Below are 53469 nucleotides of genomic sequence, written 5' to 3' on the forward strand. Positions count from 1 at the left end.
AGAAGATCGCGCTGTCGCTGGCGCTGGAAAAAGGCGTGATCGACAAAGGAGCCAAAAGTGCGCCTTACAATGGTTTTGGTGAATCCGACAGCCTGAGTATGCTGGCCAATACCCATGGCGCCTTCTGTCAGCATCAGGAGCGTTCCACTTACTGTTACACCTATGCCCTGATTGATCAGGATGGCAAACAAGCCATGCATGGTGGCATGTCATCCGGACGTCGCTTTGCCGAGCTCGATCCGAACTACTGCATCAATCACGGTGTCGACACGGCGCTGGCACTGCTGGACGGCGGCCCTATAGCGACCGGCAAGTATGCGGTGATCTTCAATCTGAGTGAACTGAGCAGCCTGTTTGGCGCCTTTGGCATGTGCCTGTCCGGCCAGTCGGCCATGAAAGGCATTAACCCGTGGCGCGACGCCCTGCATAAGCAGGTCGCCAGCTCACTGCTGACGGTCAGTGACATGGCCTATGTAAAGGGCGGCTCTGCCATCAAAGCCTTCGACAGCGAGGGATTTGCCACCCAGGACACGATTCTGATCGGTGAAGGTCAGCTACAAAGCCTGCTGCATAACAGTCACACCGCCAGCTATTTCGACATTGCCAACACAGCCAATGCTGCCCGCTCGGCCAAAGGGGGCCTGGGAGTCGCTTCGCGTCATCTGGTGATAGCCGAAGGCCAGAGCAATGACGCCGAAGTCACTGCGGGTGAATACCTGGAACTGGTTGAGCTGCAAGGCGTACACTCAGGCGCCGATGCCATCAGCGGCGACTTTTCTTTCGGCGCCAGTGGCTTTCTGTGCCGCGACGGCAAGCGCCTCCAACCGGTACGCGGCATCACAGTTGCCGGTAACTTTTACCAGATGATCAAAGCCATCGACGCCGTCGGTAATCAGCTTGAAAATGACTACGAGCGCGATTTCTTCGCACCCAAAATTCGTTTCAGCGGATTGAGTATTGCGGGTAAATAATCAGACTGGTTAAACCGTAGGCTTATTAAAATGACCTCATCAAATTGATGAGGTCATTTTTTATGCTCAACCAGCTTTCCTGCTTTTCTCAAAGCCAGTGCTTACCTGGCCCAGTTTTACCTGACATATAGCGGGGCTGCGCTTCAGACCATACGCGCCGCCATACTGACAGCTGCCAAAAACATAATGACCCCTGCCCCTTTAAACAGCCAGACCTGTGCCTGAGAGCTGGCGAGAAAACGCCGAATTTTCAGCGCACCAACGATAAATACCGCGCCGACAAAGACAAGAACCAGTATGGTCAGCGGCACTAAAAGCAAACCCCAGGTTTGGAACGACACAGTATCCAGCGTGATAACCAGCGGCAGAATGGCCAGATAGAAAGCGATAGTTTTCGGGTTACCCAGAGTAATCGTTAAGCCGGATAGCCAGGCTGCCGTCAATTCCCGTTTATTCGTCTGTTTATCTATGTTGATGGCTTCCGGGTTGTGATTCCAGAATTGCCAGGATAACCACGCCAGATAGAGGGATGCACACCAACTGACTGCTGTGAACAAGCCGCCGTAACTATGGGCAACAACAGCAAGGCCAAACACGGCAAAGGACAGGTAAATTAAATCCCCCAGAATTAACCCGCTGAGCATGGTAAACCCGGTGACCGCACCGCCACGTACACTGTGCGCAACCAAGGCTGTCATGCCGGGGCCTGGAATCGCTGCCGCCAGCATAAGCGCTGACATGTATGCCAGGATTTGTGTTGTCTCTAACATGAAAATATCCTTTTTAATCAATTATCTTTGTGTTTATACAGCTTCTGAGATCTGCTGAACTCTGCTTAATAATCCTGCGTGACTCGCGACGCAATAAGCCACCTCTCTGTCCGGTCATTCACACAGAGTGAAATAGTATGCATTTTATAATAAGAAATGTGTTACCTATATCGCTTAACATTCGGGCTTAAAAAGGTAGAGTCTTGCTTAATACACACCTTGAGAGAAAGAAATTGGCAGACGCAATGCTGAATCAGACAGATATTAAAATCCTGACACTTTTGCAAGACGATGCGCGCATCACCAACCAGGCGCTGGCAGATAAAATCGGGCTGTCGTCTTCTCCCTGCTGGCGCAAAGTCCGTAAGCTGGAAGACGATGACATTATTCAGGGATACAGGGCCGTTCTGGACCGGAGGAAGATTGGCCTGGGCGTGATGGTATTCGTTCGGGTGGCCATTGACAGTCACAGCGAAGCGGAAGCCAGAAAGTTTGAGGAAGAGGTAACCGCACTGGACGATGTCGTTGCCTGTTACAGCATAGGCGGTGATGCCGACTTTCTGATTCAGGTTGTTTCCCCCGATCTCGATTCCTACGCCGACTTCGCGATGTCAACCATACGGCGTTTACCTGGCATTAAAGAAATGCAAAGTATGTTTGTACTGAAAGAGATTAAGCCGTTCAGCGCATTTCCAATTAAAAATGTTCAAAACGCAAAAGGTTAGACGCTGTTACTAGTCGGTTTCCGCTTCTGTCCGCTGTTTTTCGTTTAATAGACGGGAACAACAGAGGATTTTTTGAAGTAAGCCGCAAAAATGCCGGAACAAAATAGAAACCAAGTTTCATATGATTCATTGTTCTCAGGGATTGACGTTAATTGTTCTTTCTTTTTAAGAAAGTTGCCAATAACGCTCTGATTATTTGAAACATAACCAAAATAATCCACTACATTGAGGTGTTTTATGGAAAGCTTGGTCTCTCTGTTCTTTTCGGCTTATCTGGTACTTGGAGTGGTTGCAACACTGTATGCCATCGTTTTCTTTTTGCTGTCAGGTTTGACCCTCTTCGATCAGGGCAAAAAACGACCGATGCCGTTACGCTATCAGTGCAGCTATGTCTTTATCATGTTCCTGATGATGCCGGTGTTTTATCTGATCTTTATTGAAGAGATTCTGGCGCTGCCGCGACACTTTCAGGCACAGAAGCAAAAAACAGCTAAATCGTAAATGTCATCAGGCTGGTGTTGTCATTCTGCCTGACTGCTCTGAGCGCATTGCGGTGGTCAGTTTACGACGCGAAGCACACTTTTTCGTACCACCAGCGTCGGTTCCAGCCGCACCACTTGCGGCTCAGTGATTTCTTTATTGATTCGCTTGAGTAAGGTCTCGACAGCCGCCTGCCCTAAGCGGTATTTCGGTTGATGAATAGTGGTCAGCGATGGCGTCATAAATTTTGCGATATGGATGTCATCGTACCCGATGAGGGAGAGATCCTCCGGGATACGAATCCCTTTTTCATGGGCGGCGTTGATGACCCCCATCGCCATCATATCGTTACACGCAAAAATAGCGCTGGGCAGTGAACCGCTGGCAAAAATCTTGTTGAAAGCAGAGTAACCGCCTTCACATTCAAAATCAGACTCCACAATCCAATCGTGCTGAACCGCCAGTTTGGCTTCACTCAGCGCATGCTTAAAACCTTCATAGCGGAACTGTGCCTGATGTTTCATCAATGGTCCGGTAATACAGCCGATCTCCTGGTGTCCGCAATCAATCAGATAGCGGGCGGCCAGGTAGCCGCCCTGGTAAGAGTTGTCCTGAATTTTATCACTGGTAAAGGACATTGGCCCCCAGTCCATCACCACCACAGGAATATCCGGATAGCGTTCAAAAACGTCTATCTGCTCACCTTCCAGTGTCGAACACATTAACAGGAGTCCATCGACCCGCTTTTGCAGCAGCGTATCAATGGACGCTTTCATGCGCTCGCTGTCCCCTTCGGTGTTACACAGAATCAGGTTATAGCCTTTCTGATAACAGCTGCGTTCCACCCCTTTGACCACTTCTCCGAAGAATGGGTTGGTGGAAGTCGTCACCAGCATGCCGATAGTTTGGGTGCGGTTGACTTTGAGACTGCGAGCCAGCGCAGAAGGTGCATAATTAAGTTCTTTCGCAGCCCGGTTCACGCGTTCTGCGATTTCGTCGCTGACAAAGCGGGATTTGTTGATCACATGGCTCACAGTTGAAGTCGACACGCCTGCCAGTCTTGCAATATCTTTCATCGTGGCCATGTATTGTTCCTGTGTGATTAATCAATGACAGCGAAGCGCTCCGCCAGAAACGCATCCACCTCTGCACGCGTCGGAATTGACGTCTGGGCACCAAAGCGGGTAACTGAGATGGCGGCAGCAGCGTGTGCAAAACGAATGGCTGATTCTAAAGACATATTTTCCAATAAACCAGTCACCAGGGCAGCGTTGAAGGTATCACCGGCCGCTGTTGTATCCACAGCATCGACCCTGTACCCCGGAATGAGCTGACCACGGCCATTCTGGCTCAACCAGACACCCTTAGCACCCAGGGTTATCAGCACAATTTCGATACCCTTAAGATGCAGCTCGTCCGCCGCCAGCTGAGCGGTCTGATTATCCGTGACTGTGATACCAGTCAATACTTCTGCTTCTGTCTCATTCGGGGTGATCACATCGATACAGGACAGCAAACTGTCCGGCAATGCCCGTGCAGGTGCCGGATTGAGGATCACATTCGTCTGGTGCGTTTTCGCTTCCTGAGCTGCGCTGACTATGCCGTCTAAAGGGGTTTCCAGCTGCATCAGCAGGAAATGCGCCTGACGAATCTGTTCCAAATCAGGTTCGATGCACTCTGCTGTCAACTGCGCATTGGCTTCCGGTGACAGACAAATTGTATTCTCGCCACTGTCAGCCACCTGAATCATCGCAATGCCTGTCGGGCAATCCGGCTGCATTTTTACGCCTGAGATATTGATGCCGTCATGCTGAAAGCTTTCCCGGATCTGAATGCCGAATGCATCATCACCGACGCAGGCAATAAAACCGATATCCGCATTCAGCCGCGCCGCCGCAACCGCCTGATTAGCACCTTTTCCACCGGGAATGACCTGATAATCACGGCCATGTAACGTCTCACCCGGACGCGGAAAAGCGGGCACCCGCAATACATGGTCAGCATTTACACTGCCTAAAACCACTAGTTTATTCATCACGTTATCCTGGCCAACATAAATCCACTAAAACTGTTGCTTTGTTCCTCCACTTTTTCAGAGGAACAGCAAAACTGCTTTATAGTCCCTCCCCCTTTTCAAGGGGGAGGGTATATTCACTGCTGCAACACGATCATGACCATCCCTCACCCTTTTCAAAGAGAAGGCTAGGAGGGGTTACTCGGGCACAAAATTCAAACCTGTGCACATTTCACGAACCCCACCCTAACCCTCCCCTTGCCAAGGGGAGGGAATATTCACTGCTGCAACACGCTCATGACCATCCCTCCGCCCTTCATAAAGGGAGCGAATCACGTTACTGCTTGACGACCACTTTCAGCGGTACAGGAATATATTTTTCAACCTGCTCACCTTTCAGTACTTTAACTGCGGTTTCTACACCCAGTGCGCCAATCTGATCCGGTTGCTGGGCGATGGTCGCCGCCAGTTTGCCACGATTGACAGCGGCAATACCGTCATCCGTCCCATCAAAACCGACAATCATTACTTGCTTGCCGGACGCCTGAACCGCACGCAACGCGCCCAGCGCCATTTCATCATTCTGAGCAAACACCGCCTGCACATCAGGATTCGCCGCCAGCAGGTTTTCCATCACGTTCAGGCCTTTGGTGCGATCGAAATCTGCAGGCTGGCTGGCCAGCAGCTCCATCTGACTGCCCTTTACGGCTTTCATGAAACCTTCGCCCCGCTCGCGGGCAGCTGAGGTTCCGGCAATGCCTTCCAGCTGAATGACTTTGGCCTGCTCACCCACTTTTTCCATGATGTATTTGCCTGCCATTTCACCACCGGCAACATTATCTGAAGCAATATGACTCACCACCTCACCCCGGCTGGCGCCACGGTCCAGGGTCAGGACAGGGATCGTTGAGCGGTTCGCCATGCGAATCGCATTCGACACAGCATCAGAGTCGGTCGGGTTGATCAGAATGGCTTTTACACCGCGAATCGTCAGATCTTCGACATTCGACAGCTCTTTGCTCGGATCGTTTTGCGAATCCAGCACAATCAGGTTGTAACCCAGTGACTTTGCTTTGGCTTCCGCGCCGTCTTTCATGGTCACAAAAAACGGGTTGTTCAGCGTTGACACCACAATCGCCAGTGTGTCCTGCGCCTGTGCAGACACAGATACTGTGGATGTCAGAAGTGCAGCAGAGATTAACGTTGCCAGTTTTTTCATCATGATTATCCTTCGTGTAGGGGGAGCCGGTACACGTCACCCGGCTCTCTTGTTGTCCGTAAATCCTCTGGATTTACTTGTTTTTATTGTCCACCAGCACAGCCAGCAAAATCACAACGGCTTTGGCAATCATCTGGTAGTAAGAAGACACATCGAGCAGGTTCAGGGCGTTGTTCAAAAAGCCGATAATCAGTGCACCAATCAGGGTTCCCATGATGCGGCCCTTACCGCCCATCAGGCTGGTACCGCCCAGTACCACAGCGGCAATGGCGTCCAGTTCGTAGCCCATGCCTGCAGTCGGCTGTGCTGACGACAACCGGGATGTCACGATAATGCCCGCCAGCGCGGCCAGCAGACCACAGATGGCGTACACGCCGATTTTCACCCGATCCACATTGATACCGGACAGGCGGGTTGCTGATTCATTACCCCCCAGTGCGTAAACATAACGGCCGAAACGGGTGTGATTGAGCAGGTACCAGACTGCAGCAAAGACCACCACCATCAGCCACACCGGCACAGGGATCCCCAGCACATAGCCGGTACCAAACCAGGCAAAAGCATCCGCGGTGTCCGTAAAGCCGGTCGAAACTGGCCGGCCATCGGTATACACCATGGTCACACCGCGCAGCAGAGTCATGGTCACCAGCGTGGCAATAAACGCCTGCACTTTGCCTTTGGCAATAATGATGCCGCTGATAGCCCCGAGCGCCGCACCGGCCAGTAAAGCAGTAGGCACCGCAATCAATACCGGCACTTCAATAGCGATCAGGCTGGCCGCAAAGGCACCGCAAAGCGCGAGGACTGAACCGACACTCAGATCGATGCCCGCCGTCAGAATCACCAGGGTCATGCCGACGGCGATAATGGCGTTAACCGACGTCTGACGCAGAATATTGAGAATGTTGTCTGCTGTGAAAAAATTCGGGTTGAGAAAAGACACCACAACAATCAGAAAAATGAGTGCAATCAGTGATTTTTGTTCGATCAGCCAGGCTGTACTGAACCACTTTTTCTCACCGGGCTCAGTGGATGTGGGTAAGGTCTTGGTATTCATGCCGCTTCCTCATTGATGGTTTTGCCGACAGCACAGGCCAGCAGTTTTTCCTGATCCGCATCTTTCGCATCAAACTCGCCGCGGATACGGCCTTCATGCATCACCAGAATGCGATCGCTCATGCCCAGCACTTCCGGCATGTCAGAAGAGACCAGAATGATGCTCATACCATCGGCCTTGAACTGATTGATCAATTGATAAATTTCTTTCTTCGCGCCAACGTCGACCCCACGAGTCGGCTCGTCCAGAATCAGGACTTTGGGTTTGGTCATCAGCCCTTTGGCTATCGCCACTTTTTGCTGATTGCCACCAGACAAGTTGCCGATGATCTGATCCCGGCCCGGCGTTTTAATGTTGAACAGCCGGATAAAGTCATCCACTGCCATCACTTCATCGTTGTGGCGGATTTGCACACCCTGACTCAACTGGTCCAAGGCGCACAGCGACATGTTCTCTTTTACCGACAGCCCGAGCACCAGACCATCGCCTTTACGGTCTTCCGAGATATAGGCAATGCCGTTGAGCAGTCCATCCTGCGGACTGACCGGATTGATCGTTTTGCCGTTCAGGTTGATCACCCCGCGTTCGCTGGGCAAGGCACCGTAAATCACTTTCATCAGTTCGGTTCGGCCTGCGCCCATCAGCCCGGAAACGCCCAGAATCTCACCACGCTTCAGTGAAAAACTCACATCATGAACACCCGATCCAGTCAGACCAATCACTTCCAGACAGATCTCGCCGTGCGTGACCGCGATGCGGGGATACTGTTCTTCCAGCTTGCGTCCGACCATCATTTCTATCAGCCTGTCTTCGGTGGTCTCCGCCACCGGACATTCGCCGATAAACTTACCGTCGCGCAAGACAGTGATGTCATCACAGATCTCGAAAATTTCTTTAAGGCGGTGCGAGATATACACGATGCCGCAACCTTGAGCCCGCAGCTCCCGGATCACCTGAAACAGCGAGGCAGTTTCAGTATCCGTCAGCGCATCCGTCGGTTCATCCATGATAATGACGCTGGATTCAAACGAGAGCGCTTTGGCAATTTCCACCATTTGCTGCTCACCCAGGCTCAGGTCACACAGCAGGGTTTTCGCGCTGTGTTTCACATTCAGGCGCGCCAGCAATTGATCCGCTTCATCGTACATCCGGCGCCATTGAATGCGGCCCAAAGGTCCGGTCGGTTCTCGCCCCAGAAAAATATTTTCGGCAATCGTCAGCTCGGGGATCAGGTTCAGTTCCTGATGGATAATACTGATCCCTGCCTGCTGGGAATCCCGTGGTCCCTGAAAAACCGCTGGCTGTCCCCGATAACTCATGCTGCCTGCATCTTTTAGATAAATACCGGTCAGCACTTTCATCAGAGTAGATTTCCCGGCACCGTTTTCCCCCATCAGCGCCATGACCCGTCCCGGATACACATTCAGGCTGGCTTTATCCAATGCCTTGACGCCCGGAAAGGCTTTTTCAATCTCACTCAACTGTAAAATGGCCTGCGTCATACCCTACCCTCCTCAGAACACTACGCCAGCCTGAAAAATCACATTCGCATAGGGAGTACATTCCCCGGTCCGGATAACCGCCCGGCTTTGATGCGTTCGTGCCTTAAAAGCTTCGTGAGACAGGTAAGAAACGGTAATTTCACGGCCACTGCGTATTTGCTCTTCATGCAGCGTCTCAATCATCGCCTGATGCAGTGCAGGGCTCACCAGCCGGAATTCTTCTGCCATCACCACACCTTCAATTTGCGACTCAGACAAGAAGGTACGAACGGTTTCAATGAAACCGGGCACACCGTGAGTGAGCGCCAGATCGATCCGCTGAACCGGTTCCGGAACAGGTAGTCCTGCGTCACAAATCGTCACTTCATCGGTATGTCCCAACGTCGCCACCAGATAGGACAGTTCCGCGTGCAGTAGAGTACTTTTTTTCATTCTTCATCACCTTGGCTTGGCAATCACTGGCTTCAAGTCATGAAATAGCCAGAAAAATCGTCTAACGTCGTCAAAATAGCAATTTATCCATCTCAACAAAGGCAGAATCACATTTCCGCTATCCCGTTTTTATATGATTGGGAAAACCCATCGAAACGTTTCGATGAATTCTAATCAAGTTTGATTTCTTTGCAGCAAGCGAAAAGATGAACTGTGATTGTGATCGTCAGAACTATCAGTAAGACACACTCAAAAAGTGATCTACGTCGCGGTCAGATGGGGAATTAAAGGTGAGTGAAACAGCCAAAAGCATAGACATCTGCTGTCTCTGCTTTTCAGGACAATTTATCTCATACGGTCTCAGCGAGGCACTGAGATGGCGGTGCGGGTACTCTCTCGCAGAACAATTTTATATTGCTGCGGCTGAAGCGCTTTTCAACCGATCGCTGTCGCGGGATCGAGCAGGTAATACACAGTGGCGGATGCGGAGCCCAGCTCAGGCTCAAGATAGTTCTGCACACTTTCAATCGAATCCGCCTCCCAGATACAGCGACAGCAATGATCGTCTTTATCCAATAGTGCAGTTTGTAAACGCATGCCCGCTGGGGGCTGCCCCAGTGCCGGGCCGGCCTTTTGCGAGAACGTGTCCAGATCCGTGATCTTGTGCTCTGTGGCAATAAACATGAAAGACTCCTTATTCGTGCTACTTCTGATTATAGAAGCTGAATAAGGCGTCTTTCGTTTCATTCGAAGTCGTTGGTCAGATCAGGCGCTTGCCGGTAATTCCTTGCGCGCTTCGATGGCTTCAATGGTGTCGCGGAGCTTAGGAGAGATTTTGGCTTTGCTGTTGTTTTTGAAATCAAACATCACAACCTGAGCTGTACCACGGGTCGTAATCGCGCCCATTTTCTTACTGAAAATTTCGTACTCCATGGTAAAACGATCTTCTTCAATTTTGGTGACGCGGGAGCCGACCAGCAAAGTATCAGGATATGTGACAGGCAGGCGATAGCGGGCGCTGGTGTCACTCAGTACCGGGCCGACACCGGTGTCTTTGATATCGTCCATCAGCGCGGCTTCTTTGAAGTAATCCAGACGGGCGGTTTCAAAGTAACGAAAATAAACCACATTGTTGACGTGATTCAGGGCGTCCATCTCCCCCCAGGCGACCGGAATTTCAGTGACCACAGGGTACTGTTGAAGAATTGCGTCCATGTTGGCTCCTCAGAGGCAAAATACGTTATGTTAGAGCATTTAATCTAACCGTTTTGCAACATTACCACAACATCGAACCACAGAAATGAGAAGTAGACAATAGTGCTTCACTGGCCTCATCAGTTGCCGCGACTGCCATATTCCCTCCCCTTGGCAAGGGGAGGGTTAGGGTGGGGTTCGTGAAGTGTGCGCAGGTTTGGATTTTGTGCCCAGTAATCCCCGCCTAGCCTCCCCTATACAAAGGAAAGCAAGAAAGTTATGCGGGGCTGTTCAGAACGCCGTGTTCATTAAACCACTACAGACCTCAGAGAAAATCCATGCCGTAGAGAATGTCACCACAATGCCGGCACCTGAACTTATACACCGCCGGGTTACCGCCTTTTTCATAGGTATCCAGGATGTCCTGCCATAAATTCGCTTTGAGCATGTGGCGGCTCAAAAAAGCCTGCAGTGCCTGTCCGCTTAACGCTTTGAGTTCATCATGCTCGGCAAAGCCATGGAATTCGCAGGCATCGCCACAATGATCGAGCCAAACTTCCTGACGCCAGGACTGATAACCAGGGGTGCGCTGACAAACCTCAGCAATCACTTCCCGCTTCAGGCCTGCGCCGTCCAGCGGAAAATCATCAGAATACGAGGCTTTGAATTCTCTGGCTGCCGAGCCATCAGCGATGCACCAGGGGCACAGCCATTCGACATCGCGCTGGGAATAAATACTGCCGCTGTACAGATAACCACGCGCCTCGCCACAGCAATCGCACACTTTCATGCTTTTCACTACAGCACCAGTCGCCAGCGGATCGGGGTGATAGGTGAATTTCGGAAGAGTCACTATTTGTATTCCTTTGTCTTAACCGATGGCTTTGTAGCCATTCTTGTCATACACACCAAAGTGAAGAGCCACTCTGGCATCAATCTTATGCGGCAAGATCAGGTTAAGATTTAGCGACAAATTGAGCTTCAGGCCCTGCGAAGCGCCATTTCCGAAGCACGATCACTTTTTAAACCACGCAGCTTTTAAACCACGCAGCAATGAAGCCCTGAGCACTGAGATGAACAAGCTTTCACCAGTTATGACAACGCTGTGCAAATTTCCGGCTCAAGACACGCGCAACGCCCTTTTTCATGCCGCGAGCCCCGGATTTTCCGGTATCCTACCCCGCTAATTAATCACTCTATTTTTGGGCTGCAAGCCCTGCCGGCATTAAAACACTATTATGGTTTCAGACAACGCTCTACCCGGGACAGGCACTGTTCGCTTTCCGAAAGGCCGGTTCGCCATGTGGACGGTATACAGCTTTACCAGTGCTTCCATTCTGGCTTCCATCATTTTTTCACTGCTGCTGTTTTTGTCTATCGACGACAATCCGGTGATGCAGATCCTCTTTGGCGGCCTGGCGGTTATTTTCGAACTGGGTAAATTCTTCGCCTGGTATGAATTTGGTGAACGCCGCGCCAGACGCAGCTACTCAGGGGCCGCCTGCGCGTTGGCTTTTTATTCTGTGCTGGCGGCGATTTCCATCGGCGGTTCGGTCGGCGGCATTCAAAGTGCCACCAATCAGGCTCAGAGCCATGTCACTGTGCAGCAGAGCAAAATCAACGCTTATAACATGCAGATTGACGCCATTGAAAAGCAGATCGATCTGAACAATGAGGCGGCGCAGAAGTACATCAGAATGGAGCGTATCGCCACGGGTGTCACTCGTATTCAGCGTGAGAACAGCAAGCTGCGCGAGCAGCAGCAAGCGCTGGCAATGGAACGGGACAACCTGCCTGTGGTCAGCCAGGGCTCAGTGCTGGGTTTGATTGATGGCCTGGCCAAAACCCTCAAAGTCAGCAACGAAGCAGCGCAACTTGGGCTGGTGATCTTTCTGTCTGTCCTGCTGGATTTCTTTGCCGCTTTCTTTGTCGGATTGATCGGTGAAGAACTGCGTTTTCGTCAGCAATTTAACCAGCGCCACGCCATTTATGTCTCAGACACGACTGTCAGGCAATCTGCCGCAGGTTCCAACCCGCCAAGACCTGAACACAACTAAGAACGCGACAATGCAGGCACAGCCAGTATGGCAACCCTGGCCATTGAAGCGGCCCGTGAATCCCAGTCTGCAAGCGCTGAAGAGAAGGCAGCTCAGTCACCTTATGATCGCGTGGTAGATGCCCTGGCCTCTGATTCCGTCAGCTGCTCAAAGCGGGCCATTATTCGGGCGCTGAAACTCTCAGCGGATGACGTCGATGAGGTGTTCCACCGCATGATGGGTGAAGGCCTGGTCAGTAAGAAACCGAACCACCATTTCCAGTGGCACGGGCTACAGGCTCAGACGGACACTGACGGTCAGCAGGCCTAGTGTCTCAATTGGCAGTCGGACCAACCGCTAGCCAGAGATTCTGTCACCCAAAGTATCAGATAACATAGCGGGCGCCCAGGCGCCCGCTTTCTGTTTCGCCAGCACAGATCAGCCACTCTGCACACATCAGATACTCAGACTTCCAGCTGCGCTCAGCTAAGGCTGCTTAAACAGGGTTTCCAGCAGGAAAGGTTCATCAAAATGACGCTTGCCGATAAACGCGGTCGCATGGTGGCCTAGCTGACGCTGGGTGCCCGGCGATTTAACCCCGAGTGGCCAGAGATAAAACCGCTCTGTGCGCACACTGGCCGGTAACATGGCCTGCGGATTGAACAGGCTTTTATTCTGGCTTGGGGCGGCAGGCAGGCTACGCAACTGATCGTAAGGCAGTAGGGTCAATGAACGTGTGCGGACATCATGCCGTAACCATTGCACGTCTTTCACCATATGCTCGCCAGAGGACAAGGTCACCCCCAGCGTGTCTGTCTGATGCCCGGCATAGACTTGCAGGGTGACAGGCCATTCCGCTTTGTGGTCCGGCGGAGCAAAAGTGAGTGCCGGTGACAGGGCAAACACCATGTGATAACAGCCGCAATGGTGAATACTGTCCAGAATGTAAGGCTGCCCGTCAGCATCCAGCGTGAGCCGGATCAATACGCCATCAAACTGACCCGCATACGGGTCAAACCCTGAGCGCGCAGTACGGTTGGCAAACCACAACGTATAGTTCAGTTGCATCAGAGTCTGTCCATAAAAGCGGGTATAGCTGACATGGGTATACAGGGTCGGTTGCTGGGAAACGACCCCAGGCTGACTGGCGGTGACATACTTCACCTGACCGGGAAAATCATCCCGCGAGCTGGTTTCGACCTGAAAAACCGGCGCGTAAAAGCTAAGCAGACTCTGCTGCTGCCCTGCGCTTAGCTGCGGCCATGACAGCGCCGACCTCTCCCTTGCCTGACGAAACCATTCCTGCATCTGCAAACGGTTAAGGGCTGGTCTGTCATCAGGCGCGTACCGGATCGCATAACCCTCGACAGGTTGGATAAAGTGGCTGATCAAACGCCGCTTTTCTTTGTCCATCGAGGGTCTGGCAAAATGTTGTGTGACCGGGTACAGCCCCAGTACCCGTTGCCAGGTGGCGTAGCCGGATGGCAACTGAGGCGGCTCAGTGATGAGCGCTGACCACAGAGCGGGCTGATACAGACTGCGGCTGACCAGCTGCTCTGCACACAGATCGAGCGGCTTTAGCGCAGAAGCGGTGTTAGCTGGCAGGTTCTGATATTCCGCCTGTCGCTGTACGGCGGCCTGATGTGCCACATAGTCCAGCCATTGGCGTTTGCTTTCGCGATCAGTCAGCTCAAATAGCCAGGACAGGCTGAAACGGTCAAAAGCCAGGTGCGGAAATCTCGGGTCCCATGCCAGCTGCGCATCCTGGACGCCCTGTTGCTGAGCCGTACGCTTAAAGTGAGTGAGCAGATCAACACAATCGGCTTGTGAGCGTGTGTAGATTTGCTGCTGGGCCGGAATGGAATCTGGTATCGGCTCAGGCAGCGATGTACAGGCTGTCACCAACAGGAAAGACAACAGAGCCAGCAAACGCATCATATCCCCTTCTCCTGATGATCCCGGTGACGATAAATAACTGAACCCGACTCCTGTAAGTGAAGCAGATAAATGCCAAGTCTGATGCCCGAACCCGTTTTCAGACAAACGAAAAAAGCCCGCACCTGGCCGTGCGGGCTTGTTCATATCCTTGTTTATCTCAATCAACGAATAACGTTAAGCGTTATCCTCCACTTGAATCACACCGCGGCGGATCTGATCCAGTTCAATCGATTCAAACAGCGCCTGGAAGTTACCTTCACCAAAGCCTTCATTGCCTTTACGCTGAATAATTTCGAAGAACACAGGGCCAATCACGGTATCAGTAAAGATTTGCAGCAGAATGCCGGTTTCATCCCCATCGATCAGGATTTTCAGATCTTTCAGTTTCGCCACATCTTCCTGATGACCCGGAATCCGCTTGTTCACCCCTTCATAATAAGTATCTGGGGTGTCCATGAAGGCCAGACCGTTCTTCTTCAGCCGTGACACCGTCTCGAAAATATTATCCGTGCTCAAAGCGATATGCTGGATACCTTCGCCATTGTATTGATCCAGATACTCTGCAATCTGTGATTTATCGTCGCTGGATTCATTGATTGGAATGCGGATTTTGCCGCATGGCGCTGTCATGGCGCGAGACAGCAGGCCTGTTACTTTACCTTTGATGTCAAAGTGGCGGATTTCGCGGAAATTGGCAATGCGCTCATAAAAACCAGCCCACAGATCCATATTCCCTTGCTTCACGTTGTGAGTCAGGTGATCCAGGGTATGTAAACCGGCATCCTGGTTAGCCAGGCGCTCCTGATAATCCGGGTAATAGTCGAAGTCGATCTCATAGATATCGTGCTCACCATAGCGATCAACCAGATAGATCAAAGATTCACCGATACCGTACACAGCCGGAATGTTCAGCTCCATCGGGCCGGCCTGAGCAGGACAGGCTGTCGCCCCGTTTTCCACCGCGTGTTCCAGAGCCAGCGTCGAGTCTTTCACCCGAAATGCCATCGCGTTAACGCTCGCGCCGTGGACACCGGCAAAACCGGCAGCCTGCGAATGCTGTTCACCGTTAATGATAAAGTTAATGTCACCCTGGCGGTATAACCAGACTGATTTATGTTTATGCTTGGCAACTTCAGCGAAGCCCATCAGCCGGAACAGGTTTTTGAGATTGGCAATACCCTCTGGCGTCGGTGCGGTATACTCAACAAACTCGAAGCCGTCCGTGCCCATAGGATTTTTCATCATTTCACTCATCCGTATATCCTCACATATTGGTTACTTAGCTGACGCCTGTTCAGCGATTCCTTACCTATAGAATTAGCACCACAGAGAGGGGTTGAGAAGCCAGTTGTAAAACTAAGGTTAACGCGATGTAAAAATAGTTTGTAAAGCCTGCTTGCCAGCCATTTGCGCTCAATGAGCCCCCCATCCATTACAGGCAATGAGAACAGCGTAAGAACCTGAGACACCATGAAATCAAGCCATTTCATAAAATTGAAAAATAGTGTAGAAAGCTTTACATAGGCGTATGCGCTGGAGTACTGCTCTGAAGTAATTGCGTAGCAGCTGCGCAAGAGAAGCAGCCAACCCTTCGCGGCAAATCACACCCGCGAGACTGTGTTGCCGGCTCTGTCGAGATTCGAAAGATAAACAGCCCCTGACTATGGTTATGGAGGAGGTCATTGTAATGAGCGTAAATAAAAGGGATAAACTGCGTTTACCGCAGCGGAAAAAAGCGTCAGTTGCCCTGAAAAAAGACAGCGCAATTTACTTGCCAACCTATCATTTTCTGAAAAGCGAATTTCAGCATGCCCGCCGCCACGAGGCAGGGCTGATCCGCGACGACGACACAGAATTCCTGCACCAGTACCGCGTGTCACTCCGGCGCTGTCGTGCCTTGCTCAGCCTGCTCAGTGCCATTTTCCTGCCGCAGCAAAAACAGATGATTCAGAACGCCCTGAAAACCTTGATGCAGAAAACCAATGAACTGCGGGATCTGGATGTGTATTTAGGCAACATGGAACCTTATTTCGATGCGCTGGATCATGAGTATCACCAGGGGCTGATCCTGTTCTTTAACGACTTGCAGGACAGGCGGATAGTGTTGCAAAAGCAAATCAAAGACTGGCTGAAATCTGCAGACTACCAGCAACAATGCACCCAGATAGTCGGTTTACTGGATGAACTGAACGTGAAACCGACAGATGCAGGAAAAAAGCCCTGCCTGCCGTTTGCAAAAAAATGTATCTGGAAGCACTTCAATAAAACACAGAATGTCTGTCAGTCCATCGGTTACGCCAACCCTGACGAACACATTCACGAGCTCAGAATTTCCTGCAAAAAGCTCCGCTATCTTCTGGAGTATTTTGCCCCGATTTTTCCGCGCAAAGTCATGAAAGACCACATCAAGCAGTTAAAAGCGCTGCAGGATTCACTTGGTTACTTTAATGACAGTGCGGTACAGATTGATTTTCTCAATCAGTATCTTGAGCAGCAAAAGCCGGGCTCAAAACGCCATAATGCGATCTCGCGTTTACTGACATTCAGCCAAAAGCAGCATGCCGATCATAAAATCAGCGTGATCGATCATGTCAATCAATATGCCTTTGCTGCTCCTCAGAAATCTTTTGAGAAGATCTATAAGCCCTGAGCAGGGCACTGGACGGGAGATTTTTGCGGCATCATGCACATTTCACAAAAGCTTCATTAAACAGCAATACAAGCTGAGAGACCAATCACGCTTTATTTTCAGCACTTTGCTATTAATGAATGAAACATAAATGAAAGGAAGTGCGTATGAAAACAATCAGAACAATAACACTGACTCTCTCCTCCCTGTTTGCACTGTCTTTACCACCCCAGGTTGCAGCGGCCGATGCGCAACAAGCCTTCATGAACGACTGCCTTCGTACTTATCAGAATGAGTCCCTGTGTCTGGGTTATGCTCTGGGTGTTTTTAACACCATTTCAGCCATTCAATGCAGCCAGCCAGAGCAGCACCCTATTCATTCCTTGACTCAGTCTGGCACCATGCAGACGGAAGGTGCAAAGCGCGTTCGCCTGTCGATTGAAGCCATGCAACCGGCACTGAGCAAAATCAGCGACTGCCGGGCCAATGCGCCTGCTTCAAGCTGACCAGATAACCTTTAGCTGGTCAAAGAGCCTGTAGCAAATCAGAAAACCCTTAGCTAATCAGAGCCTTGAGCGAATCAAATAATCATGCCGGCCAGCCTGCTACTGGCCGGAATCAGTTGTTCACAACAGACTGAAGCGATCTTAGTCTCAGCCTCTGTCTCAGATATCCGCTTTGATGGCAGCTTTAATATCCGCTTCCAGCGCCTCTGGCTTGGTCAACGGCGCGTAACGTTTAATCGGCTGGCCATCCCGGCCAATCAGGAACTTGGTAAAGTTCCATTTGATGTTTTTTCCCAGCAGTCCGGGTAGAGCGCCGGTCAGATAGGCAAACAGCGGATGGCTGGTCGCTCCTTTGACATCCACCTTTTCAAACATAGGAAAATCAACACCATAGTTGATTTCGCAAAACTCACTGATGGTTTCGCTATTCCCCGGCTCCTGCTGACCAAACTGGTTGCAGGGAAAACCGAGGATCACCAGGCCCTGCTCACGGTATGTCTCATAGAGCGACTGCAGGCCCTGATATTGCGGCGTAAAGCCACATTTACTGGCGGTATTCACCACCAATACGACTTTCCCTTTGTAAGTGCTCAATGGCAGTACCTCGCCTTGCAGGCTGGTGACTGAAAAATCATAAAATGCCGCCATAACTCTGTTCCTTACCTGTCATGTATTATGTCTTCGTGTGGCCAGTTTATCAGGCACAGCTGTTCAACTGGGAATTGTTCTTCAAAACCGTATACTGGCCCCCACCACATCTGAAACGTAACTGCCGGGGAGCCGCCGTGTCTTCATTTAGCCAGCAACTGACCACTATGGGCCTCAGAAGTTTAGACTTTAACCAGGCTGAAACCGCAAGCTTAGACGCCCTGCTCGGCCAGCTCGATACAGAATTTGCCTCACTGCAGCAGCAACGGCCAAACAGTAAAGGCGACGATCTTTTACTGGGGCTGATGACCAAAACGCATTTATCTGCGCTTGAGCAATGTCAGACTACAGAAAGCCAAAGTCATGCAATGCGCGATCTGTTCGTGCAGCAACTTGGCCAGGAACATGCGGCACGGTTCGACAACCAGCATCATGGCCATTTTCTGCTGGTCACACGCCTGTGGATGCTGGTACTCGGTTATCAGCAGATCGATCTCAGTTATGCCGCCGATCACGCGCAGTCCAGCGCTAGCCTGCTGTTTCCGGATGACGCTACAGGGCCAAGCCACAGCCGCGCTGAGCAAACCCGGCGCCGCTTAATGCAAGCGTATTATCAAGGCAAAGCATCAGCCCGCCACACTGCGAGAAACGCAGAGCAGAATAAGCCCTCCGTCAGTTTCGTAAACTCACTCAGAGACTGGTTCCAGCGTATATTTGATCGGTGAAACTAAAAACATACAGCAGATCCCGACAATCCGATGTTTACGCCGAGATAAAAAAGTGAAAAAACAGCAAATAAATCATGTTAAATCATACAGCTAACTGGCTGACTGCATTTTTCATGTCTTTGCGAATAAAAAAGTTATCCACCTAATGTTTTGACAGGGTTGATGTTTAACATTTGGCTATACATTTTTTACAAAAGTGATCGTTGCGCGTTTTTTAATCACCCCTATAATACCGCCTACGCTTTAACCAAGTATGTTGTTCCTTTAAAACTCCTGCAGCAAAGATGCCCGGAACGGAAAACCGCCAGGGTCTTTAACGCAGTTTGAGTTGATTTATTTCCCCCGCCTGTCATGCCTTTGACAGGCGTTTTTTTTTATCTGTTTTACAGTATCGGATGGAGCTGAACAGACAGATAATGCTCCAGGCGCTCCTGCAACTGCGCTTTTTCTTCATCCGGCAAAAAGCTTGCCCTGATAGCGTTGGCGGTAAATAAAGCCATTTCTTCTTTTGTTACCTCAAACGCCGCGGCTACAGCCAGAAAATTGTCCGTCATGTAACCCCCAAAATAAGCCGGATCATCGGAATTGATCGTCACGCACACGCCTTTGCGCAGCAGCTCAATGATGTTGTGATCCGCCATGTGATCAAACACCCTGAGTTTAACGTTCGATAAAGGACAAACAGTCAAAGGCATCTGATTGCGGATCAGTTCATCCACCAGCGCCGGATCCTGGCTGCACTGCACGCCATGATCAATCCGGGACACCCTGAGCAGCGATATAGCATCACGAATATGACTGGCCGGCCCTTCTTCACCGGCGTGGGCGACAGTCAAAAACCCGGCCTCATGCGCTTTTTCAAACACACGGCGGAATTTTTCCGGCGGATGACCGTTCTCAGAAGAATCCAGCCCAACGCCAATAATGTATTCCTGATACGACATCGCCTGGGCCAGAATTTCAAACGCCGCATCCTCACTGAGATGACGCAGAAAGCACATAATGAGCCGGCTTGAAATCGATAATTGCTGCTCCCCGTCTGCCAGTGCCCGTGTAATACCGGCCATCACGGTCTGGAATGTCACACCGCGCTCAGTGTGGGTTTGCGGATCAAAAAAGAGTTCAGTGTGCATGACATGATCTTTTTTACAATGCAGCAGATACGCCCAGGTGAGATCGTAAAAGTCCTGCTCAGTCTGCAGGACAGCTGCACCGAGATAATACATATCCAGAAAAGACTGAAGATCATCAAACTGATAAGCGGCCCGGGCTTCTTCAACACTGGCATAGGGCAAAGGGATCTGGTTGCGTTGCGCCAGTTCAAACATCAGTTCTGGTTCTAATGTCCCTTCAATATGGACATGCAGTTCAACTTTCGGCAGGGTTCGGATGAAGCTTTCCATAGCACTGACCTCTTAACGCTCTACACAGGTAACTTGGGGATAGTGTTTAAAGTGTAGATTGCAAAATCAGTAAGATGGAGAAGAGGGGAGATTTTCCCTGCCGGTGTGACGCGGTGACCAACAGGGAAAGCAGCACTTTATTTCTGTTTTGGACGGAACACCTTGATCACGCTTTCATCGCTTTCCAGATAAGGCCCTTCCATCAGATCAATACAATATGGGATGGCCGGGAATACCGCGTCCAGACATTCACGGATAGACTTAGGCTTGCCGGGCAGATTTACGATCAGTGTATCATCGCGCAGTCCTGCGGTCTGACGCGACAAAATAGCGGTTGGCACAAACTTGAGTGACTCGGCACGCATCAGCTCACCAAAACCAGGCATCATGCGATCACACACAGCTTCTGTCGCTTCCGGGGTGACATCCCGTTTTGCCGGGCCTGTTCCGCCGGTTGTGACTATCAGGCAGCACTCTTCTTCATCAGCCATGCGAATTAAGGTGGACTCAATGACATCACGCTCATCAGGAATCACTTCGTAGACAGGTTCCCACGGCGAGGTCAGATACGCTTTTAGCGTATCAATGATCGCCTGCCCGGAAAGGTCTTCATACACACCCGCACTCGCCCTGTCACTGACGGTGACAATCCCAATCTTCGCTGTTGTCATTTTTTCTCCTCAGGCCATTGCCTTGTCATTGCGAACTGCCACACCACGTGGCAAACAGGGGCCGCTTATCTGTTTGCAATCACAACCTGCCTGTCATAACAGCTGTCTGACATTACGGCTGTATTTAATCACATATAGATAAGCGGCCCCTGTGCTAGTGTAAGCAATCTTGGCCGTTCGGAAAACCTTTAGGGTAAGTCAAACACCAGAGCTGTGACCGAAACATCGCCCTGATTGGATACAATCAGCTCAGGCCGATGATCTACCTTCAGTCCGTCCCCCGGCGACAAGATCTCCCCTTCTACCGTCAGCTGGCCTTTGATCTGATGCAGATAAAACCTGCGTCCGGCCTGCTGTGTCAGGGTCAGGGATTCACCAACCGCTAATATCAGCTGGCTGAGCCGGGCATCCTGCTTAATTGACAAAGTGCCGTTCTCACCGTCCGGTGTGATCACTGGGGTCAAGCCTTCACGCTGACCAAAGTCTTTCTGCTGATAGCCCGGCTCACCACCCAGCTGATCCGGCTGAATCCAGATTTGCAGAAATTTCAGTGTGTCTTGCTGCGACGCATTGAACTCGCTGTGATATATCCCTTTACCGGCCGACATCAGCTGAAATTCACCGGCGGGCAAACGCTTGATGTTACCTGCGCTGTCTTTATGGGCAATTTCGCCTTCCAGCACATAGCTGATAATTTCCATGTCTTGATGACCATGGGTATCAAACCCGGCACCGGCGCGGACGGTATCATCATTGATCACCCGCAGCGCCGAATAACCCATATGCTCGGGATCGTAATAATGACCGAACGAGAAGGTGTGACGACTGTCAAGCCATCCGAACGAAGCTCTGCCACGATCTGCAGCACGTCTGATTTCCAGCATAATGTCACCTCTTAAATGATGTCGATAAAGGAATATGTCAGGGTAAACGCGCCCTTAGCGAACCTGTTTTGCCAGCAGTGAGTCAGCCGACAATTTGCCAGCCCCGGAGAAAACCAGTGATACCGCGATTGCCAGCAGCGACAGACCAAACTCGTAGCCGCCGTTAGACATAAACAGACCATTCGGTAAGTGAACGCTCACAATAGCCACAATCATAGTGATTGCCAGCACCAAGGCTGCCGGACGTGTCAGTAAACCGATCAGGATAAACAGGCCGCCGAAGAACTCACCGCTACCGGCCAGAAACGCCATCAGCATGCCAGGCTCCAGACCAATCGATGCCATCCATTGCCCAGTGCCTTCCAGGCCATTACCACCAAAAGCACCAAAGAGTTTTTGTGCACCATGGGCCATGAAAATGATACCGGCAGGCACACGCAGCGCCAGAGGGGCAAAACTGTCTGAAGACGTTAACAGGCGTTTAATAAAAGAAGTATTCATAAGGGTTTCCTCAAAAAAGTTGAACAAAAATAGGCATTCAAAGTTGTTATCGTTAAAAGTGACAGAAGCTGTACTGACTGCTCAAGCACGGGTCTCAGCCCTGTCTTCCTCGATTGAGAGCAAGTGTAGTGGCAGTCACAGCCAAACAACACTGGTTGAAATTGAGTAACTAATTCGAATAAATCGAACAATAGAATAATTTGCTGCCTGAACAGAAAAATTACAGACAAAAATCAGGGGCTATGACACTATGAACCACTTGATAGTTCAAAGGAAAATCAAAGACATGGAGTTGTCTCACGTACGCCGTTTTTCGGCACCTATCTGGGCCGTGTTAATCGGTACTCTGCTGACCCGCGCCTCTTTTTTTATGGTCTGGCCCTATATGGCCGTGATGCTGCACCGGAAATTTGGTCTGTCTGAAATTGAAATCGGCACCATAATGAGTCTGGCGGCACTCGGCGGCGCTGTGGTCGCCCTGTATGTGGGCTACCTGTCTGATAAGCTCGGCCGGAAAAATTTACTGATCATCAGCTGTCTGGCCCATGTTGCGACGTTTGTCATTCTGGCCGAGGCAGATCAAAGCTGGTTATATGCTGCCGGGGCGCTGATGGCGGGCATCAGCCGAGCTATGCTGGAACCGCCGGCACGGGCAATGATTTCGGACTTATTGCCTGAGATCCCTGTCAGGGAAATGGCACACCAGGTGCGTTATTACTGCATCAATCTGGGTGCGGCTTTCGGGCCGTTAGTGGGCTTACAGCTTGGCTTTACCGGTGAGCAATCCTCTTTTTATCTGGTGGCGCTGGCTTACCTGATCTACAGCGTGTGTTTTATTCTGGCGTTCTGGCAGATCCGCAACACCCCGCAGCCACCCAAAAACGAACAGAATTTCAGCCAGACCCTGAAAGTATTAGCGCGTGACAAGGCATTCATGGTGCTGATTCTGGCCAACACTCTGGTGATGTACGCTTACCTGCATCAGGAAACCTCGCTGGTACAGTATCTCAATGGTCTGGGCGATAAAGTCATCGCACTTTACACCAGCATGATTTTTGTCAATGCCAGTGTGATTGTGCTGCTGCAATTTCCGTTGCTGAAACTGCTCAGTGGCTGGTCGCTGTATCGCCGTGTGTATCTGGGCGTTGCTCTGTTTGCCAGCGCCTTTGTGCTGTATGCCAGTTTCCCGCTTGATGCCCCTGAGTGGTACTGGCTGCTGGCCACCTTTGTGCTGAGCCTGGGCGAGGTGATTCTGTTCCCGACTTTCAATCTGCTGATTGACAGAGCGGCACCGGATCATCTGCGCGGCGCGTATTTCGGGGCAGGGAATCTGGCATCTATCGGCGTGAGTTTATCGCCATTAGCTGGCGGTATTATCTTGTCGCTATACGGCGGCCCGGCGCTGTTCCTGTCCACCGCCTGTGTGCTGGTTGTGGCGGGCTATTTATACCGCTGCTCAGCCCGCTTGCAACAGCAAAACAGCGAACCGGTACCAGCCACTCAACCCTAGTGACTGGTACCGGCAGCGCGCTTTCGATACCCGTTACTTCACCCAAACCTGCTTGGCATTCACAAACTCGTGAATGCCTTGCGGTCCCAGCTCCCGCCCGTAGCCCGAGCGTTTAATGCCGCCGCTCGGCAGGCGGGGATCTGTTTTCACAATACCGTTCACGGCAACCTGACCCGCCTGCAAGTCGCGGATAAAACGCTGCGCGTGTACCGGATTGCCCGTCCAGACACCAGCCCCCAGCCCGTAGGCCGTGTCGTTTGCCAGACGCAGCGCATGTTCCGCATCGTCCGCTTTGACCAGCACCATCACAGGGCCAAAGGTTTCTTCACGAAACGCGCACATCTCTGGTGTCACGTCCGCCAGCAAAGTCACCGGGTAAAAATACCCTAACCCAGCCTCTGGTTGCCCGCCCATCAGGCACCGTGCGCCAGCGTCTATCGTTGCCTGCACCTGACGATGCAGGTTCTGGCGCAGATCATCACGGGCCAGCGGCCCGACATCTGTGTCCGGCGAAGCGGGATCGCCGACTCTCAGCAGCGTCAGCCGTCTTTCCACCAGCTGGGTAAAGATGTCATACACAGGCGCTTCAACAATAATCCGTTTGGCGGCAATGCAGGACTGACCGGCGTTGATAATGCGTGACAGTGTCGCGACATCAGCGGCCGTTTCCAGATCAGCATCAGCCAGCACCACCAGGGGATCGGAACCGCCCAGCTCCAGCACTGCCGGTTTGATCTCACTGGCTGCGGTCGCGGCAACCTTCGCGCCAGCCCGATCAGAACCGGTAAACGAAACCGCCGCAATGTCGGGATGGCGGATCGCCTGCTCGGCGAGTTCATTGCCAACCGGCAGGTTGACCATAATATTGGCGGGCGCCCCTGCCAGCGCAAACATTTCTGCGATCGCGCGGGCGCAGCCTGGTACATGCGGATCGTGCTTCATCACGCAGGTGTTGCCGGCCATCAGCGCCGGTGCCAGAAACCGGAACGCCAGCCACAACGGCGCATTCCAGGGCAAAATGCCCAGCACTGTGCCTAAGGGCTGATAGCAGACATAACTGTGGCTGGCATCAGAGGGCAGACTTTGATCCGCCAGATAAGCTTCAGCATGCTCGGCATAATGCTCGGCACACCAGGCCGCTTTTTCCACTTCGGGACCGGCTTCCTTCACCGGCTTACCCATTTCCAGTGTCATCAGTTCGCCTAAACGGGTTTTATGCTCCCGCAACTGTTCTGCGACGCGACGCAATACCTCGCCGCGCGCGGCAAAGGTTAAGCGCTGCCAGTCAGCTTGCGCGGCTCTCGCCGCTTTAATCTGGCTGGCCAGCGCATCGGCATTCAGCGTCGGGTATTCTTCAATCAGGGTGCCATTGGCCGGATTGATCGCTTTTAAAGACATATCTCCCCCTTAATAGGCTATCCGTTAGCCTGTTGCTGTTTGCCTTTGCGGGCTTTATCTATGGATGTCGCTTTGTCAGACGACACGCTGGATGTGGCAGCGTCAGGCTTGGCCGGTTTGCCCTGTTCGGGTAAGACTGTGAAGTCTTTCGGCAGGGTGAAAAAAGAGTCGCAGCCATCTGGCGTGATAACAATGGTATCGGAAATCCCGCAGGTTTTGTCGCCATCCACTCCCCACATCCAGGGAATGATGTGAAACGTCATGCCCTCTTGCAGCACGGTCGACTCACCTTGTTTCAGGCTGACAATATACCCTTCGTCCCAGCTGGGCGGGAAAGCGATACCGATGGAATAGCCGGAGCGGGTGATCAGCCTGGCCCCGACATCATTGTGAGAAATGATATTGCGGATCAGGTTATCGGCATCCGACACCGTCATCCCGGGCTGGATATAGGCATGCAGCGATTGCAGCGCCAGCTTCATGGTTTCCTGCGCTTTATGCATGGAATCGGTCAGTTCGCCCAGAATCACAGTGCGCATCATGGCGGTGTGATAGCGACGATAGCAGCCGGCCACTTCGAGGAACACGTGCTCGCCCGGTTGCACTACCCGTCCTTCCCAGGTTGCATGACCTATCATGGTTCTGGGCCCGGATGTCACGTACGGCATCACAGCAGGGGGCTCCCCACCTGCTTTAAACATCGCCGAGCTGATGGCCGCGCCGATTTCGTTTTCTGTCACTCCGGCCTGACAGGCCGCAATGCCGGCTTTCATACCGGCTTCGGTGGCAACCGCCGCCCTGCGCATCAGTTCGATTTCGACCGGCGATTTGCAGATCCGTCCCTGTTCGACAATGCCGAAGCAGTCCAGCAGTTTCGCTTCGGTCAGCGTGGTGTGTATGGTGTCCTGCTGATAGGCCGGAAAGAAGTAACTGTTCCTTTCATAACCGATGCGTTTGCGCGACAGTCCGAATTCCCGCAACGCATCCACCAGCATCTGAATCGCATCTCCGGTATCGGGATAGGGCCGGGTCCGTTCAATCCAGGTCCGGGCAAAAATGTTCGACTCTTCCATCGCCCGGGTGATCATGAAGGGCTCGTCTTCCAGCGGCACCACCAGCGCCTGAAAGAAGGAATAGCCGGTTGTCTGGTAATCGGTCAGGTACATGATGTTTTCCGGATCGGTGATCACCACCGCATCCAGCTGGCGCTGGGCAATTCGCTGTCGCAACTCGCCCAGACGTCGCTCATATTCCTCAAAAGGAAAGGTCATATCGTCGCGTTTTTTCATACCGCCTCCCGAAGCACGTTTTGCGTCACTTCCACCAGAATGGCCAGCCCTGACTGCAAGTCCGCTTCCGGCGTTGTCAGTGGCGGGATCAGCTTGATCACCCGGCCACCGCTGCCGCAGGCCGAGACCAGCAGCCCTGCTTCGAAACAGCGCCCGACAATGGTTTTCGCCAGTTCGCCAAGGCCCACATCGACGCCGTACAACATGCCTTTGCCGCGAACGTCCACCCCGGCCAGATCCGCCAGCGGTGCCAGTGCCACATGCATCATCTCGCCTTTTTGCTGCACCTCTTCCATCAGGTGACTGTCTTCGAAATAACTCAGCGCTTCGCAGCCCGCCACAAAGGACAGACACTGCCCGCGGAAGGTGCCTGTGTGCTCACCCGGCGACCAGTGTTTATCCAGCTCGGGTTTCACCAGATTCATCGCAATCGGGGTGCCCATACCGCCCAGCCCTTTTGCCAGACAAACGATATCAGGGTCGATGCCGTAATCATCGAAACTAAAAAACGAGCCGGTTCGCCCCATTCCGGCCTGAATATCGTCAACAATCAGCAATGCACCGACCGATTTCGCCAGCGATGCCAGCCGCTGCAGCCAGGCTTTATCGGCAATGTTCACGCCCCCTTCGGCCTGCACCACTTCGACCATAAACGCCGCCGGTGGTGTGACGCCGCTTGAACCGTCCTGATAGCTGGCTTCCAGCAATTCCAGCGCATGCAAGGCTTGCTCTGCCGCTTTGCCTTGGGCGCCGAAAGCGGTATGTGACACATGGGTCAGCGGCACTCCTGCCGCGCCCCGGAAGTACTGATTCGCGGTACAGGCCAGTGCGCCTAAGGTCATGCCATGAAAACCGTGCTGGAAGGCGACAACCTCATGCCGTCCTGTGACCCGCCGTGCCAGTTTCAGTGCCGCCTCGACGGCATTGGTACCGGTTGGCCCCATAAACTGCATTTTGTGAGGCATGTTGCGCGGTTCAAGAATGACGTGATGAAACCGCTCCATAAACCGGCGTTTCGCGCTGGTGTGCATGTCCAGGCTGTGTGTCACCCCATTGCGCTGGAGATAGTCGATCACCGCCTGTTTCATGCGTTCGTTGTTATGTCCAAAGTTCAACACCCCTGCACCGGCAAAAAAGTCGATGTACTCTTTACCCTGCTCATCAGTCTGCCTGGCATTGAAAGCCGTATCAAAAACGACTGGGTAGACCCGGCAGTAAGCCCGGATTTCGGATTCGCGCTGGTCAAAAATGCTCATCGTACATCTCCTTGTGCTTTAAAATCTCTGGTGTGAACAGGGCTGTTGCGCTGTGCTGATTCGCTCAGCCAGCCTTCAACAGCCCTTTGATTTTTTTAACCCTCTCTACCCTGTGTAGTTCGGTAATGGCGCCCCCGCAAGCCGGGCATACCAGCGAACGACTTTTTCGAGCAGTCGATCATTAAAATCGTAGTGTGGACTGTGGCAGGGATGCTGATGGACAGGCTCGCCGTCATCGGCTCCGATCAGGGCAAACGCCCCGGGCAACTGCTGCAGATAATAGCTGAAATCTTCCGAGGCCATCACAGGCAGGGAAATGGTATGGTCGAGTTGCTGGCCTTGATCAGCCAGCCAGGCCGTTCGGGCTTTTTCGGCCTGTCTGGCATGATTAATCGTGGCACTGTAACGCGGCTGGATGGTCACCTCGCAGTCCACGCCATAACTCATGGCAGTATGATGGCTGATCTCTTCGATCAGCTGATTGATTCGGGTTTTGGTTTGATCGTCAGGCACCCGGATACTGCCACTCAGCACCGCCTGCTGTGGGATCACCGTCAGACCACTGGCGGCTTCTATTGAGGTCACACTGACAACGGCGGCGTGCTGAGGCGGTAAGCGGCGGCTGATGATCTGCTGCAAATTGAGGGTAATTGCCGACGCCGCCAGCACAGGATCGGCGCAGAGTTCCGGCTGGCTGGCATGGCCGCCGCGTCCTTTTACCGTAATGGAAAACGTGGCGTTACCGCACATCACCAGATGATCCGGACAGATCATCTTACCGAACGGGATCGCCGGCCAGTTGTGCCAGCCGTAAATTTCATCGACCCCTTCGAGCGCCCCGTCAGCAATCATTTCCCGCGCACCGTGCCCGCCTTCTTCCGCGGGCTGAAACAGAAAAGTAACGGGGCCATGCAGCGTCTCTTCATGCTGTTTCAGCCAGGCGACCGTTGCCATCAGCGCCGCCGTATGGCCATCATGACCGCAGGCATGCATACAGCCCTGCTGCTGTGATGACCAGGTGCGGCCACTGTCTTCATGAATCGGTAAAGCATCAATATCGCCCCGCAGGGCAATGTGGCGACCGTCAGGATTACCAGACGCAATATGCGCCAGCGTGCCGGTTTGCGCGCAAGGTCGCCAGTCGATACCCATTGCGGTCAGGCGATCACGAATGGCGGCGGCCGTGTGGTGCTCCTGCCATCCCAGCTCAGGATGGCGGTGTAAATCCTGCCGAAAGGTTTTAGCCGTCGACAGGTTCTTTTGCCAGAAGTCGGACATAGAGGTTCCTGCTAGAATACTGAAAAGACCAAAACAAATTTTATTTATTATTTCGGCACTTACCAGCAAGCCTAGTCAGGAAGAGTCGGTTTCTCAATGTTGATGACTCTGTGTGATGATCCTGGACTGCGCACAGGCTTCACACGGCGACGCCCTGTACAGACGGCCTGGCTTTCACCGTACAGAGTTGTAAGCCTATTCACAATCTGCTCACGCCATACTGTTCAGAGCACGATTTAGATATCGTGTTGGCCGGCAGTCTGGGACACTATGCGCCATAGCAAAATTTCACTGAACAGCGATCGACAACAGATCGGGAGAACAGGAATGACTCAGGAGTTGTATATCGGTGTCATGTCAGGCACCAGCATGGACGGGGTAGACACGGCGTTAGTCTCTTTTGACGGCGACCGCATTCAATTGCTGGCCCATGATGACTATCCCATGCCAGACTCGCTCAAACAGCGGCTGCTCAATGTCTGTATCGGCCAGCAGACCACGCTGGTTGAAATCGGCGAGCTGGACCATCTGCTGGGCCATTTGTTTGCCGATGCCGTCAATGCCCTGCTGGACAAATCCGGTTACCGGGCCGATCAGATCCGCGCTATCGGCAATCATGGTCAGACTGTGTATCACCAGCCCTTAGGCGATGCACCGTTCACCCTGCAACTTGGCGATGCCAATATCATCGCCGCGAAAACCGGCATTGATACCGTCGCGGATTTTCGTCGCAAAGACATGGCGCTGGGCGGACAGGGCGCGCCGCTGGTCCCGGCTTTCCACAAGACCATTTTCCAGTCGACCGATTCCAGCGTGATCGTGCTGAACATAGGCGGGATTGCCAATATTTCCGTGATTCGCCCCAATGAAAAGGTGCTCGGTTTTGATACCGGTCCGGGCAATATGCTGATGGATGCCTGGTGCGAACGGCACACCGGTCAGAAATTTGACCGCAACGGCGACCTGGCCAGTCAGGGCAAAGTGGACGAGGCTTTACTGAACCGCTTGCTCAGCGAACCCTATTTAGCGCAACCCTCCCCCAAAAGTACCGGCCGGGAGCTGTTCAATCTGCCCTGGCTTGACGCCAAACTGGTCAATAGCGCTGTCAGTGCGCCAGATGTGCAACGCACCCTGTGTGAGTTCACCGCCGTGACCATTGCCAACGAGGTCAGGCGCTTTACAACCGGCCCGGCTCCCCAGTTACTGGTGTGCGGTGGCGGTACACGAAACCCTGTACTGATGGCGCGCCTGTCTGCCCTGCTGAGCGACTGGCAGGTCGCCCCGACCAGCGACTATGGCGTCGACAGCGATTACATGGAAGCCATGGCCTTTGCCTGGCTGGCGCAGCGCCGCATTCATGGCCTGCCGAGCAATTTACCTGAAGTGACAGGCGCCAGCCGGCCGGCATCACTGGGTGTGCTCTATTTCGCTTAATCTGTTCTTAGGGGTATTTGTTCTAAAATGGGCAGCGCACGTTGGCTGCCCCTTTGATTTATCCGAAAAGAAAATACAGCAGATTCAGAACCGCCAGCGCGATAATCGGCCACAGTGTCAGTTGCATACCCAATACCCGCCCTTTCAGGCTGTCGGCTAAGATGCCACGGCCATGAATCAGCCGGCCTGCCGTGAAAAGCAAGCCGATAATCACAATCAGCCAGCCAGCACCGCCGTTGTCTTCGAGCAGAAACAGCAAGATCAAGGTAATTGGGATGTAATTCACCGCATTTGACTGCGCAGAGCAGGCCAGTTGCAGATCTTTTGCTTCGGCTCCCCCATCGCCGTAACCAATCTGATGCCGCCTGCGTGCCTTAATCACCTGCATGGATAACCAGCACAGCCACAATGCCAGCACGGCTGCAAAAAAACTTGTTGTCATACTCTGAACGCTCCCTGTGATTCTGCAAAAGTTTCATAATCTTACACCATGATTGCTGTTTTGCCTCATTGCTAAACCTGTCCATTCTTATTCTCGCGACACCCATTTTCTCCGGCGTTTATGAAGGTCTAGCTGGACAACACTAAGCTAACAGTCAGAAAGCAATAAAAAGTGATTCTGTGCTGATACAGAGTCGCGACACCTTATTTTTGACCGCGGAGTGCGGTGCGATTGACTTGGGGGCTGCACATGATGAACAAATCATGGGAGTGCGCGTGTGGGCTGATTGGTATCAGCCTGCTGGCTGGCTGTGGCGGTGATGCCAAACAGCCTGTCGCGCCGGTAAAAACCATACCTTCCTACACGATCACCGCCATTGACGGGTATCTGCAAAGTGCACGGGCCTGGGTGGATGTGGGTCAGAACTTCCGCTTTGAATCCGGCGACCGCCAGGGCACAACCAACGCATCGGGCCAGGCATCCATCGCCCTGAACGGGCTGGAAAACCCGTCGCAGTACGCTGCTTTCGTCCTGGCGATTGCCGGACAAACCGTGGATCTCGACAACCCAGGCACGCCGGTCAGCAAAGGGTTTTTAATGTCTGCACCTATCGGCTATACCACGGTCACCCCGCTCACCAGTATTGTGCACCTGTACATGTATGAAGGGCTGGGCGAGTCGACGGCGATTTCTGCCACCGCGCAGTCGCTGGGTATCGGTGCCAGTCAGGTGATGGGCGACTACATCGCCAATGGCCTGGACGATATTGCGGTTAAAGCACGGGCCATTGTCCAGCTGGGCATATTGCTCAAACAGGAAGTGAGCCGTGAAGAAGAGCTCGCCGTCCCCATGGCGGAGTTCCGCCGCTTGCGTGATGTCTTAAAGCAGCTGGATACCCGTCATCACTTAGTGTTTGATGCCCATAACCGCGTCGTGCTCGACGGCAATAACCTGCCCATTGTGGTGGACGATGCGGCGCTGAAAACCGACAGTGACGGTGACGGCGTCATTGATGCAGCCGATCCCTTCCCGAATGATCCCAATGAAAACGCCGATTTCGATTACGACGGTCTTGGCGATAACCTTGATCCGGATGACGATAATGACGGCCTGACCGATGTGCAGGAAGAGATGCTGAAAACCGACCCGTTCAATCCCGATACCGATGGGGACGGGGTGAAAGACAGCGAAGATGCTTTCCCGACAGATAAAAACGAAACCGTCGATACCGACGGCGATGGTATTGGTGACAATGCCGATCCTGACAATGATAACGATGGCGTCAGCGATGAGTACGATGAAGATCCGCAAGATCCCACCAAGCTCAGTTGCCGGTTCGATGCCATGATTTCCAACTCCTTCGAGCTGGATGCCAGCACAATGCACAACATTATTCTGCAATGTGGCGGCTACCTGCCACTGGGCAGTAATGATGTCAAGGCACTGACTGCGCTGCGCCGCAACCGTGTGATGGAAAGCGGCACCAGCTATGGCAGCCAGTCAGAATCCGGCTCTACCGAAGCTTATGAGTTTGAAGACAATGGCACAGCTGTGCGTTACCTCAATGGCGTCGCGGCCGGCAACTACACCTGGAGTATTACCGGCAGCAACGAGAAAGACGGGTTCGCCTCCGGCATGATCAAGCTGTTCAACAGCAATGGCGATGCTGAAGTCTGGGCGATGCTGAACAAAACCGATGAGCAAAACCTGTTTATCGTCTTCTCGCAATACGCCAGCAACGGCGACAACATCATAGATACGCAGGCCCTGTGGCAGATGCGCAGCCTGGATTACCGTCAGTCCGGCGATCCTGTCCCTGTCAGCAACGCGACCCTGTCGCCCTGCACAACAGGTGATTCCGTGATGAGCGGTGGCGCCCCCACAGTGGCAGCCACCAGAGCCCAGTTTGATACCGCCGTCGAGACGTGCAAACAAAGCACCTCCGGAGGTGAGCTGACTGTAACGGCCAGCAGTCTGGCCAGCCAGTCCTTCCTGTGGGGCAAACCGGGTGAAGATCTGGGCAGACGCTACACCTTCCTGACCAACAGTGGCGACAACCAGGGCTTCGGCTATCGCCTGACGGACGAAAAAGCCGAGAGCTATCAATGGGAAATCGATAACAATCTGCTGGTCATTCAGGGCCGTGATATTCCCAATGCCACCAGCTGGACGCAAACCTTCTCTCTGCTGGCGGAAGCTGAGGCCAACGGTGAAACCGGCTGGAAAGTCTTTACTGTGGATGAGCAATGGGTCAAGGACAATACGCCGGAGGGAATTACCGATCAACAAGGTGCGATCGGCTCAGGTTCACTGGTGCAAAGTGCCCTGCCCGGCCGTTTACTGACCCAGTGTGATGACTTCGACACCGGCTGGAATGACAGCACGCAAAGCCCGACCGACAGCGGCGCGACACCGGCTGACTATGATCAGGCCATCACAAGCTGCGGCACGCCCTGGACGGCGCCACCGCTGGCCTTTACCAGCAACCTGCTGAGCACCGCCCTGCTGACGCTGGATAACGGCCACAGCATGGCATTCAGCGGTGTACCGGTCAGCAATGCAGACGGCCTGCTCTCCGGTAACGGCACCTATAATGTGCCGAACGCTGACCAGCCAGATCAGCCCCTGACTGAAGCATTCAGCTGGGTGGTGAATGCCAAAGGGCAACTGGTGATCCACTTTACCGACAGCGATAAAGTGATGACCTGGCAGTTGCAGGATAGCGATGGCGTGAGCTTCTCAGCCCTGGGCTTTATGGAAAATCCGGACTGGCAGTTGAACCCGGAGCATGGTGTTATTCAGCAAACCCGCTTTACGGTGTCCCGAATGATGTAAAGCGTGGCCAGCAATAACAAAAACAATCGGTAACGAGAAAAAACAGGTGGCGAAATTTGCCACCTGTTAGTTTTTTCAGCTAACACTCATATCAATACGCTGAGGTGCTGTGAAACGAATCAGCGCCAACCCGCATACAGCCTGTACTGCATGCCTTGATGCATATTGGCACGACTATTGATTAGATAACGTCACTTTCCACAAAACGGATGTGATGATTCGATGAAACCGACCATGAAAAAAGTGATTCTTCCTGCTGCCCTGGCTGGTATTGCGCTGTATACCGGCATCATAAATTTCAGCTTTGCCGACGAGCAGACACGCACAGAATCTGTCCGTGCATTCAATAAGCTGGCTGTCGAAAAAGGCCTTGAGGTTAACGTGCATTGCAGCGACAAAAACTATCTTGAAGCCACAGGTCAGGCTGCCGCCTTGGATAAGCTGACGGTAACTGAACAGCAGGGCAGCTTGCAGATCAGCAATCGCTCGGGTGACGATGGAGAGAACGTTGAACCGCTGATTGTGCATATTTACACGTCACAACCCCTTCAGCGCCTTGACGCCAGATTTGGCATTGATGCGACCGTGGACGGCTGCGCTATCGCCAGCGACAGTTTCGCAGTCACAGGCCAGATGGGCAGCAAGCTGGTGCTCAGTGGTCAAACAGAGGTTCTGATGCTGGATCTGGCCATGGGGGCCACACTCGAACACGCCGACCAGCCTCTGCACGTCAACCAGGCCACGGTTGAACTCGGCATGGGGGCCAGCGCCAGCCTGTGCCATGCCAAGTCGGTCTCGGGCAGGCAGTCTGCCGGCACTAAGTTGTCTGTTTCGCCTGACACTCAGACCCGGATTAATAGCAGTTATGGCACGGCGTTGGTGGTTGATGAGTGTTGAGGGTGGTCAATAATTCATGTTGAACAGACTGGGAGATCTGAGGTATGTCGCGCTTGAGTCCGGTGGTTTATTTGGCATCTCAGTACGCGCGCCAGGTACTCTTTGTTGGTGCAAAGAGTACCCAGAAAGCCCCTTTGTGTTCTTTGGTGTTGGCCGGGACGGTTGTAGCCGCTCCCGGCGCCGACAACCTGAAAATTCGTCCTGAATTTTCCCCTGGGTTTGTTGATCACTTTAGCTAAGAAAATACACCCAGCCCGTCATTGCCGCGCAGGCGGCAATCCAGATAACGAGTGCAATGTCTGAGGTGTTGCTGGTTTGTCGCGCTTGAATTTGGTGGTTCATTTGGCATCTCAATACGCGCGCCAGTGACTCTTTGCTGGCACAAGAGTCACCAGAAATGCCTTGGGGTTCGCTGGTGTTGGCCGGGACGGTTGTAGGCGCTCCCTGCGCCGACAACCTGAGAATTCTTCCTGAATTTTCCCCTGGAGAGTGGATTTTTAGGGGCTATTAACTCGTTGTTAGATAGTTATCTTTGAGGCAAGTATTCATTGCAGGCTCTGATAGATCTGAGCTTACTTGTTCAGCTCACTTCTTGCGGCGGAAAGCTCTGCTTCTGCTTCTTTCAGCTTCTTCATTCTTTTTTCAATTTTATCGGCTTGACCAGATTCCTGTGCCTCTTTCAGTTCAAGCGTACGCTCGGCAACTTCCTGTTCTTTTTCATTCACTTTTGCCAGTCTGTCGCGCATTAACCCTTCATCCGTACAATGATCCCGTACTTCTTTCAGCGCTTTTTCCAGACCGGTTACACGATGAATATTGTCATGGCTTTTCGCATATTCGATTTGCTGCTGTATCTCATAAGCTTTGGCGTCGCACCCTTTGAGAGGTTCCTGAGCCAGACTGGGAAAAGTGGTAATTGTCGCCAAAAAACTGAAACCGATAATCGTCTTTAACATGAATGTCCTCCTGTAGAATTTATGCATTATCCACATAGAAGATGGGGATTAAAAGTGATTATTCAGGAGGGCTGGATAGTAGATCTGAGTCGCGCTTGAGTTCGGGGCTTCTCTCAGCACCTTTGTATGCACGCCAGTGACGCTTTGCTGGTGCAAAGCGTACCCAGAAAGCCCCTTTTGTTCTTTAGTGTTGGCCGAGACGGTTACAGGCACTCGGCTTGGACGAGTATGGCGAGGTGGAACTTAGTTACTGAAAACGCGATCGAAATAACTGAGTGGTGCCACCTTAGTATTAGCTCTTCGCTGCCATTTACTCTTGGTTGCTACCAGCCACTTTATTTCTGAGTTAGCTAAAATCGCTTGGCTGACCTTAGCTTCTCGCAACTCATGTTCCATCGCAAACGGCTGAGTATCGACCTTTGTGCTGCCAAGGTTGATCGTGCCGGAATTATGCTCCGCTATGCCGGTTACACCTGCGCACCCGATAATGCCAATATCCGCCGAGAACTGACCGTAAAACTGCTCCGCCGAACCATCCACCACATCGCGATCATTAGTGCGAATACGCCCAGCCGGAATCCATGTTTCGATGTTCTCAAAGTGAGAAAGAATGTGTGCCGCTTCGAAGTTATTGGTCACCACACGAAGCTCGCTGTGATTAGCCAAACGCTCTGCAATCAAAGCGATGGTGGTCCCGATACCAAGAAACAAAGTCGCGCCGTTAGGGATGGCTTTGACCACTTCATCCGCGATGATCTGCTTTTCGTGTTGATTGGTGACTTGGCGAGCGGCGTAGCTGCGATTGCTTAAGGTGGCAGGCAATCCGACACCACCGTGATGGCGTCGGGTCAGTCCAAGTTGACACAGCTCATTGATGTCACGTCGAATGGTTTGCGTCGTCACTTCGAAACGCTGAGCGAGTTCTTCTATCGAGCAATATTCTTGCTGATGAACGAGTTCAATGATGCTTTGCTGGCGGACGTTTAGGTTATACATTCAGAGCGGGTTCTCGTATGGCTGAAGACACCCCGACAGTATATTGCTGCGGCGTATCTGTAATCATCATATCTACACCCCAATGCCAATGTGCTTCAACTAATTGAGGAAAGTTCGGTGTATAACAAAACAGTTGGTAGCCAAACTGTTTGATCTGCTTTGCTTGCGATTCAGTTAAGAAGCGATAATCACAATGCACACTGTAAGCATTGATGTGTTGTAGTACGATCGCAAAATCGTCTGGGATTTCTTGCCACAACTGCCCTCTTCTCACTTCTGGCAGATAGTTTCTCATCGTCATTAAGGCTTCAGTATTAAAGCTCGAGAATAGAATCGCATCCGCTTCAACACCCAAGCGCTCAATCACCTGTGCAACCTTCTCGCACAGTCGATCAATTTCATCGCCAGAATAGATCTTCAATTCGATATTGAGCTTCACATCTGCTCTTGTCGTGAGCTCAAGCGTCTCTTCCAAACTAGGAATATGTTCGCCAGCAAAGTCATCACCAAACCATAAGCCCGCATCAAGTAATCTCAGCTCGTGCCAAGTCAGCTCTTTTACTTTGCCTCGCCCGTTCGTGCAGCGGTTTACGGTTCTGTCATGAATCACCACAGGGATGTTGTCTGCGCTGAGCTGAACGTCGATTTCAATCCATTCGCAACCAAACTCAATTGCACATTGCATTGCCGATAAGGTGTTTTCAGGAGCCAAGCTGGAGAAGCCACGGTGTGCCGTTGTTTTCATTTTTTCATTCCGTATTTTTCATTTATTTTCAAATGAACTGTCTCAGCCCTTCATGACGGCTTGATTACAAACTAGTAACGAAAAGGATGTTCAAATAAGTTCATTTTCCTGTAACCAGAACGTCACTTAGCTCATTTAATGTTCATTTGAATTTATTGAAGCAGGTTAACTATCAAAATGAACATCCGAAAGGAATCAACCTGTTCATATCATCCAATGAAAAGGAATCTTTATGGTTTTTAAACATCTCTCCGGACTTGTCGTTGCAGCGACATTCATCAGCACGCCAGCACAAGCAAAAACAGAGGTTGAGTGGTGGCACGCAATGGGCGGTGCGCTAGGAAAAAAAGTCAACGAGATTGCCGCTGACTTTAACGCAAGCCAATCAGAATACGAGATCAAGCCAGTTTACAAAGGCAGCTACGCAGAAACCATGACCAGCGCTATCGCGGCATTTCGCGCTAAAGAACAGCCAGCGATTGTACAAGTGTTCGAAGTGGGCACCGCCACCATGATGGGCGCAGATAAAGCGATTTACCCAGTTTACCAATTGATGAAAGACACAAAAGAATCGTTCAACCCAAATGATTACCTTGCAGCAGTTACGGGTTACTACACCACAAATGAAGGCAACATGCTTTCACTGCCATTCAACAGCTCAACACCTGTGCTTTACTACAACAAAGACATGTTCACGAAAGCAAACGTAGCAAACCCACCTAAGACGTGGAAAGAGATGGAAGAAGTGTCTCGCAAACTACTGGCATCTGGCGCGAAGTGTGGCTTCAGCACAACATGGCAATCATGGACTCAAATCGAGAACTTTGGTGCGCGTAACAATGTCCCTGTTGCTAATAACAACAACGGCTTTGCTGGCTTAGACACTGAGTTTAAGTTTAATGATTCCGCCTTCGTTCGCCACATTGACCAAATGGGCAAGTGGTCGAAAGAAGGCATCTTCAAGTACGGTGGCCGCCAATCTGATGGCATGCCGCTTTTCTACACGCAAGAATGTGCAATGACCATGGGCTCTTCAGCAGGTCTGGCTGGCATCAAAGAGAACATGAAAGGCGTTGATATCGGTGTCGCCCAGCTACCTTATGATTCTGAATTGGTTGCTAAACCACAAAACACCATCATTGGTGGCGCTTCACTTTGGGTACTTCGCGGTCACTCAAGCGAAGAGTACAAGGGCGTGGCGAAGTTCTTCTCTTACCTTTCTAGCGCAAAAGTACAAGCAGATTGGCACCAGTTCACCGGTTACCTGCCAATCACAAAAGCGGCTTATGAGCTAACCAAAGAGCAAGGATTCTACGCGAAGAACCCTGGCACCGACACTGCCGTGCTGCAAATGACGTCGACAGAGCCAACGGAAAACTCGAAAGGCATTCGCTTTGGTAACTTCCTGCAAACGCGCGACATTATCAACGAAGAACTGGAAGCAGTATGGGCAGGTAAAGCGACGGCACAAGTTGCACTCAACAACGCTGTTCGTCGTGGTGACGAGCAACTACGTCGCTTTGAGCGCACACAGAAATAACGAACATTGATGCGCTGAGTATGACTCAAGTAAGAAGTACTCAGCTACGCATTTTCCTCGCCCTCTTTGGGTGGGGAATTTGTTGTCACACCTTGCCTGTTTTACTTTGGTATTTGTATGTCCTCACCTGTTGTTTTTAAACACAAATGGCTTCCGGTTGCTCTGATTGCGCCTCAGTTGCTGATCACCCTGGTGTTCTTCATCTGGCCGGCAGGACAAGCCATTTTCCAGTCTTCACAGCTTGAAGATGCTTTCGGCATGAACCGTGAGTTTGTGGGTTTGGAGAACTTTGAAAAACTCTTCCATGATCCACTTTACCTAGATTCGTTAATGACCACGCTGCAATTCAGCATCAGCGTGGCGGTGCTCGCGTTGGTCAGTGCTCTTATCCTTTCCGCTTTTGCAGAGCAAATTATCCGTGGCGCGACCATGTATCGCACTTTCTTGATTTGGCCTTATGCGGTGGCACCTGTTGTTGCCGGCTCATTATGGTTATTCCTCTTCGACCCAACCATCGGTGTTATGACTGAACTGTTGAATCTGTTTGGCATTAACTGGAACCCGACGCTCAATGGCACACATGCAATGTGGATGGTCATCATCACCTCGACTTGGAAGCAAATCAGCTACAACTTCCTGTTTTTCCTGGCGGCGCTTCAATCGGTGCCAAAGTCTCTGCACGAAGCGGCAGCGATTGATGGCAGCGGTCCAATCAAGCGCTTTATCACCATTAGCTTCCCGTTGATTTCACCAACCAGTTTCTTCCTGTTGGTGGTGAACTTTGTTTACGCCTTCTTCGATACCTTCGCCATCATCCACGCAATGACGCAAGGCGGTCCGAGCAACAGCACTTCGACCTTGGTTTACAAAGTCTATAACGATGGCTTTATCGGGCTGGATTTAGGCTCATCAGCAGCGCAGTCCGTCATCCTGATGATTTTGGTGGCTTCCCTGACCGTGATTCAATTTAAGTATGTTGAGAAGAAGGTGGCGTACTGATGGTAGAAAGAAGACCGTTTTTTAATCTGTTTTGCCATGTCATTCTGATGCTTGGCATCGTTTCGATTGCGCTTCCGGTTTGGATTGCGATCGTAGCAACCACGCACGAGAACAGCGCATTCGCTACGGGCACCCCGCTGTGGTTTGGTGATTTGGGCTTTAGCGTATTCACTGACTTGCTGAGTAACGACACCCAATACAATAACAATACCTTACCGATTGGCAGCATGCTGCTGAACTCCTTCATCATGGCCATGTGCATTACCATCGGTAAGCTAAGTATTTCCATCCTATCAGCCTATGCGGTGGTGTTCTTCCGCTTTCGGGGACGAATGCTGGCATTCTGGATGATCTTCTTCACGCTAATGTTGCCTGTTGAAGTGCGCATCATGCCGACATTTGAGGTCATCACCAATCTCAACATGTTGAACTCGTTTTACGGCTTAACCATACCGCTGATTGCCAGTGCGACTGCTACTTTCTTGTTCCGTCAGTTCTTCTTAACTGTGCCGAATGAATTGGTGGAAGCGGCACGAATCGATGGCGCAGGACCAATCAAGTTCTTCTTCGATATCTTGTTGCCATTGTCGCGCACCAATATCGCCGCACTGTTCGTCATCACCTTCATTTACGGTTGGAACCAATACTTGTGGCCGCTGCTGATCACTACGGATGTGCAGTACTACACCATCGTAATGGGCATTAAACAGATGCTCGGGGTCGTTGATGGTGTCATCGAATGGAACAAAATTATGGCCACCACCATTATCGCCATGTTGCCACCTGTGATTGTGGTCATTGCAATGCAAAAAGCCTTTGTCAAAGGTCTGGTAGATTCGGAGAAATAAATGTCGACTTTAACTCTTTCTAATATCGCTAAATGTTATCCGAACGGCTATCAGGCGATCCAAAAACTTAATCTCAATATCTGCGACGGTGAAATGGTCGTGCTGGTTGGCCCTAGTGGTTGTGGTAAATCCACACTACTTCGCATGATTGCCGGCCTGGAAGAAATCAGCTCAGGAGAGCTTAAGATCGACACCACAACCGTCAACGATCTGGAACCTGGCGAGCGTGACATTGCCATGGTGTTCCAGAACTACGCTCTGTACCCACATATGACGGTATACAACAACATGGCTTATGGTCTGCGCAACCGCAAAACACCTAAAGCGGAAATCGAACGTTTGGTTCACGAAGCGGCGAAAATGCTGGAGTTAGACCTCTTACTCGACCGTAAACCGGGGCAGCTTTCTGGCGGACAGCGTCAGCGTGTGGCAATGGGTCGCGCGATTGTGCGCGAACCGAAGGTGTTTCTATTTGACGAACCACTGTCTAACCTAGACGCCAAACTGCGCGTTCAAATGCGCTTGGAAATTAAGAAGCTTCAGCGCCGCCTTGGTACTACATCGGTTTACGTTACTCATGATCAAGTCGAAGCGATGACGCTGGCGGACAAGCTTGTCGTATTGAATAAAGGCAATGTCGAACAAGTCGGTACGCCGCTAGAGATTTACGACAACCCAGCGTCTCTGTTCGTCGCGACATTTATTGGTTCACCATCAATGAATATCTTGGACGGCACTGTTACCGTCGGCGGCATTACTATTGGTGACGCACTGCTTCCTGCATCCATGGCGAACCTGGTTCTGGGTGAAGTAAAGCTGGGGCTTCGCCCGGAACATTTACAAATCAGTCAAGATAACCCATGGTTGCAAGCAGAAGTCGAATTGATTGAATCGCTCGGCGCTGACTTATTGCTTTACTGCCGTACAGAAGGTGACAATTCACAAAAGCTGGTTGTTCGTGTTGAGGGACATACGCCGATTCAAATTGGCGATAAGCTTGGTCTGGATATCAAACCAAAACATGTTCATCTGTTTGATGCCAACACCGAGAAGCGCATTGAGTGTGAACTCGCTCCAATTGTGTCACTGCAAGACGTCAGCGACGAGAACCAAGCAATCAATCCTAGAGAAAACAAACAAGGAGTGGGGAATGCCTGACCCATTATCAGAGCTCAATCCAGAGCGCCTGAAAGAAATAGAATGGTTGCTGACCGACGTAGATGATACTTTGACTTGGCAAGGCAGACTGCCACCAGAAGCACTCATCGCATTAGCAGAACTAGAACGTGCAGGCGTAAAAGTGGTTGCTGTAACAGGCGCATGCGCTGGATGGTGCGATCAAATGGCAAAGATGTGGCCTCTGCATGGCGTAATTGGCGAAAATGGCGCGTTCTGGATGAGAAAAGACACAACTGGATTCAACACGACTTTCTCTCGTCCAGCACAAACAATGATAAACGAGCAACGCGCCTTGCAAGAAAGCATTGCGGGTATTTTGGCTGATTATCCCGATGTCGAGTTCAGCCAAGATCAAACCTTCCGCTACTGTGATGTGGCAGTAAACATCGCGCAAAATAGAACCCCAGTCGCGCCTTCTGCAACGATGGAAATCCTAAACCGCATTGTGAATTTGAATATAGAGTCTAAGCCCGTCAACGCAACACTGAGCTCGATTCATATCAATGCGTGGGTAGGGAATCACAGCAAACGCACAAGTGGTGAGGCCTACATTAGACAGTTCAATGAGGGCGATTTGCCTAACTTAGATCGCGTCACTTATGTAGGAGACTCATTGAATGATGAAGGCATGTTTGGGTGGCTGCCATTGACCTTTGCCGTGAACAACATTCGCCCTTTACTGACAAAACTGAACCACCAACCCAGCTTTCTGACTCAAGAGAATGGCGGCTTTGGGTTTGCACAATTGGCAAGTCTGATCGTCAAAGCGAAAGCCTGTAATGGTCTTCAAAAAAATGCTTGATTACTTTGCGAATAAATAAACTAAGCATAGGAGGACGCTGTTTGATCTGCGGCAAACAGTCGATGGATGAATCAGCGTTCTTCTTCACTCAAACGTACCGTTACTCCCTGTTTGGCGGCATTCTATATTTTTATGCCACTTAATCCTTATTTCATAGGCTTTGTTGCCTGATTCGATATATCAACCTGACGGCAAAAAAGCACTTTGATGCATTAACTCTCTTAAGGATTATCTGGCGCAAATATCATCGTGGAGCTGGAATGCGAGAGATCCCATGAGAGGCTCCGAATACATTAAGGCAGACCACACATTTTTGCCCCAAAAGAGTACCTGGCGCGCATGAGAAAATGCTGAGTGAAACACAGAACCCAAGCGCGACATACTCACCCAGCCTTAAGAATCGTACTCGCTGTATGGATTCCCGCCTGTCGCGGGACTGACGGGTTGAGAATGTATATTGGTGTTACAACCCAGGGAAAAAATTCAGGACGAATTTTTAGGTTGTCGGCGCCGGGAGCGCCTGCAACCGACCCGGACCACACCAGAGAACAACAAGGCATTTCTGGGTACTCTTTTTGCCCCAAAAGAGTACCTGGCGCGCATAAGAAAATGCTGAGAGATACTCCGGATTAAAAGCGCGACAAACCATCAAACCTATTTACCCGCCTCACACAAGCCTGACCCACCTCACCCAATCTCAAACGAGGTCACACCAAATACCCGCTCCAGCGGTAATGCCGGTTGTTCCTGGGTATACATACGCGCGGTGCCAAACGTCACCGTCATCTCGTATTTTTCCGCCAGCGCGATGGCGGCCTGGTTGACTTCCGGAACATCAAGAAAAAGCGGTTGTGAGGGTTCCACCGCTGATTTCAGGGCGACGAATAAACGCTCGGCCAGATCGGCATTCTCGGCGTACAGCGGGCCGATTTTATAGCCGTTGCGACACTGGCGGATCACGCCTATACCTGACAGCATGCCATTTTCCAGAATGCCCAAAGCATGGCTGTCTGGCTGGGTGATCCAGTGCTTAAAAAACACTGGCCTGTGGGCGGGGAAGAAAAGCTGATCGTAGGCGGCGACGGTTTCAAACGGCAGGGCTTTCAGCGACACAATGGCATGGTCATCGGGTGATTCGCCGCCGCTGACCCCTTCATAACGCAGGTTGCTGTAGGCCAGTTGAAAGCCGGATTTCTTATAGTTGTCCTGCTGCTCTACCACCCCATCCAGGCCGATATTGCAGTCTTCGAGGTGCTCCAGTGCCGCATTCCATATCTGCATGCCATAGCCCTGGCCGCGGTATTCGGGCTTAACGATATAAAAGCCAATAAAGCCGAAAGACGCGTCGTAGCGGATAGCTGAAATGGTCGCAATCGGTTCATCATCCAATAGACCGACCAGAAAACCGGTTTTGTCGGCGTAATAGTAACTGTCGGCATCGTGCAGGCCGGGATTCCAGCCTTCCTGCGCGGCCCATTCGACAGCAATGCTGACTTCGTCCGGTTTCATGGTTCTGATTTTGTAGTGCTTGCTGTCCATGCGCATCCCTCTGGCAGATAGCTGATGTGATTAAAATATAGTTTGAAATCAGCACTGACACTGTGACATAACCCGTTTGGCTCAGCCAGTCTGCGCTGTGGGTGTTATAACGCCATTCTCATAATATGCTGCGGGCCAGCGGCTCCGCCGAGATAGAGCTCATGGGTATCGGCAAACCCACCCTGCTGATAACAATGTCTGGCGGCGGGATTTTTACAGTTCACTGTCAGATAGATCTGAGCAAAGTCGGGATACGCGGATTCCAGAAACGCTCTCAGGGCCAGAACCGCACGCTTGGCGTAACCTTTGCCTTGATGACGTTGATCGATAAAAAAAGCACGCAAACCGAGCGCCTCTGAATCGGCGAAGTCAAAGCTGTGCCCGTACTGCGTATCGATCAGAAAGAAACCGACAACCGTGTCGCTATCCATGATCACGTGCGGATGCACGGTATCGTCGATGTTGACCAGAATCTCTTCCATAGTGCCAACAAATTTCACCTGCTCTGTGGCTACCGACAACTCAGCCACCTGCGGTAAATGGGCAGGGGTCATTCCTTGAATCTCAATCTCTTTCATGGCTCACAACTCAATCAAAAACAATCCGTTATACCCGTGATACTAAGGTGTACGGCTCGCATTTTCCGAACATCAAATCCCGAGAGGTTGAGCCAGATCCCTTTTTTCAGTCTGTCAGGCGTTATAGTGTACTGAGGTCAGATGCAACGGAGTGACATTCTGCACCCCACAAAGTGACAGTGTCACCATCAAAGACAGCAGGATCACTCAAGCAAGTGGCATCGACCGTTTTTTCAGTATGAGTAGTCTTTTTACAAGGAGCGATTTATGGCTAAACGAGTTTCGAACAAGCGCATCAAAGAAATCCTGAAAGAAACCACTGAGAAGAAAAAATAAGCGACTAATCCTTTAGCGTGATAAAAACCACAACCCCGCCAGATGCGGGGTTGTGTCGTTATGGCAGAAGAAAAACGGCTTACGGCACACCGTGACCTTTTGACGCGACCCATACGCGGAACCATTGCTCGCGGCTCAGTTCAAATGCCAGCGCGGCGATAGCATCTTCAACCCGCTCAATTTTACCGGAACCGATAATCGGTAATGGCTTAGACGGCAGACGGCGTACCCAGGCGTAGATCACCTGATCAATCGAGCTGGCACCGATTTCCTGGCGGATCGCCTCCAGTTCGCTGCGAACGCGGATCACCTGCTCTGACTGACCATTAAAGATCTCACCGCCGGCCATGCAGGACCATGCCATCGGCCGGGTGCGTTTCATCTGCAGTTGATCCAGCGTGCCGTCATGGCAAACCTCAAAATTAAGCGGATTGATTTCCACCTGATTGGTCACCAGAGGCGCATCCAGACGTGACTGCAGCAGATCAAACTGTGCCGGAGAGAAATTAGACACCCCAAAATGGGCCACTTTGCCCTGCTGTTTCAGCGCTGCAAAGGCTTCTGCGACTTCGTCAGCATCCATCAGCACATCCGGGCGGTGAATCAACAGCACATCCAGCTGCTCAACGCCCAGACGTTGCAGTGAATTGTTCACCGACTCAGTAATGTGCGCTTTACCTGTGTTGTAATGGTTGATTCTCTGCTCGGGATACTGGCTGCCGCACAGCTTGATATCGCATTTAGAAATGATCTGAATCTGCTCTCGCACACTGGGATCCAGCGCCAGCGCTTCACCAAATAATTGTTCGCAGCTGTAACCGCCATAAATGTCGGCGTGGTCAACGGTAGTAATGCCCAATTCAATGTGCTGTTTCAGGAAGGTCAGACGTTCCTGCGGAGTCATGCCCCACTCCGCCAGACGCCAGTAGCCCTGAACCAATTCAGAAAACTGCGGCCCCTTTGGCGTCAGTTCGACGTTTGCCACCATGGTCAATACTCCTTTATTCATTGCCCGAAATAATTCGCTGAACGTATCCTAGGCTGGATCGGCCCCTCGGGCAATGATATAACCCACAAGTTTCGAACCAGAGTACGAGTCTATGTCATTTGCTCAACGCTTGCGCAGCCTGATTGGCGAAGAAAGTATCAGCGGCTTCGCCCGCCGGGTTGATCTGAATGAAGCCCTGATCCGCAAATACCTCAACGGCAGCGAACCCAGCCTGCAAAAAGCCAATCAAATTGCAGTAAAAGCCAATTGCTCACTGGAGTGGTTAGCCACCGGCTGTGGTTACCTGTACCGACAGGCAGAAGTGGTCGACAAAGAAGCGTTGGCGGCAGCCTGGGAGCATGTCACAGGGCTGCCATTTGAGGGGGTTCGCGCAGAAGAGTTAATCAAAGTGCTGGCGGGCTATCAGTTTTTGCGCAGCCACAAGAAGACAGACGGCTTTCTTGATGTTCAGGCCATGGCGACCTTTCTCTCCGTCGCCCGGCAGCGCGAACCGGTTTAGCCGGCCGCTGAAAAAAATGCCATCCGGCGGGATGGCATTCTCTTTTCTTGTCAAACAAATACAGATTACTTGCACATCTTACTTTCGCATTGCATTGAGCTTGTTTTGCGCAATCCCCAGAACCGACTCCGGCGGGTAATTACCGTCCTGCCAGTCACCCGCGTCTTTGCCGGTGAGCAAGCTGATCGCCTCACTGACATGGGAAATCGCCCAGATGTGGAAATCACCTTTTTCAACAGCAGTGAGAATGTCTTTGCGTAACATCAGGTTATGGGCATTCGACTGCGGGATAATCACCCCCTGGTTATTATGCCGTCCCTTGATGGTACAGACGTCAAAGTAGCCTTCGATTTTCTCGTTCACGCCACCAATCGGTTGTGCCTGACCAAACTGATTCATCGAGCCGGTAATCGCAATAGACTGGTTGATCGGGCAGCCGGAAAAGGCCGAAATAATGGCGCACAGCTCGGCCATCGACGCACTGTCGCCATCCACGCCACCGTAAGATTGCTCAAACGTCAGATGGGTGGTCAGCGGAATGCGTGCACTCTTGCCGAACAGTGACGACAGGTAAGCGGTCAGTATCATCACGCCTTTTGAGTGAATTCGCCCGCCCAGCTTCACGCTGCGCTCAATGTCCATCACCTCGCCTTCCCCCCACGAAGTGGTCGCGGTGATCCGGTTCGGTAAACCGAAACGGTGATCCGAGGTCGACACCACGGACAGACCATTGATCTGGCCGATAACATCACCCTGGGTATCTATCAGGGTGGTGCCGTTTCTGAAGGTATGCAGCATCTGATCCTGCAGGCGGCTGACCCGTTTTTCCTGTCGCAGCAATGCCTGTTCAACATGGGCGACACGGATCATATTGGCATTGGCGGCTCTGGCGGTGTAATTGGTCTCGCGCAGCAGATTGGCGATATCCGCCGAATGCAGCGACAGTTTGTTCTGATCTTCGGCCTGGCGGGAGCTGTACTCAATGATGCGGGCAATGGCTTTGCGGTCGCAATGCAGCATGCCGTTATCGTGCACGATGCTGGAGATAAAACGCGCATACTGCAGCTCAGACTCATCGGTGCGTTCCATTTCATCTTCAAAATCCGCGGTCACCCGGAACAACTCACTGAAGTCGGGATCATAATGGACCAGCAACTGATAGGTCTGATAATCACCAAACAGGATGATTTTCACATCCAGCGGAATGGGTTCAGGCTCCAGCGAGATCGTCCCCGACAGCGTGACTTCCCGCTCCAGCGAACTCAGGTTCAGCTTGCGTGAACGCAATGCCCGTTTCAGGCCGTCCCACACATAGGGCCGCTCCAGCACTTTCACCGCATCCATCAGCAACACGCCGCCATTGGCACGGTGCAGACTGCCGGAGCGAATCAGCGAGAAATCGGTAAACACCGTGCCTTTGTAAGTCGCGTTCTCTATGTAGCCAAAGATGGCGTGATAGTTAGGACTCTCTTCCACCACAATCGGAAAGTGCTCACTCTCCTGGCTGACCAGCACATTAACCTGATAGCGACGCGGCATTTTCTTATCCAAGGCGGCATAAGACAGCGCGACCTGATCTTCACTTTCTTCTAAAAAGATATCGAGGTTTTCCAGAATGTCTTTTTGCATCGCCGTGAGATAGTCTTTGATCTCACTATGACCGCGGTACTGCTTTTTGAGCGGTTTGACAAAATGCGAGACGACTTCCAGCGCCACTTCTTCATTGAGCTTCTGGATCTTATCGGAAAACTCTTCTTCCCAGTCCGTGAGCTGGCGTGCAATGCCGCGCAGTTTCACTTCCAGCGCCGTGATAATCGTTTCGAATTTTTCCTGCTCTTTTTCAGGCAGCTCAACAAAACTTTCTTCGGTGTGCGGCTCTTCACCATTCATCGCCACTAACTGATAATCGCCCTGAGTCGTCAGGGTCAGACTCACTTTTTGCTCTTTCGCTTGTTCGGTTAAATTGCCCAGGGCCGTTTGCTGTTTCTCCGCCAACTGATTTTTCAGCTGTTCCGAGCGCGAATAATACATTTCGTTATCGAACGCCAGCGGCAACGCCTTAACCAGGCGCTGCATCAGCTTTTCAATGTCTTTTTTAAATGGAATACCCATACCCGGTTTTAATTTCAGCACTATAGGGGTACGTGTATCTTCAAAATTGGCGACATAACACCAGTCATACAGTGGCGTGGCATCCCCGTTCGGATCATGGCGGTTCAGATAACGCAGTACCATAGTCCGTTTACCCAGCCCGTTCCGGCCTATGGCATATATGTTGTACCCCTTTTCTTTAATCGACATCGCGAACTCAACCGCTTGCTGAGCACGCTCCTGCCCCACAATTTCGTTCAGGGGTGCTAAATGTTTGGTTGATGAAAACTCGGCATCCAGCCCGTTTAAGGTGCAGGTGCGGTACAGGGTATCTGCTTGTAATGATTTCATTGTCATACCCTTCCCCTTATCTCTCCACTGATAGTCATTTCAGTGTAGCCAGCAATTAGTTACTTTTTAGTGACTTAGCTTGGTTTTAAGGAGTTAATTGTCTGAGTGGTGGTTTTTTGTGCGATGGGAGGGGTTGTTGCTAGTCTTAACGTGAGTGAATTTGCATGTCGCGCTTTCACTTTTGTGCCTGCCTCAGCATTTTCTGATGCGCGCCAGGTACTCTTTTGTGGCAAAAAGAGTACCCAGAAATGCCTTTGGGTTCTTTGGTGTAGTCCGGGCCGGTTGTAGGCGCTCCCAGCGCCGACAACCTAAAAATTCGTCCTGAATTTTTCCCTAAAGCAGAGGAAATAGTTTGGATCGTAACTCGTTATTGCCCCGAAGCATGCTAGCACTCGTTTAGTGAATCGAAAATTGACGAAATTCTTGCCCTAACAGTTCTTATTGATTAACCCTGTTTTTAGCGCCTCTTCATGAATGAGCGGAACTGGATGGGTATACAGTCATATTCTAATTTAAGTAGATTTTTGTGTTTTTAAACTCATTAGTTTGCGAACTTTTTCAATCTGAAATTATCAAAACCACTTAAAATCAGTTAGATACACTTATACCAAATTAATTAATAGATTTGGAAAACGCGCATGCGCGTGTTTCCAGATGGTGTATTGGATAGAAAGTTGATAAGTTCTTTACATACAGATAGTTAACTGTGCTCGTTTTCACTGGCCTAACGTGGTAAACGCGCATGCGCACTAATAAAATGTTATGTGGATTAAGGTATGGATGGTTATCTGATTAAAGTGGAAAGGGACAGTGTGTGTATGGGCGATGACGTTGATGCACCGCATTCATACAGCTTCAAGCTTCCTTTGGATGCCAAACTGAGCGACATATTCAAGCATCTGGCGGGAAAGCGTTATCTGGCATCGGTAGCAGGTCGGAGTCACAGTTGGGAGGCGATCATTGGCAAGAAGTCGCTGGCGAAATTTCTAGCAAACAATCAAGAGCCAGAAGCTTCGGCCAGCCTTTTGGCTCAAGTTTCGAAGTACGAGAAAGACGGTGTTGTGCATGTTCGATTTAAATATAACAGTGTAACCACATAACATTCGGCTGTTGTCGCCCCTTCGGGGCTGGGACGGCCTTTTCGCTGCCGCGCGGCTCCGAGTCCCCCCCAAAGCCGGGCGTTAGCGCTCGTAGGCGTGGCTTGTACATATGAGCTATGATACTGTGTGTTTGAACATGTAAAGGGGGTTGGTTTTGTTCAAAAAATTTGGTTTTAGTGGAAATTCAGATTTTTTTAAAGACCTTGGCGATGGAATAGGTAAAGGGCTGTTCATCTTGTGTGCGGCCATAGGTACAGTATTGTTAACAGTAGGAGGAGCATATGCTGGTAGTTACACTTTTTCTACCAATTGGCAATCCACGATGGGCATTTGGTCGTCTCTCTGGTTAATTATCTGGAACCCTAACTCTGCATTATTATCTGGTGTTGTACTGTTTCTTCTCGGTGCGACAGGAACATACAAAGATCAAGATAGACAAAATAAGAAAATGCTTGAACTAAGCAAAGAAAATGAAGAATTGGGTGGCACTAAAAGTGCGTTAAATTCAGCACAGGAAGAATTGCAAGAGAGCATGTCTAAAATAATTGGCTTGCATGGTGAGCTTGTTCAAACTTGGCTGAAAGGGATGGCGAAGTTTCTAGAATTAGATAGTAACTCTAGAGTTACTATCTACTATGAGCATGATGAAGAATTTTATCTTCTCGAAAGGTATTCTAAGAACCCAACTTACGCAAAGGTACACCGTCAAAAATTCCCGTTAAACCAAGGAGTTATAAGTAAGGCTTGGGAACATGAAAGCCATATTGAAAGCGGGTGTCCACATTCAAATTCATATGAAGAGTATGTAAAATATCTTGACGAGCATTATGAATACAAAAAAGAAAAAATTGATACGTTAACAATGAAAAGTTGTAGGTATTATGCAAAAGCAATTATTGATGCTGATATTCATATTGGTGTTATTGTCCTTGAAGGCACAGAAATTAATTTTTTTGAGAATAACTTTGAAAGAAAAGTTACAGAATACTGCAGAGATCATCAAGGTCAACTTTCAAAGTTTGTTCGAGATAGCCTTCTGTTTGATAAAGAAGTAAATATTAAGCGAGAGGGTAAAAGCATATCTGTCGAAGATGATATTCTTCAAATGATGGAGACTGAAAGATGAAAAAGTTGCAACGAATCATAGCTTTCCTGTGTTTAGAATATCCTCATAAGTCTGAAATTACGAAAGCTAGATTGACTAAAATGGTTTATTTGGCGGATTGGTTTTCTGCATTAATTGATGGAAAACAACTAACAAAAATTGAGTGGGTCTTTAATCATTATGGTCCATATGTAGATGATGTTGTTGAAGCAGCACATAGTGCTCTTGGATTTAAAATTGAACACCAAAACACAATGTATGGTACGTCAAAATATGTAATTTCATATAAAGGTGATATAGAAGATCTGGATTTAAAAGAACGAGAAAAAGAAATTTTAACCGCAGTAATACTGAAGACTAAATCGATGTATTTCAATGAGTTCGTTGATTATGTTTACTCGACATACCCAGTGAAAACCAAAGAAAGGTATTCCTCGTTTAATTTGGTCCGTCTAGCAGAAAAGTATAAAAAAGAAAGCGCTAACGCCGCCAGACAGTCGGACGCGTAAACGCGCCGCTGCTGGCGGCGTTAGGCAGTCAAGAGGGTGTATGGAATATTACAGCGAAAAAATAAACGGTTCTCAGCCCAGAAATGTCGAAGCTATTTCTCCCAGTGTATGGGGAGGAATTGTTGCACTAATAAATGGGTTAGTTGCTTCGGGGGCATTCGGTAAATATTTTCCAGAAGAATGTCCTGACGGCCAAGGGGTATATGCTACAAATGAACAATCGTTCAAATTGGCTTTATGTGCCGAAGTCCCAGACATTGAGTATCCTTTCGTTACCGAAAAGTCAGATGACGACAGTTGGATAGCAGAGAAGAATAAGTATGCACCTAATTATCTTTCGGTATTAGACCTTGTCCAATTTTGTTATGAGTATGTGTCAAAACCTATTCAAGGATCTCATCACAGCTATTTTAATCACTACCATCTAAGCTTTGATTGTGATGAGGGTAAAACGGAGTTCAGAAATAGAGTTAATCGTATATTTTCACGAAATGGAATTTCATATGAATTGAAGGCCAATGGCAATATCATCAGATTAGCCCCTGAAATTTTATCTGAGTCGCTTAATGGTGCTATATTTAATACTCCAGATTCCACGTTGAATCGAATGCTTGAAGAATCTCGTGATAAGTTCCTACATCCAGACGAAGCTATTCGACGAGAGAGTTTGGAGCGCCTTTGGGATGCATGGGAAAGAATTAAAACGGTACTAAATCCAGTAAACAAAAAGGTATCAGCAACACTTCTTCTAGAAAAATGTGCATCCGAGGAAAACTTTAGAGAGTTATTAAACGAAGAAGCTAAAAAATTGACCGAGATAGGAAATAAGTTTCACATTCGTCATAGTGAGGTTGGTCAGATCGAGATTCAAACGAGTTCTCAGGTAGACTATATCTTCCATCGGTTATTCTGTTTTATCTTGTTGGCTTCAAAGAATTTGGCTTAACAAGTTGCTGCACTCGGAAAAAATATTCGCTACGCTCCAATTTTGCCGCTGAGCGCAGCGTTAACTCATAGAAATTTTAATCTGAAACTGACGTGTTAGAGTTAAGGCTTTAACTCAAAAATGTCCAAAAACGAGTATACAGCCCAAGAAACCCACTCCCACGGGGAAAAAATTCAGGACGAATTTTTAGGTTGTCGGCGCCGGGAGCGCCTACAACCGGCCCGGACCACACCAAAGAACAAAAAGGGGCTTTCTGGGTACTCTTTGCCCCAACAAAGAGTACCTGGCGCGCAAACTCAGATGCCCAAGTGAACCACCAGACTCAAGCGCGACATACCATCACCCCCGTTTACGCTGCAACAACCCCAAAACCCAAGAAACCCACTCCCACAGGGAAAAATTCAGGACGAATTTTTAGGTTGTCGGCGCCGGGAGCGCCTACAACCGACCCGGACCACGCCAAAGAACAAAAAGGGGCTTTCTGGGTACTCTTTGCACCAACAAAGAGTACCTGGCGCGCATTAGACAATGCCAAGTGAACCACCAGACTCAAGCGCGACATACCATCACACCCGTTTACCAAACACCAACTCCAAAACCCAAGAAACCCACTCCCTCAGGGAAAAATTCAGGACGAATTTTTAGGTTGTCGGCGCCGGGAGCGCCTACAACCGACCCGGACCACACCAAAGAA

Annotated in this window: 50 protein-coding genes and 1 pseudogene (1 of these 51 running past the window's edge); 22 read left to right on the top strand and 29 right to left on the bottom strand. The window is 50.9% G+C overall.

The annotated features are described in order from the left end of the window. Positions 1–971, top strand: the 3' portion of a protein-coding gene (locus P0Y67_RS06310; protein ID WP_342391180.1) for a TldD/PmbA family protein. It extends 370 nt beyond the left edge of the window; the window shows 971 of its 1341 coding nt (coding positions 371–1341); the start codon falls outside the window, past its left edge; its stop codon occupies positions 969–971. Between the two features lie 143 nt (positions 972–1114). Here the strand turns inward: P0Y67_RS06310 and P0Y67_RS06315 are convergent, their stop codons facing one another. Further along, positions 1115–1741: a LysE family translocator gene (locus P0Y67_RS06315; RefSeq protein WP_311568133.1), complete on the bottom strand. Its 627-nt coding sequence runs from the start codon at positions 1739–1741 to the stop codon at positions 1115–1117. 245 nt (positions 1742–1986) lie between these two features. Between P0Y67_RS06315 and P0Y67_RS06320 the strand changes: the two genes are divergently transcribed. Together P0Y67_RS06320 and P0Y67_RS06325 are read left to right on the top strand one after the other, a co-directional pair. Then, complete coding sequence (locus P0Y67_RS06320) at positions 1987–2466, top strand: Lrp/AsnC family transcriptional regulator (RefSeq protein WP_342391181.1); 480 nt, start codon at positions 1987–1989, stop codon at positions 2464–2466. Between the two features lie 237 nt (positions 2467–2703). Beyond that, the gene (locus P0Y67_RS06325) at positions 2704–2967 is read left to right on the top strand and encodes a hypothetical protein (RefSeq protein ID WP_342391182.1); all 264 of its coding nucleotides are present in this window, start codon (positions 2704–2706) and stop codon (positions 2965–2967) included. A gap of 56 nt (positions 2968–3023) precedes the next feature. Here P0Y67_RS06325 and P0Y67_RS06330 read toward each other — a convergent pair whose 3' ends face one another. The 9 genes from P0Y67_RS06330 to P0Y67_RS06370 all read right to left on the bottom strand — a co-directional run bounded on the left by P0Y67_RS06330 (position 3024) and on the right by P0Y67_RS06370 (position 11217). Then, positions 3024–4031 (bottom strand): substrate-binding domain-containing protein, encoded by a 1008-nt coding sequence (locus tag P0Y67_RS06330; RefSeq protein ID WP_342391183.1) that lies wholly within the window; start codon positions 4029–4031, stop codon positions 3024–3026. Between the two features lie 17 nt (positions 4032–4048). Next, entirely contained in the window at positions 4049–4981 is a 933-nt protein-coding gene (gene rbsK / locus P0Y67_RS06335) for a ribokinase (protein ID WP_342391184.1), read from the bottom strand. A gap of 316 nt (positions 4982–5297) precedes the next feature. Next, on the bottom strand, positions 5298–6179 hold the full coding sequence (gene rbsB, locus P0Y67_RS06340) for a ribose ABC transporter substrate-binding protein RbsB (RefSeq protein ID WP_342391185.1): 882 nt from the start codon (positions 6177–6179) through the stop codon (positions 5298–5300). Between the two features lie 73 nt (positions 6180–6252). Continuing rightward, positions 6253–7236, bottom strand: a complete 984-nt coding sequence (gene rbsC, locus P0Y67_RS06345) for a ribose ABC transporter permease (RefSeq protein WP_342391186.1) — start codon at positions 7234–7236, stop codon at positions 6253–6255. Then, positions 7233–8738 (bottom strand): ribose ABC transporter ATP-binding protein RbsA, encoded by a 1506-nt coding sequence (gene rbsA, locus P0Y67_RS06350; protein ID WP_342391187.1) that lies wholly within the window; start codon positions 8736–8738, stop codon positions 7233–7235. The genes rbsC and rbsA overlap by 4 nt, the downstream gene beginning before the upstream one ends. A 12-nt stretch (positions 8739–8750) precedes the next feature. Further along, complete coding sequence (rbsD, locus tag P0Y67_RS06355) at positions 8751–9170, bottom strand: D-ribose pyranase (protein ID WP_342391188.1); 420 nt, start codon at positions 9168–9170, stop codon at positions 8751–8753. Between the two features lie 435 nt (positions 9171–9605). After that, entirely contained in the window at positions 9606–9854 is a 249-nt protein-coding gene (locus P0Y67_RS06360; RefSeq protein WP_342391189.1) for a hypothetical protein, read from the bottom strand. Between the two features lie 81 nt (positions 9855–9935). Next, positions 9936–10385: an acyl-CoA thioesterase gene (locus tag P0Y67_RS06365; protein ID WP_342391190.1), complete on the bottom strand. Its 450-nt coding sequence runs from the start codon at positions 10383–10385 to the stop codon at positions 9936–9938. 304 nt (positions 10386–10689) lie between these two features. Beyond that, positions 10690–11217, bottom strand: coding sequence for a CbrC family protein (locus tag P0Y67_RS06370; protein WP_120512311.1), 528 nt, complete (start codon positions 11215–11217; stop codon positions 10690–10692). 448 nt (positions 11218–11665) lie between these two features. On the opposite strand from P0Y67_RS06370, the pseudogene P0Y67_RS06375 reads away from it, so the two are divergent. Then, positions 11666–12730, top strand: a pseudogene (locus P0Y67_RS06375) (bZIP transcription factor). Between the two features lie 156 nt (positions 12731–12886). On the opposite strand, the gene P0Y67_RS06380 reads toward P0Y67_RS06375, so the two are convergent. Together P0Y67_RS06380 and hppD are read right to left on the bottom strand one after the other, a co-directional pair. After that, positions 12887–14338 (bottom strand): hypothetical protein, encoded by a 1452-nt coding sequence (locus P0Y67_RS06380; RefSeq protein ID WP_342391191.1) that lies wholly within the window; start codon positions 14336–14338, stop codon positions 12887–12889. A gap of 174 nt (positions 14339–14512) precedes the next feature. Next, entirely contained in the window at positions 14513–15592 is a 1080-nt protein-coding gene (hppD, locus tag P0Y67_RS06385) for a 4-hydroxyphenylpyruvate dioxygenase (RefSeq protein ID WP_342391192.1), read from the bottom strand. Positions 15593–16025: 433 nt separating this feature from the next. Between hppD and P0Y67_RS06390 the strand changes: the two genes are divergently transcribed. Together P0Y67_RS06390 and P0Y67_RS06395 are read left to right on the top strand one after the other, a co-directional pair. Beyond that, a complete protein-coding gene (locus tag P0Y67_RS06390) occupies positions 16026–16988 on the top strand; it encodes a CHAD domain-containing protein (protein ID WP_342391193.1) in 963 nt (320 codons plus the stop codon). Between the two features lie 146 nt (positions 16989–17134). Next, on the top strand, positions 17135–17473 hold the full coding sequence (locus tag P0Y67_RS06395; protein ID WP_342391194.1) for a hypothetical protein: 339 nt from the start codon (positions 17135–17137) through the stop codon (positions 17471–17473). Between the two features lie 159 nt (positions 17474–17632). On the opposite strand, the gene P0Y67_RS06400 is transcribed toward P0Y67_RS06395, so the two are convergent. Beyond that, entirely contained in the window at positions 17633–18121 is a 489-nt protein-coding gene (locus P0Y67_RS06400) for a glutathione peroxidase (protein WP_342391195.1), read from the bottom strand. Positions 18122–18258: 137 nt separating this feature from the next. Between P0Y67_RS06400 and P0Y67_RS06405 the strand changes: the two genes are divergently transcribed. Then, positions 18259–18846, top strand: a complete 588-nt coding sequence (locus P0Y67_RS06405) for a hypothetical protein (protein WP_342391196.1) — start codon at positions 18259–18261, stop codon at positions 18844–18846. A gap of 386 nt (positions 18847–19232) precedes the next feature. Here the strand turns inward: P0Y67_RS06405 and P0Y67_RS06410 are convergent, their stop codons facing one another. The 4 genes from P0Y67_RS06410 to P0Y67_RS06425 form a co-directional block, all read right to left on the bottom strand. Beyond that, on the bottom strand, positions 19233–20252 hold the full coding sequence (locus tag P0Y67_RS06410) for an adenosine deaminase (RefSeq protein ID WP_342391197.1): 1020 nt from the start codon (positions 20250–20252) through the stop codon (positions 19233–19235). Positions 20253–20389: 137 nt separating this feature from the next. Next, positions 20390–20923 (bottom strand): molybdopterin adenylyltransferase, encoded by a 534-nt coding sequence (gene mog / locus P0Y67_RS06415; RefSeq protein WP_120512318.1) that lies wholly within the window; start codon positions 20921–20923, stop codon positions 20390–20392. 188 nt (positions 20924–21111) lie between these two features. Continuing rightward, the gene (locus P0Y67_RS06420; protein WP_237795235.1) at positions 21112–21807 is read right to left on the bottom strand and encodes a pirin family protein; all 696 of its coding nucleotides are present in this window, start codon (positions 21805–21807) and stop codon (positions 21112–21114) included. 54 nt (positions 21808–21861) lie between these two features. Then, a complete protein-coding gene (locus P0Y67_RS06425; protein ID WP_342391198.1) occupies positions 21862–22308 on the bottom strand; it encodes a DoxX family protein in 447 nt (148 codons plus the stop codon). A gap of 286 nt (positions 22309–22594) precedes the next feature. On the opposite strand from P0Y67_RS06425, the gene P0Y67_RS06430 reads away from it, so the two are divergent. After that, positions 22595–23818 carry an MDR family MFS transporter gene (locus P0Y67_RS06430; RefSeq protein ID WP_237795230.1) on the top strand — a complete coding sequence of 408 codons (1224 nt, stop codon included), beginning with the start codon at positions 22595–22597 and terminating at the stop codon, positions 23816–23818. A 33-nt stretch (positions 23819–23851) separates the two neighbouring features. Here P0Y67_RS06430 and P0Y67_RS06435 read toward each other — a convergent pair whose 3' ends face one another. The 4 genes from P0Y67_RS06435 to doeB2 all read right to left on the bottom strand — a co-directional run bounded on the left by P0Y67_RS06435 (position 23852) and on the right by doeB2 (position 29039). Further along, positions 23852–25216 carry an NAD-dependent succinate-semialdehyde dehydrogenase gene (locus P0Y67_RS06435; protein ID WP_342391199.1) on the bottom strand — a complete coding sequence of 455 codons (1365 nt, stop codon included), beginning with the start codon at positions 25214–25216 and terminating at the stop codon, positions 23852–23854. A gap of 17 nt (positions 25217–25233) precedes the next feature. After that, complete coding sequence (gene doeA / locus P0Y67_RS06440) at positions 25234–26505, bottom strand: ectoine hydrolase (RefSeq protein WP_342391200.1); 1272 nt, start codon at positions 26503–26505, stop codon at positions 25234–25236. Next, positions 26502–27761 carry an aspartate aminotransferase family protein gene (locus tag P0Y67_RS06445; protein WP_342391201.1) on the bottom strand — a complete coding sequence of 420 codons (1260 nt, stop codon included), beginning with the start codon at positions 27759–27761 and terminating at the stop codon, positions 26502–26504. The genes doeA and P0Y67_RS06445 overlap by 4 nt, the downstream gene beginning before the upstream one ends. Before the next feature lie 105 nt (positions 27762–27866). After that, positions 27867–29039 (bottom strand): N(2)-acetyl-L-2,4-diaminobutanoate deacetylase DoeB2, encoded by a 1173-nt coding sequence (doeB2, locus tag P0Y67_RS06450; RefSeq protein WP_342391202.1) that lies wholly within the window; start codon positions 29037–29039, stop codon positions 27867–27869. Between the two features lie 327 nt (positions 29040–29366). On the opposite strand from doeB2, the gene P0Y67_RS06455 reads away from it, so the two are divergent. Next, positions 29367–30473, top strand: a complete 1107-nt coding sequence (locus P0Y67_RS06455) for an anhydro-N-acetylmuramic acid kinase (protein WP_237795214.1) — start codon at positions 29367–29369, stop codon at positions 30471–30473. A 58-nt stretch (positions 30474–30531) separates the two neighbouring features. Here P0Y67_RS06455 and P0Y67_RS06460 read toward each other — a convergent pair whose 3' ends face one another. Beyond that, positions 30532–30915, bottom strand: coding sequence for an MAPEG family protein (locus P0Y67_RS06460; RefSeq protein ID WP_342391203.1), 384 nt, complete (start codon positions 30913–30915; stop codon positions 30532–30534). Between the two features lie 249 nt (positions 30916–31164). Here P0Y67_RS06460 and P0Y67_RS06465 point away from each other — a divergent pair, with 249 nt between their 5' ends. The 3 genes from P0Y67_RS06465 (at position 31165) to P0Y67_RS06475 (ending at position 34886) form a co-directional block, all read left to right on the top strand. After that, positions 31165–33750: a hypothetical protein gene (locus P0Y67_RS06465; protein WP_342391204.1), complete on the top strand. Its 2586-nt coding sequence runs from the start codon at positions 31165–31167 to the stop codon at positions 33748–33750. A 234-nt stretch (positions 33751–33984) separates the two neighbouring features. Further along, positions 33985–34647, top strand: a complete 663-nt coding sequence (locus P0Y67_RS06470; RefSeq protein WP_342391205.1) for a GIN domain-containing protein — start codon at positions 33985–33987, stop codon at positions 34645–34647. A gap of 44 nt (positions 34648–34691) precedes the next feature. Next, the gene (locus P0Y67_RS06475) at positions 34692–34886 is read left to right on the top strand and encodes a hypothetical protein (protein ID WP_342391206.1); all 195 of its coding nucleotides are present in this window, start codon (positions 34692–34694) and stop codon (positions 34884–34886) included. A 333-nt stretch (positions 34887–35219) separates the two neighbouring features. On the opposite strand, the gene P0Y67_RS06480 is transcribed toward P0Y67_RS06475, so the two are convergent. The 3 genes from P0Y67_RS06480 to P0Y67_RS06490 form a co-directional block, all read right to left on the bottom strand. Continuing rightward, positions 35220–35603 carry a DUF1090 domain-containing protein gene (locus tag P0Y67_RS06480; protein WP_342391207.1) on the bottom strand — a complete coding sequence of 128 codons (384 nt, stop codon included), beginning with the start codon at positions 35601–35603 and terminating at the stop codon, positions 35220–35222. A 243-nt stretch (positions 35604–35846) separates the two neighbouring features. Continuing rightward, positions 35847–36599, bottom strand: coding sequence for a DeoR/GlpR family DNA-binding transcription regulator (locus P0Y67_RS06485; protein ID WP_342391208.1), 753 nt, complete (start codon positions 36597–36599; stop codon positions 35847–35849). Then, positions 36592–37344 carry a glycerophosphoryl diester phosphodiesterase gene (locus P0Y67_RS06490; RefSeq protein ID WP_342391209.1) on the bottom strand — a complete coding sequence of 251 codons (753 nt, stop codon included), beginning with the start codon at positions 37342–37344 and terminating at the stop codon, positions 36592–36594. The genes P0Y67_RS06485 and P0Y67_RS06490 overlap by 8 nt, the downstream gene beginning before the upstream one ends. A 232-nt stretch (positions 37345–37576) precedes the next feature. Here P0Y67_RS06490 and ugpB point away from each other — a divergent pair, with 232 nt between their 5' ends. The 5 genes from ugpB to P0Y67_RS06515 all read left to right on the top strand — a co-directional run bounded on the left by ugpB (position 37577) and on the right by P0Y67_RS06515 (position 42712). Beyond that, positions 37577–38884 carry a sn-glycerol-3-phosphate ABC transporter substrate-binding protein UgpB gene (ugpB, locus tag P0Y67_RS06495; RefSeq protein ID WP_342391210.1) on the top strand — a complete coding sequence of 436 codons (1308 nt, stop codon included), beginning with the start codon at positions 37577–37579 and terminating at the stop codon, positions 38882–38884. Between the two features lie 117 nt (positions 38885–39001). Then, entirely contained in the window at positions 39002–39883 is an 882-nt protein-coding gene (ugpA, locus tag P0Y67_RS06500) for a sn-glycerol-3-phosphate ABC transporter permease UgpA (protein ID WP_342391224.1), read from the top strand. After that, positions 39883–40731, top strand: coding sequence for a sn-glycerol-3-phosphate ABC transporter permease UgpE (gene ugpE / locus P0Y67_RS06505; RefSeq protein ID WP_342391211.1), 849 nt, complete (start codon positions 39883–39885; stop codon positions 40729–40731). The genes ugpA and ugpE overlap by 1 nt, the downstream gene beginning before the upstream one ends. Further along, positions 40732–41889: a sn-glycerol-3-phosphate import ATP-binding protein UgpC gene (locus tag P0Y67_RS06510; RefSeq protein ID WP_342391212.1), complete on the top strand. Its 1158-nt coding sequence runs from the start codon at positions 40732–40734 to the stop codon at positions 41887–41889. It abuts the gene before it with no gap. Then, the gene (locus P0Y67_RS06515) at positions 41882–42712 is read left to right on the top strand and encodes an HAD-IIB family hydrolase (RefSeq protein ID WP_342391213.1); all 831 of its coding nucleotides are present in this window, start codon (positions 41882–41884) and stop codon (positions 42710–42712) included. Before P0Y67_RS06510 ends, P0Y67_RS06515 begins: the two co-directional genes overlap by 8 nt. A 687-nt stretch (positions 42713–43399) precedes the next feature. Here the strand turns inward: P0Y67_RS06515 and P0Y67_RS06520 are convergent. The 3 genes from P0Y67_RS06520 to P0Y67_RS06530 form a co-directional block, all read right to left on the bottom strand. Beyond that, positions 43400–44251, bottom strand: coding sequence for a GNAT family N-acetyltransferase (locus tag P0Y67_RS06520; protein WP_342391214.1), 852 nt, complete (start codon positions 44249–44251; stop codon positions 43400–43402). A gap of 104 nt (positions 44252–44355) precedes the next feature. Further along, positions 44356–44829 (bottom strand): GNAT family N-acetyltransferase, encoded by a 474-nt coding sequence (locus tag P0Y67_RS06525; RefSeq protein ID WP_342391215.1) that lies wholly within the window; start codon positions 44827–44829, stop codon positions 44356–44358. Between the two features lie 415 nt (positions 44830–45244). Next, on the bottom strand, positions 45245–46153 hold the full coding sequence (locus P0Y67_RS06530) for an aldo/keto reductase (RefSeq protein WP_342391216.1): 909 nt from the start codon (positions 46151–46153) through the stop codon (positions 45245–45247). A gap of 112 nt (positions 46154–46265) precedes the next feature. On the opposite strand from P0Y67_RS06530, the gene P0Y67_RS06535 reads away from it, so the two are divergent. Then, positions 46266–46673 (top strand): XRE family transcriptional regulator, encoded by a 408-nt coding sequence (locus P0Y67_RS06535; protein ID WP_342391217.1) that lies wholly within the window; start codon positions 46266–46268, stop codon positions 46671–46673. Positions 46674–46751: 78 nt separating this feature from the next. On the opposite strand, the gene P0Y67_RS06540 is transcribed toward P0Y67_RS06535, so the two are convergent. Further along, on the bottom strand, positions 46752–49121 hold the full coding sequence (locus P0Y67_RS06540; RefSeq protein ID WP_342391218.1) for a Lon protease family protein: 2370 nt from the start codon (positions 49119–49121) through the stop codon (positions 46752–46754). Positions 49122–49891: 770 nt separating this feature from the next. Between P0Y67_RS06540 and P0Y67_RS06545 the strand changes: the two genes are divergently transcribed. From P0Y67_RS06545 to P0Y67_RS06560, 4 genes are all read left to right on the top strand, one after another. Next, positions 49892–50215: a hypothetical protein gene (locus tag P0Y67_RS06545; RefSeq protein WP_342391219.1), complete on the top strand. Its 324-nt coding sequence runs from the start codon at positions 49892–49894 to the stop codon at positions 50213–50215. A gap of 154 nt (positions 50216–50369) precedes the next feature. Continuing rightward, a complete protein-coding gene (locus P0Y67_RS06550) occupies positions 50370–51341 on the top strand; it encodes a hypothetical protein (protein ID WP_342391220.1) in 972 nt (323 codons plus the stop codon). Continuing rightward, entirely contained in the window at positions 51338–51829 is a 492-nt protein-coding gene (locus P0Y67_RS06555) for a Panacea domain-containing protein (RefSeq protein ID WP_342391221.1), read from the top strand. The genes P0Y67_RS06550 and P0Y67_RS06555 overlap by 4 nt, the downstream gene beginning before the upstream one ends. A gap of 40 nt (positions 51830–51869) precedes the next feature. Further along, a complete protein-coding gene (locus P0Y67_RS06560) occupies positions 51870–52775 on the top strand; it encodes an AbiJ-NTD4 domain-containing protein (protein WP_342391222.1) in 906 nt (301 codons plus the stop codon). Positions 52776–53469 lie beyond the last annotated feature (694 nt).

Origin of the sequence: Photobacterium sp. SP02 (genome assembly GCF_038519165.1) — a bacterium.
GTDB lineage: Bacteria > Pseudomonadota > Gammaproteobacteria > Enterobacterales > Vibrionaceae > Photobacterium > Photobacterium halotolerans.

Bases quoted from the DNA above. Each gene is read 5' to 3' on its own strand.
- P0Y67_RS06315 (WP_311568133.1), bottom strand. From the start codon at position 1,741: ATGTTAGAGACAACACAAATCCTGGCATACATGTCAGCGCTTATGCTG.
- P0Y67_RS06320 (WP_342391181.1), top strand. From the start codon at position 1,987: ATGCTGAATCAGACAGATATTAAAATCCTGACACTTTTGCAAGACGAT.
- P0Y67_RS06325 (WP_342391182.1), top strand. From the start codon at position 2,704: ATGGAAAGCTTGGTCTCTCTGTTCTTTTCGGCTTATCTGGTACTTGGA.
- P0Y67_RS06330 (WP_342391183.1), bottom strand. From the start codon at position 4,031: ATGGCCACGATGAAAGATATTGCAAGACTGGCAGGCGTGTCGACTTCA.
- rbsK (WP_342391184.1), bottom strand. From the start codon at position 4,981: ATGAATAAACTAGTGGTTTTAGGCAGTGTAAATGCTGACCATGTATTG.
- rbsB (WP_342391185.1), bottom strand. From the start codon at position 6,179: ATGAAAAAACTGGCAACGTTAATCTCTGCTGCACTTCTGACATCCACA.
- rbsC (WP_342391186.1), bottom strand. From the start codon at position 7,236: ATGAATACCAAGACCTTACCCACATCCACTGAGCCCGGTGAGAAAAAG.
- rbsA (WP_342391187.1), bottom strand. From the start codon at position 8,738: ATGACGCAGGCCATTTTACAGTTGAGTGAGATTGAAAAAGCCTTTCCG.
- rbsD (WP_342391188.1), bottom strand. From the start codon at position 9,170: ATGAAAAAAAGTACTCTACTGCACGCGGAACTGTCCTATCTGGTGGCG.
- P0Y67_RS06360 (WP_342391189.1), bottom strand. From the start codon at position 9,854: ATGTTTATTGCCACAGAGCACAAGATCACGGATCTGGACACGTTCTCG.
- P0Y67_RS06365 (WP_342391190.1), bottom strand. From the start codon at position 10,385: ATGGACGCAATTCTTCAACAGTACCCTGTGGTCACTGAAATTCCGGTC.
- P0Y67_RS06380 (WP_342391191.1), bottom strand. From the start codon at position 14,338: ATGATGCGTTTGCTGGCTCTGTTGTCTTTCCTGTTGGTGACAGCCTGT.
- hppD (WP_342391192.1), bottom strand. From the start codon at position 15,592: ATGAGTGAAATGATGAAAAATCCTATGGGCACGGACGGCTTCGAGTTT.
- P0Y67_RS06390 (WP_342391193.1), top strand. From the start codon at position 16,026: ATGAGCGTAAATAAAAGGGATAAACTGCGTTTACCGCAGCGGAAAAAA.
- P0Y67_RS06395 (WP_342391194.1), top strand. From the start codon at position 17,135: ATGAAAACAATCAGAACAATAACACTGACTCTCTCCTCCCTGTTTGCA.
- P0Y67_RS06400 (WP_342391195.1), bottom strand. From the start codon at position 18,121: ATGGCGGCATTTTATGATTTTTCAGTCACCAGCCTGCAAGGCGAGGTA.
- P0Y67_RS06410 (WP_342391197.1), bottom strand. From the start codon at position 20,252: ATGGAAAGCTTCATCCGAACCCTGCCGAAAGTTGAACTGCATGTCCAT.
- mog (WP_120512318.1), bottom strand. From the start codon at position 20,923: ATGACAACAGCGAAGATTGGGATTGTCACCGTCAGTGACAGGGCGAGT.
- P0Y67_RS06420 (WP_237795235.1), bottom strand. From the start codon at position 21,807: ATGCTGGAAATCAGACGTGCTGCAGATCGTGGCAGAGCTTCGTTCGGA.
- P0Y67_RS06425 (WP_342391198.1), bottom strand. From the start codon at position 22,308: ATGAATACTTCTTTTATTAAACGCCTGTTAACGTCTTCAGACAGTTTT.
- P0Y67_RS06430 (WP_237795230.1), top strand. From the start codon at position 22,595: ATGGAGTTGTCTCACGTACGCCGTTTTTCGGCACCTATCTGGGCCGTG.
- P0Y67_RS06435 (WP_342391199.1), bottom strand. From the start codon at position 25,216: ATGTCTTTAAAAGCGATCAATCCGGCCAATGGCACCCTGATTGAAGAA.
- doeA (WP_342391200.1), bottom strand. From the start codon at position 26,505: ATGAAAAAACGCGACGATATGACCTTTCCTTTTGAGGAATATGAGCGA.
- P0Y67_RS06445 (WP_342391201.1), bottom strand. From the start codon at position 27,761: ATGAGCATTTTTGACCAGCGCGAATCCGAAATCCGGGCTTACTGCCGG.
- doeB2 (WP_342391202.1), bottom strand. From the start codon at position 29,039: ATGTCCGACTTCTGGCAAAAGAACCTGTCGACGGCTAAAACCTTTCGG.
- P0Y67_RS06455 (WP_237795214.1), top strand. From the start codon at position 29,367: ATGACTCAGGAGTTGTATATCGGTGTCATGTCAGGCACCAGCATGGAC.
- P0Y67_RS06460 (WP_342391203.1), bottom strand. From the start codon at position 30,915: ATGACAACAAGTTTTTTTGCAGCCGTGCTGGCATTGTGGCTGTGCTGG.
- P0Y67_RS06465 (WP_342391204.1), top strand. From the start codon at position 31,165: ATGATGAACAAATCATGGGAGTGCGCGTGTGGGCTGATTGGTATCAGC.
- P0Y67_RS06470 (WP_342391205.1), top strand. From the start codon at position 33,985: ATGAAAAAAGTGATTCTTCCTGCTGCCCTGGCTGGTATTGCGCTGTAT.
- P0Y67_RS06475 (WP_342391206.1), top strand. From the start codon at position 34,692: ATGTCGCGCTTGAGTCCGGTGGTTTATTTGGCATCTCAGTACGCGCGC.
- P0Y67_RS06480 (WP_342391207.1), bottom strand. From the start codon at position 35,603: ATGTTAAAGACGATTATCGGTTTCAGTTTTTTGGCGACAATTACCACT.
- P0Y67_RS06485 (WP_342391208.1), bottom strand. From the start codon at position 36,599: ATGTATAACCTAAACGTCCGCCAGCAAAGCATCATTGAACTCGTTCAT.
- P0Y67_RS06490 (WP_342391209.1), bottom strand. From the start codon at position 37,344: ATGAAAACAACGGCACACCGTGGCTTCTCCAGCTTGGCTCCTGAAAAC.
- ugpB (WP_342391210.1), top strand. From the start codon at position 37,577: ATGGTTTTTAAACATCTCTCCGGACTTGTCGTTGCAGCGACATTCATC.
- ugpA (WP_342391224.1), top strand. From the start codon at position 39,002: ATGTCCTCACCTGTTGTTTTTAAACACAAATGGCTTCCGGTTGCTCTG.
- ugpE (WP_342391211.1), top strand. From the start codon at position 39,883: ATGGTAGAAAGAAGACCGTTTTTTAATCTGTTTTGCCATGTCATTCTG.
- P0Y67_RS06510 (WP_342391212.1), top strand. From the start codon at position 40,732: ATGTCGACTTTAACTCTTTCTAATATCGCTAAATGTTATCCGAACGGC.
- P0Y67_RS06515 (WP_342391213.1), top strand. From the start codon at position 41,882: ATGCCTGACCCATTATCAGAGCTCAATCCAGAGCGCCTGAAAGAAATA.
- P0Y67_RS06520 (WP_342391214.1), bottom strand. From the start codon at position 44,251: ATGGACAGCAAGCACTACAAAATCAGAACCATGAAACCGGACGAAGTC.
- P0Y67_RS06525 (WP_342391215.1), bottom strand. From the start codon at position 44,829: ATGAAAGAGATTGAGATTCAAGGAATGACCCCTGCCCATTTACCGCAG.
- P0Y67_RS06530 (WP_342391216.1), bottom strand. From the start codon at position 46,153: ATGGTGGCAAACGTCGAACTGACGCCAAAGGGGCCGCAGTTTTCTGAA.
- P0Y67_RS06535 (WP_342391217.1), top strand. From the start codon at position 46,266: ATGTCATTTGCTCAACGCTTGCGCAGCCTGATTGGCGAAGAAAGTATC.
- P0Y67_RS06540 (WP_342391218.1), bottom strand. From the start codon at position 49,121: ATGACAATGAAATCATTACAAGCAGATACCCTGTACCGCACCTGCACC.
- P0Y67_RS06545 (WP_342391219.1), top strand. From the start codon at position 49,892: ATGGATGGTTATCTGATTAAAGTGGAAAGGGACAGTGTGTGTATGGGC.
- P0Y67_RS06555 (WP_342391221.1), top strand. From the start codon at position 51,338: ATGAAAAAGTTGCAACGAATCATAGCTTTCCTGTGTTTAGAATATCCT.
- P0Y67_RS06560 (WP_342391222.1), top strand. From the start codon at position 51,870: ATGGAATATTACAGCGAAAAAATAAACGGTTCTCAGCCCAGAAATGTC.